This is a genomic window from Dictyobacter arantiisoli, from assembly GCF_008326305.1.
Taxonomy (GTDB): Bacteria; Chloroflexota; Ktedonobacteria; order Ktedonobacterales; family Ktedonobacteraceae; genus Dictyobacter; species Dictyobacter arantiisoli.
Genome location: NZ_BIXY01000027.1, coordinates 1 through 57,671 on the forward strand (window position 1 = coordinate 1; position 57,671 = coordinate 57,671).

41 protein-coding genes, 1 tRNA gene and 1 riboswitch (1 of these 43 running past the window's edge) are annotated in these 57,671 nt (G+C 50.1%); of the genes, 18 read left to right on the plus strand and 24 right to left on the minus strand.

Annotated features, from left to right (window positions below):
* Positions 1–115 precede the first annotated feature (115 nt).
* The 8 genes from F1593_RS10740 to F1593_RS10775 form a co-directional block, all read right to left on the minus strand.
* Positions 116–1,366: a phosphoribosylaminoimidazolecarboxamide formyltransferase gene (locus F1593_RS10740; RefSeq protein WP_149401562.1), complete on the minus strand. Its 1,251-nt coding sequence runs from the start codon at positions 1,364–1,366 to the stop codon at positions 116–118.
* A gap of 44 nt (positions 1,367–1,410) precedes the next feature.
* Positions 1,411–2,928 carry a glycine hydroxymethyltransferase gene (locus tag F1593_RS10745; protein ID WP_149401563.1) on the minus strand — a complete coding sequence of 506 codons (1,518 nt, stop codon included), beginning with the start codon at positions 2,926–2,928 and terminating at the stop codon, positions 1,411–1,413.
* A 44-nt stretch (positions 2,929–2,972) separates the two neighbouring features.
* Positions 2,973–3,062, minus strand: a riboswitch (ZMP/ZTP riboswitch).
* 383 nt (positions 3,063–3,445) lie between these two features.
* Entirely contained in the window at positions 3,446–4,078 is a 633-nt protein-coding gene (locus F1593_RS10750; RefSeq protein ID WP_149401564.1) for a hypothetical protein, read from the minus strand.
* 83 nt (positions 4,079–4,161) lie between these two features.
* The gene (locus F1593_RS10755) at positions 4,162–5,556 is read right to left on the minus strand and encodes a hypothetical protein (RefSeq protein WP_149401565.1); all 1,395 of its coding nucleotides are present in this window, start codon (positions 5,554–5,556) and stop codon (positions 4,162–4,164) included.
* Between the two features lie 202 nt (positions 5,557–5,758).
* Positions 5,759–7,288 carry an APC family permease gene (locus tag F1593_RS10760; protein ID WP_172632037.1) on the minus strand — a complete coding sequence of 510 codons (1,530 nt, stop codon included), beginning with the start codon at positions 7,286–7,288 and terminating at the stop codon, positions 5,759–5,761.
* Between the two features lie 509 nt (positions 7,289–7,797).
* Complete coding sequence (locus tag F1593_RS10765; RefSeq protein WP_149401567.1) at positions 7,798–9,021, minus strand: aspartate aminotransferase family protein; 1,224 nt, start codon at positions 9,019–9,021, stop codon at positions 7,798–7,800.
* A 218-nt stretch (positions 9,022–9,239) separates the two neighbouring features.
* Positions 9,240–11,237 (minus strand): ATP-dependent zinc metalloprotease FtsH, encoded by a 1,998-nt coding sequence (gene ftsH / locus F1593_RS10770; protein ID WP_149401568.1) that lies wholly within the window; start codon positions 11,235–11,237, stop codon positions 9,240–9,242.
* 468 nt (positions 11,238–11,705) lie between these two features.
* The gene (locus tag F1593_RS10775; protein WP_149401569.1) at positions 11,706–12,446 is read right to left on the minus strand and encodes a ComF family protein; all 741 of its coding nucleotides are present in this window, start codon (positions 12,444–12,446) and stop codon (positions 11,706–11,708) included.
* Between the two features lie 243 nt (positions 12,447–12,689).
* On the opposite strand from F1593_RS10775, the gene F1593_RS10780 reads away from it, so the two are divergent.
* The 4 genes from F1593_RS10780 to F1593_RS10795 are packed head-to-tail and all read left to right on the plus strand — an operon-like array spanning position 12,690 to position 16,362.
* Positions 12,690–13,628, plus strand: a complete 939-nt coding sequence (locus F1593_RS10780; RefSeq protein ID WP_149401570.1) for a metal ABC transporter solute-binding protein, Zn/Mn family — start codon at positions 12,690–12,692, stop codon at positions 13,626–13,628.
* Positions 13,629–13,683: 55 nt separating this feature from the next.
* A complete protein-coding gene (locus tag F1593_RS10785) occupies positions 13,684–14,550 on the plus strand; it encodes a metal ABC transporter ATP-binding protein (protein WP_149401571.1) in 867 nt (288 codons plus the stop codon).
* Entirely contained in the window at positions 14,531–15,454 is a 924-nt protein-coding gene (locus F1593_RS10790) for a metal ABC transporter permease (RefSeq protein ID WP_149401572.1), read from the plus strand. Before F1593_RS10785 ends, F1593_RS10790 begins: the two co-directional genes overlap by 20 nt.
* A complete protein-coding gene (locus tag F1593_RS10795) occupies positions 15,451–16,362 on the plus strand; it encodes a metal ABC transporter permease (RefSeq protein ID WP_149401573.1) in 912 nt (303 codons plus the stop codon). The genes F1593_RS10790 and F1593_RS10795 overlap by 4 nt, the downstream gene beginning before the upstream one ends.
* 56 nt (positions 16,363–16,418) lie before the next feature.
* On the opposite strand, the gene lysS is transcribed toward F1593_RS10795, so the two are convergent.
* From lysS to F1593_RS10810, 3 genes are all read right to left on the minus strand, one after another.
* Positions 16,419–17,909 carry a lysine--tRNA ligase gene (lysS, locus tag F1593_RS10800; RefSeq protein WP_149401574.1) on the minus strand — a complete coding sequence of 497 codons (1,491 nt, stop codon included), beginning with the start codon at positions 17,907–17,909 and terminating at the stop codon, positions 16,419–16,421.
* A gap of 270 nt (positions 17,910–18,179) precedes the next feature.
* A complete protein-coding gene (gene greA, locus F1593_RS10805; RefSeq protein ID WP_149401575.1) occupies positions 18,180–18,644 on the minus strand; it encodes a transcription elongation factor GreA in 465 nt (154 codons plus the stop codon).
* A gap of 92 nt (positions 18,645–18,736) precedes the next feature.
* Positions 18,737–19,594 (minus strand): biotin--[acetyl-CoA-carboxylase] ligase, encoded by an 858-nt coding sequence (locus F1593_RS10810; protein WP_149401576.1) that lies wholly within the window; start codon positions 19,592–19,594, stop codon positions 18,737–18,739.
* 1,333 nt (positions 19,595–20,927) lie between these two features.
* Between F1593_RS10810 and F1593_RS10815 the strand changes: the two genes are divergently transcribed.
* Both F1593_RS10815 and F1593_RS10820 read left to right on the plus strand, forming a co-directional pair.
* Positions 20,928–21,107, plus strand: coding sequence for a hypothetical protein (locus F1593_RS10815; RefSeq protein ID WP_149401577.1), 180 nt, complete (start codon positions 20,928–20,930; stop codon positions 21,105–21,107).
* Positions 21,108–21,275: 168 nt separating this feature from the next.
* Positions 21,276–23,777, plus strand: a complete 2,502-nt coding sequence (locus F1593_RS10820; protein WP_149401578.1) for a mannose-1-phosphate guanyltransferase — start codon at positions 21,276–21,278, stop codon at positions 23,775–23,777.
* A gap of 116 nt (positions 23,778–23,893) precedes the next feature.
* Here F1593_RS10820 and F1593_RS10825 read toward each other — a convergent pair whose 3' ends face one another.
* Together F1593_RS10825 and F1593_RS10830 are read right to left on the minus strand one after the other, a co-directional pair.
* Complete coding sequence (locus F1593_RS10825; RefSeq protein WP_172632038.1) at positions 23,894–24,904, minus strand: NAD-dependent epimerase/dehydratase family protein; 1,011 nt, start codon at positions 24,902–24,904, stop codon at positions 23,894–23,896.
* Between the two features lie 331 nt (positions 24,905–25,235).
* A complete protein-coding gene (locus tag F1593_RS10830; RefSeq protein ID WP_149401580.1) occupies positions 25,236–25,496 on the minus strand; it encodes a helix-turn-helix domain-containing protein in 261 nt (86 codons plus the stop codon).
* Between the two features lie 390 nt (positions 25,497–25,886).
* Between F1593_RS10830 and polA the strand changes: the two genes are divergently transcribed.
* The 5 genes from polA to F1593_RS10855 all read left to right on the plus strand — a co-directional run bounded on the left by polA (position 25,887) and on the right by F1593_RS10855 (position 34,933).
* A complete protein-coding gene (gene polA, locus F1593_RS10835) occupies positions 25,887–28,991 on the plus strand; it encodes a DNA polymerase I (RefSeq protein ID WP_172632039.1) in 3,105 nt (1,034 codons plus the stop codon).
* Positions 28,992–29,053: 62 nt separating this feature from the next.
* Positions 29,054–30,220 carry an LL-diaminopimelate aminotransferase gene (locus F1593_RS10840; RefSeq protein ID WP_149401582.1) on the plus strand — a complete coding sequence of 389 codons (1,167 nt, stop codon included), beginning with the start codon at positions 29,054–29,056 and terminating at the stop codon, positions 30,218–30,220.
* 212 nt (positions 30,221–30,432) lie between these two features.
* A complete protein-coding gene (locus F1593_RS10845; protein ID WP_149401583.1) occupies positions 30,433–32,616 on the plus strand; it encodes an amylo-alpha-1,6-glucosidase in 2,184 nt (727 codons plus the stop codon).
* Between the two features lie 131 nt (positions 32,617–32,747).
* Complete coding sequence (locus tag F1593_RS10850) at positions 32,748–33,425, plus strand: response regulator transcription factor (RefSeq protein ID WP_149401584.1); 678 nt, start codon at positions 32,748–32,750, stop codon at positions 33,423–33,425.
* Positions 33,422–34,933: a sensor histidine kinase gene (locus tag F1593_RS10855; RefSeq protein ID WP_149401585.1), complete on the plus strand. Its 1,512-nt coding sequence runs from the start codon at positions 33,422–33,424 to the stop codon at positions 34,931–34,933. Before F1593_RS10850 ends, F1593_RS10855 begins: the two co-directional genes overlap by 4 nt.
* 16 nt (positions 34,934–34,949) lie before the next feature.
* Here F1593_RS10855 and F1593_RS10860 read toward each other — a convergent pair whose 3' ends face one another.
* Positions 34,950–36,896 (minus strand): protein kinase domain-containing protein, encoded by a 1,947-nt coding sequence (locus F1593_RS10860; protein ID WP_149401586.1) that lies wholly within the window; start codon positions 36,894–36,896, stop codon positions 34,950–34,952.
* Positions 36,897–37,153: 257 nt separating this feature from the next.
* Here F1593_RS10860 and F1593_RS10865 point away from each other — a divergent pair, with 257 nt between their 5' ends.
* Entirely contained in the window at positions 37,154–38,146 is a 993-nt protein-coding gene (locus F1593_RS10865; RefSeq protein ID WP_149401587.1) for a DmsC/YnfH family molybdoenzyme membrane anchor subunit, read from the plus strand.
* Between the two features lie 118 nt (positions 38,147–38,264).
* On the opposite strand, the gene F1593_RS10870 is transcribed toward F1593_RS10865, so the two are convergent.
* A complete protein-coding gene (locus F1593_RS10870) occupies positions 38,265–39,872 on the minus strand; it encodes a class I adenylate-forming enzyme family protein (protein ID WP_149401588.1) in 1,608 nt (535 codons plus the stop codon).
* A gap of 291 nt (positions 39,873–40,163) precedes the next feature.
* On the opposite strand from F1593_RS10870, the gene F1593_RS10875 reads away from it, so the two are divergent.
* Complete coding sequence (locus F1593_RS10875) at positions 40,164–41,771, plus strand: GxGYxYP domain-containing protein (RefSeq protein ID WP_149401589.1); 1,608 nt, start codon at positions 40,164–40,166, stop codon at positions 41,769–41,771.
* Between the two features lie 34 nt (positions 41,772–41,805).
* Here the strand turns inward: F1593_RS10875 and F1593_RS10880 are convergent, their stop codons facing one another.
* From F1593_RS10880 to F1593_RS10890, 3 genes are all read right to left on the minus strand, one after another.
* Complete coding sequence (locus F1593_RS10880; RefSeq protein ID WP_149401590.1) at positions 41,806–42,045, minus strand: hypothetical protein; 240 nt, start codon at positions 42,043–42,045, stop codon at positions 41,806–41,808.
* Between the two features lie 965 nt (positions 42,046–43,010).
* Complete coding sequence (locus F1593_RS10885; protein WP_149401591.1) at positions 43,011–43,415, minus strand: hypothetical protein; 405 nt, start codon at positions 43,413–43,415, stop codon at positions 43,011–43,013.
* A gap of 297 nt (positions 43,416–43,712) precedes the next feature.
* The gene (locus F1593_RS10890; RefSeq protein ID WP_149401592.1) at positions 43,713–44,588 is read right to left on the minus strand and encodes a slipin family protein; all 876 of its coding nucleotides are present in this window, start codon (positions 44,586–44,588) and stop codon (positions 43,713–43,715) included.
* A 150-nt stretch (positions 44,589–44,738) separates the two neighbouring features.
* On the opposite strand from F1593_RS10890, the gene F1593_RS10895 reads away from it, so the two are divergent.
* The 3 genes from F1593_RS10895 to F1593_RS10905 all read left to right on the plus strand — a co-directional run bounded on the left by F1593_RS10895 (position 44,739) and on the right by F1593_RS10905 (position 46,229).
* A tRNA-Val gene (locus tag F1593_RS10895) sits at positions 44,739–44,810 on the plus strand.
* Between the two features lie 124 nt (positions 44,811–44,934).
* Entirely contained in the window at positions 44,935–45,576 is a 642-nt protein-coding gene (locus tag F1593_RS10900; RefSeq protein ID WP_149401593.1) for a protein-L-isoaspartate(D-aspartate) O-methyltransferase, read from the plus strand.
* 122 nt (positions 45,577–45,698) lie between these two features.
* Positions 45,699–46,229 carry a hypothetical protein gene (locus F1593_RS10905; RefSeq protein ID WP_149401594.1) on the plus strand — a complete coding sequence of 177 codons (531 nt, stop codon included), beginning with the start codon at positions 45,699–45,701 and terminating at the stop codon, positions 46,227–46,229.
* A 22-nt stretch (positions 46,230–46,251) separates the two neighbouring features.
* Here the strand turns inward: F1593_RS10905 and F1593_RS10910 are convergent, their stop codons facing one another.
* The 3 genes from F1593_RS10910 to F1593_RS10920 all read right to left on the minus strand — a co-directional run bounded on the left by F1593_RS10910 (position 46,252) and on the right by F1593_RS10920 (position 51,338).
* Entirely contained in the window at positions 46,252–48,015 is a 1,764-nt protein-coding gene (locus tag F1593_RS10910) for an ATP-binding protein (RefSeq protein WP_149401595.1), read from the minus strand.
* A gap of 10 nt (positions 48,016–48,025) precedes the next feature.
* Positions 48,026–48,403, minus strand: coding sequence for a hypothetical protein (locus F1593_RS10915; protein WP_149401596.1), 378 nt, complete (start codon positions 48,401–48,403; stop codon positions 48,026–48,028).
* A gap of 307 nt (positions 48,404–48,710) precedes the next feature.
* Complete coding sequence (locus F1593_RS10920) at positions 48,711–51,338, minus strand: CDC48 family AAA ATPase (protein ID WP_235932551.1); 2,628 nt, start codon at positions 51,336–51,338, stop codon at positions 48,711–48,713.
* A 722-nt stretch (positions 51,339–52,060) separates the two neighbouring features.
* On the opposite strand from F1593_RS10920, the gene F1593_RS10925 reads away from it, so the two are divergent.
* Together F1593_RS10925 and F1593_RS10930 are read left to right on the plus strand one after the other, a co-directional pair.
* Entirely contained in the window at positions 52,061–53,254 is a 1,194-nt protein-coding gene (locus F1593_RS10925) for an RHS repeat-associated core domain-containing protein (protein WP_149401597.1), read from the plus strand.
* A 622-nt stretch (positions 53,255–53,876) separates the two neighbouring features.
* Entirely contained in the window at positions 53,877–54,329 is a 453-nt protein-coding gene (locus tag F1593_RS10930; protein ID WP_149401598.1) for a hypothetical protein, read from the plus strand.
* A 155-nt stretch (positions 54,330–54,484) separates the two neighbouring features.
* On the opposite strand, the gene nrfD is transcribed toward F1593_RS10930, so the two are convergent.
* The 3 genes in view from nrfD to fdnG are tightly spaced (at most 17 nt apart) and all read right to left on the minus strand, a layout consistent with a single transcriptional unit that may run on beyond the window.
* Positions 54,485–55,636 (minus strand): NrfD/PsrC family molybdoenzyme membrane anchor subunit, encoded by a 1,152-nt coding sequence (gene nrfD / locus F1593_RS10935; protein WP_149401599.1) that lies wholly within the window; start codon positions 55,634–55,636, stop codon positions 54,485–54,487.
* A 17-nt stretch (positions 55,637–55,653) separates the two neighbouring features.
* A complete protein-coding gene (locus F1593_RS10940) occupies positions 55,654–56,661 on the minus strand; it encodes a 4Fe-4S dicluster domain-containing protein (protein WP_149401600.1) in 1,008 nt (335 codons plus the stop codon).
* Between the two features lie 2 nt (positions 56,662–56,663).
* Positions 56,664–57,671 carry the 3' portion of a formate dehydrogenase-N subunit alpha gene (gene fdnG, locus F1593_RS10945; RefSeq protein WP_308482853.1) on the minus strand. It continues 2,175 nt past the right edge of the window, so the window shows 1,008 of its 3,183 coding nt (coding positions 2,176–3,183); the start codon falls outside the window, past its right edge — the gene reads right to left on this strand; it ends in the stop codon at positions 56,664–56,666.

Below are 57,671 nucleotides of genomic sequence, written 5' to 3' on the forward strand. Positions count from 1 at the left end.
AGGAAAGGTGCACAGCACCTTTCCTGCACTACACAATAAAAAGGGCGCAGGCGCGCATGCGCCTGCCAGCCAGGGAGCAGCAAGATCCCGCTGGTATTGGGAGGCAGACACTCTCTCAGTGATGGAACAGGCGCACGCCGGTAAAGGCCATTGCCATCCCGTAGTCGTTACAGGCTTCGATTACAACATCGTCGCGTACGGAACCTCCGGGTTGGGCGACATATTTCACGCCATAGAGGGCGGCACAATCGATATTGTCGCGGAAAGGGAAGAAGGCATCCGAGCCCAGAGCAACTCCTTGCAGCGTTTTGAGCCACTCATACTTCTCCTCTTTCGTCAGGCGTGCTGGCACCTCTTCAAAGTTCTGGGCCCAGGCTTCCAGCTCGACGGGCGTGGCATCCTCAATTAGATAGAGATCGACAGCATTGACGCGATCCTGGCGCTTGACGCTTTCTTTCCAGCGGAATTCAGCGATACGGGGATGGAGACGTAGATACCAGGTAGCGGCCTTCGAGGCGGCCAGACGGACACATTGGATGCGCGATTGTTGTCCCGCACCAATACCGATGCATTGTCCATCGACGGCAAAGCAGACCGAATTGGACTGTGTATATTTCAGGGTGATCAAGGAGATCAACAGGTCGCGCCGAGCTTCGGGGGTCAGATCTTTATTCGCGGTAGGGATCTCTTTGAACCAATCGGTGCTGGCGAGGGCAGTATTGCGTTTTTGCTCGAAGGTCACGCCAAAGACTTCGCGCTGCTCAAACTCTCCAGGCTCATAGGTCGGATCAATTTGCAGGACGATATAGCGGCCCTTTTGCTTGTTGCGCAGGATCTCCAATGCCTCTGGCTCATAGCCGGGAGCAATCACGCCATCTGATACTTCGCGGCTCAAGATCTTCGCGGTGGGAACATCCACGATATCACTGAGCGCGGCCCAGTCTCCAAAGGATGAGAGACGATCAGCGCCACGGGCGCGTGCATAGGCCGTCGCGAGTGGGGAGCGTTCCAGTTTCTCGACGCCATATGATTTCTTTAACTCATCGCTCAAAGGCAGACCAACCGCTGCTCCGGCCGGACTGACGTGCTTGAAGGATGCCGCTGCTGGCAGGTTCAATACTGTTTTTAGCTCTTTCACCAACTGCCATGAGTTGAGTGCATCGAGCAGATTGATATAGCCGGGAGCGCCATTGAGAACGGTAAAGGGTAAACTGCCTTCTTTAGCGAAGACGCGGGCCGGTTTCTGATGTGGATTACAGCCGTAACGTAAGGCCAGTTCGTTGTTTGTCATGATATTTCTTCTGTTCCTGAATGATGATCTGGTTGAGACTACAATGCCATCATCATCGGCTCCTATCCCATGCATATTGGATGCGGAGCCGATGGTTGGTGCTAAGCAGCCTGAATGACTTATGCCTCGGGCTGTAGCAGGTCGAGGTTCAATTCTGGATAGAGCGGATATTTTTCCAGCAGGGCCTGAACGCGTTGCTGAGCACTGACCAGGATCTCATTATCCAGGATATATTTGGTGAGGCTTTGTTTGCCACTGGCTGTTTTAGCCGGTGTGGTATTGGAGAGCACGAGTTTGATGATACTGGCAATCTCGCGCATCTCTGCCGCACCCATACCCAATGTTGTCATCGCAGGGGTACCGATGCGCAGGCCACTGGTATACCAGGGACCATTGGCGTCAAATGGCAGGGAATTACGGTTCAAGGTGAACTTGCATTCGCGCAGCACCGACTCCGCCTGGCGACCTGTCAGGCCAAAGGTTTTGGCGACATTGATTAGCAGAAGATGATTATCCGATCCGCCTGTCAGTACATCCAGTCCCTCTTCGACGCAAGCTGCGGCCAAGGCCTGTGAGTTCTCAACGATCTTTTGCGCATAGTCATGGAACTCGGGGCGTAACGCCTCACGGAAAGCAATCGCTTTGGCGGCCATTACGTGTGGCAAGGGACCACCCAGCAACTCGGGACAGCCTTTATTGACCCATTCGGCGAACTCTTCTTTACACAGCACTAGACCGCCGCGGGGTCCGCGCAAGGTCTTGTGTGTAGTCGAGGTAACGACATGAGCATGGGGAACGGGATCATACTCGCCAGTGAAGACCTTACCAGCGACCAATCCCGCGAAGTGGGCCATATCCACCATTAACACGGCTCCGACCTCATCGGCCATTTCGCGCATCTTCGCGAAGTTCAGTTTGCGGGGATAGGCACTATAGCCGGCCAGCAGAATCAGAGGACGCACCTCATGTAATTGCTTGCGCAACTGATCCAGATCAATCAAGCCGCTCTCGCGATCCACGCTATAGGTATAGACATCAAACAGATGGCTGGAAATATTGTGGCGATAGCCGTGGGTCAAATGGCCGCCGGAGTAATAATCCAGGGAGAGCAGGCGCTGATTATGGACGACCTCGCGTACCTTATTCCAATCCTCACGACTTAATTTAGAGGGATCTTCATAGCCCAGCTCGCTAAGAATTGGCTTCTGAGCTTTCGCTGAGAGGATAGCGAGATAAGCGACCAGATTGGCGTCCGCGCCTGAATGGGGCTGGACATAGGCATAATCCGCACCAAACAGTTCCTGAGCTAATTGCGCCGCTTCGCTTTCGATAGCATCGACGTTATCACAGCCTGCATAGAAGCGATGATTGGGATAGCCCTCGGCATACTTATCGGTCAGCAGGTTGCCCATCGCCAGTTGTGTTGTTAATGAGCTATAGTTCTCGCTGGCAATCATCTTCAAATTGCTGCGCTGATCGCGTAACTCCTGCACGATATTGGCCGCAATCGAGGGGGAAACCGTCTGAATCTGATCGAGCGAGGCATAAAAAGCCGCCGCCGCAGATTGGGGGGCCTGTCCATTGAGATTGTTTAAGTAGCGAACCAGGAAGGATTGATCGGTGGCTGTTGTTGTCATCGTCGCTAACTCCTTATACTGTCGATATTTCACAACGAAATGAAACATCCAGCCCAGGCGAACGACTGTTATAGGGTTAGATCCTCCCGGCTTCCTCGTGGTACTCCACTTTATCGCCAGTCGCCAGGAGAACATAGTCTCTTCTTTTTTACGGGAATCACTGTTATGACTCACCGCTATAAGTATAACAGCCCTGCCAACAGAGTCAAGTAGCAGCCACCCTTCATGGGTGGAGTCAAACCGATCCTCTCGCCCCAACGCTCTGGAATGTTCCCTGATAGGGATGTTGGGGTGGGAATGGCCTACGGGCGTGGGAATCGTACGAGGAACGGGAATGCGCACCTCCGTTGCGACCTCGGCACGCACCTCCGTTTTTCGTCATGCTCACCAATTCAGGTCTGTTCATCTATTATCTGCGTTCGGGTTTTTCGCGTTGTTACACCATCCATTCTCGTCCTTGAAGCGGTATTGCCTGTGAAGGGTAGATGGCAATGATGCTTATAAAACGGGCATAAGGCTAAAATTCACCGAATGGCATTACAAAGTCAAAATTGCCTGGACCGGCTGTACGTTCTAGCTGATTGATGATCACTGTGGCATTATCGTGAGGCCCGGCTATAAACAGAGGTTTCCCTTTTTGACCAAATTCTATCTGATAGGGCTCTGGCAGTTCGCCCCTGGGGGTGAGCAGAAACTGTGAGAGATTAAAATCATTGTCAGGAGAGAAGCCAAACTGGTCCGCATATGCAATGGCCCCATAGATCATCTGTTGCGCTAACTCAAGCGAGCATTTCTCCAGTGGGGTGCGTTCATCTACTGGCTCAACAACCTCATCTTCGTAGCGCTGTTTTGAATAGTTAATTCGAATGAAGGTATTCTTGAGTCCCAGGCAGTACTTATCAACCAGATACACTCCGCAACTAATCATCCCATCGGGTTGCTGGCGAGCAACGATAAGTTGTACCAGACCTGATCCCGCTTTCCAATCAGCACTAATCCAGCACTCATAGACAGGATAGTTACGCGCCTCACGAATAATCGTGCTTTTTGAGAACGACAGGTTTGCTTTCATCGACACCTTGTGTTGATTGGCTGCTTTCTTGCGCTTCTTCATGACCGCTTTTTGTTGCTTTTTCGGGTCCTGTGGCATTTATCCAACTCCTGTTTCTACTTGCTAACATCTCTTTTGAACCCATTATAGCAGCAACGCAGTACCATGAAAACAAAGTCGGATTATTGCTCTTCCAACTGTTGAGAATCCTGTGTCTGGAGTTGCGTATCAATCTCATCGATTTTTTGTTGATAGGCACGAATTTTTTGTGCAAACAGATTTTTCATATCTTTATACGAATCTATGATGCGGTCTCTTTCCTGATCATCATTCGCCAGGCTTGTATCGATATCTGCAATCTTCTGGTCAAGAGCAGTTATTTTATAGTGTGTGTTTGGCTGTCCGGTACGTGCCCGAACCGCGTTGTATTCTTCATTTACTTGATTGGTTTCGCGTTCAATGGTTGAGCGAGCTTGTTCTAAATCGGGAAGAAGTGCGCTCACTTGATCAACTTCGGCCTGTCCTTCTTGGATACGTGTAATCATATCGTTAGCCCGTTGTAAGAAATCATATTTTTGTTTTGCCTGTCCATGTTCATTACCCGTGGTATATAAATTATATGATTGTTGGTTTTCATAATTTTGATTAAATATATCCTGTTTGGTTGCCCTATGGCCATCTATCCTCATTAATAAATCCTGTATTTCTTCAGTGGGGAGTAAGTCACCTTCCGCAATTGTTTGTGCTGTCCTTTTTATTTCTTGAGCCAGAGCACTATCTTTGTGATGAGACTCCATTTCCTTTTCATATTCCGTGCGAAGATAGCGTGGCACATTGCTCTGCTCTTTTGCCTCTTTCAAGTTTTGATACAAACCATCATGTTCTTGAGCTTGTTTACTGGCTTCTTCTTGAACCTTTCTTGCATTTTCAGGATTGACTTCCTGGCTCATTAAGCGCAATTGCAGCATTGCTTTTGTGTTATCCATTAAACTGAGATCCTGCCCCGCTTGTCGTAGCGTGTTCTGGGTTTCCAGGCTCATTTTTATTTTATTTTTTTCATCGGCCAGGCTATCATTGATACTCTGTTGTAGTGTATCAATGTCTGGAGTGGCTTGTCCATTAATATAATCTCTGACTATCATCTCAGCGGCTCGATATGCTCTGGCATCGTCACGTAAGTGCTCAACTCTTTGGTGTAGCTTCCTCTCCGCTTTTTGTAGTAGCGCTTGCTCTTTGAGCATAGCATCTTTTTCTCTCAGAGAGGTTGTTTTTTCCCGCTTTTTGTTTGTGTAATCAGATAGGTTTACTTTAGCCCGTAACTCTTGGGCATGTTCTTTTAGTGAAATTTTTTGCCGTATTTCTGTAAAGGTTGTAAGAGCCTGTAATGTTTCTTTTTCTTTAACCAACGTTCCCCGCTCACGTGTGGTCTGACTTTCATCCTGAGTGCTTGTGGCCGGATTATCACTACTATTCACTTGATAGAACTCACTGTTTCCCATATCGGCAGGCGCTTCAAGCATACTTCTATTCTCAATGGATTCCGAAGCAAGTTCTCGTATATGTGATCCTGAATTCATCAAAGAATCCCTTTCTTACTCGTTGACTGGTATGATGGTAACTTTTTTATTGATACGTCTAAGTATAGAAATATCGTATGACAAATACCAGTAGTATGACAAATACCAGTATAAGAAAGGGAAACTTTGCTAAATTCAGGTAAGAAGAGTAGACATCAAGGGCGCTTGAAGCTCTTCAGGTGCTTCCTCTCGTATTTATTGGTTACTCGACGGCATAGGTTGGTTGTTTGGTTTGGTTTTCAGCTGTCAGCGCATCCTGCCGCTCTTCGTGTTTTTGATCGTGTCGTCCCCAGAAATAGAAGACAATGGTGAGCACGATAATCAAGGCCAGGGCCCCAAGTTGTGTAGCCTCATATGTGCCGCGCGGTACGTTTGACATTTTGATCACCTGATCCGTGGGGAAGAACATGAAGAAGGTGGCAATCGCGGCATAGGCGGTTGTCAAAATGGTCACGATCCAGGCTCCTACCATCCCTCCGGGTACGCTATAGGGGCGCGGAACATGCGGATACTTGTAGCGCAAGATGATGTAGGTTGGATAGATGCAGAGATAGGCCAGAATGTTGATTGAGACGGTAAAGCCCAGTGTCAGACTGAATAGCGATTGCATCGAGCCATTCCCAGAGGCCGTTACTAATACTGTCGCAAGCATTGCAACGGTGGCGACGAGGCCACAGAGCAGTGTGGACGTAACGGGAGTACCATTCTTCGCGCTGAAGCGACCGAGGGCGCGGGGCACTACATGATCCAGGGCTGCAATTGCATACGTACGGTTCCCGCCGCCCATCCAGGTTGAGCCACTGGCAATCAGCGTCAAAATAATGGCTGGTACCAGCAGTATTTTTAAAACGAATAGTACTGGCGTGGGGAGCACCACGGCGACATTACTGATCGCTTGTAGAAGCCCGCTGGTACTACTGATCTGGGTCTTATTTAAGGCGAGCAAGATCACACAGATGGGGATCAAATAGGCGACGACTGCGACGCTACCGGCGCGTATCAATGAGCGAGGTATGTCGCGCTGAGGATTTTTCATCTCTTCACCTGCTCCACTCTGGACCTCAAAGCCGGTCCATTTGAAAATGAGAATGGGCAGGATGCCGCTGACGATCAGGCTCCAGTTGTTAGTGGGAAGGAAATCTTTCGCTTGCAGATGTTCACCAGAGGCAAGGCCGCCAATAAAGAATGCCAGAGCCAGTATCACAAAAATTCCTAGCAGAATCAGTTTGGTGAGTGCACCTATCGTTGCGAACCATTTACTTATGCGCATGGGTAACAGGACACAACCAATCGTGCCCCAGATAAAGGCCAGCGCGATCACGATCGTAATCAGTGTATCGCTGATTTTATTGCCGCCAAAGAGCATCGTGGTTTGTCCAAACCAGAACAATTTGATGGCTGAGATCACTGTCACAAACATCGTGCCACCGATCCAGAGCGGATTTGAGATCCAATAGAACATCGAAGTCAGAGCGGCATAGGGGCGTCCGCACGCCTTACGCGCCCATTCATAGACGCCTCCCTCCTGTGGAAAGGCACTGCCTAACTCAGCGGATAAAAGACCATAGGGAATTAAGAAGGTAAACGCGGATATAACGATCCAGAACAGTGTTTGTCCGCCATACGAAGAGACTGCGCCAATAGTATCGATACCCAGGACCGCAGCAATCGTAAAGAAAACCATATCAATGAAATGGAAATCGCGTTTGATTTTCTTTTTCTCCGCTGCCATTCCGGATGATCTTGGAGAAGTTATATTTTCGTTGTTCATGCTCAAAAAACCTTTGTGGATCACGCAATGACATCCCTGCTGAATAACAGGCTAGAAGGTAAGTCCAGTCAGGAAAGCATGGTTTCTCTGACGGCATTTAACTGCATGTCATTGGCAGGTAGTGATGAAGTTGAGATTGTACATTCTAAAAAATGAGATCGATGGTGAAAGAAGGTTACCCCCACTCACGTATGCACTGCGTCGTGCCACAGCCCCTGGAATATCTCGTAGCGAGATCACTGAGGAGATTTGCTGGTTCAAAGTATATCACTGTGTTCTATTGCATGTCAAAGAAGGTGGCTATCATCCCTGTCTGTCGCTCTCTTCACGCATGATGTTTCGCACCTACAGTGCTCACAGTGCTCAAAAATTTCATCAGGTTTTGCACAAAAAGTCCGCGGACTTTTTGTGCAAAACCTGATGAAAAAGGGACAAGCGCCTGAGCGCCTGTTTATAAACGAACTAAGCGCTTAGTTTTGGGCGGCTGGTAGTTCTGCTACCTGTGCGAGGGTTTTATCCAGCAGATCGGTGGCCTCGTCGATATCGGCGGTGGTCAGGATCAATGGAGGAACCATGCGCAGTGTCTGGGGATCGGGGCTGTTGAGCAGGAGCCCGTGTTCCAGGGCTGTCTGTACAATGACTGGACCCACGCCATGTTTGACATTAACTGCACGCATCAGGCCGATACCCCGTGGGCTGTCGATGAAGGCATATTTCGCGCATAACTGTTCTAATTTTGTCTTCCAATACTCGCCCATGCGAGTAGCGTTGTCGAGTAGATTGTTTTCCTTGATGGTGGTAATGGTAGCGATACCAGCGGCGCAGGCAATGGGATTGCCACCAAAGGTGGTACCATGATCCCCTGGCTCAAAGATATCGGTGCGGGGATCTGTGAGCATGGCGCCAATAGGAATACCGCCGGCCAGACCTTTCGCCATTGTAACGATATCGGGGCGTACATAATGTTCCCAGCTAAAGAACTTGCCGGTTCGACCTGAACCTGCCTGGACTTCATCACAGATCAGGACCAGATTCTGCTCGTCACACCACTGGCGTAGACCCTGCATATACTCCAGCGAGGCTGGCCAGATGCCACCTTCACCCTGTACAGCCTCAACCAGGATCGCGGCTGTCTTATCACTTGTGGCATCTTTGACCGCTTGTAGATCATTAAAAGGCACCTGCTTAAAGCCATCAGGAAGGGGTTGCCAGGTTGCCTGGTAGGAAGCCTGTCCGGTAGCCGCCGTGGTAGCCATTGTGCGACCATGGAAGCTATTGTTCATGCTGATGATCTCATAGGCCCCGTTGCGATGCAGTCGGCCATATTTGCGGGCCAGCTTAAACGCACCCTCATTGGCTTCTGCACCACTATTGGAGAAGAAGGAGCGCATACCGTTGCTTTGTACGCCCAGCAGTTCGGCAAGCTCAATCTGGCGTGTATTGTAGTAGAGATTCGACACATGTACCAGTTGGGTTACCTGCTGCTGGACCGCTTCGACGATGGCGGGATGACAGTGTCCCAGAACGTTGACGGCGATACCCGCGACAAAATCGAGGTACACTTTGCCTTCGCTATCCCATACTCGTGTGCCCTCGCCACGTACCAGAGTGATGGGTTGGCGTTTAAATGTGCCTTGATAATATTGCTGTTCAAGGCTCACCCAGTCGCGTTGTTGTTGCTTTGTCGTTGTCATAAACCGCGCTCCTCTTCAAATGTTGTCCGCACCAATGAAAAAAAGCTCCAATCGATGCCCCACGATTTCCCAGATAGATCTTAAATAACCAGGGAATGCAGCATCTGGAACTCTTCATCACTTCCATTGTACTATCTACTTCCTGCTGGGACAAGTACCATTTTCTTTTGATTGTAACCTACCATTTCCGGGTCAGTCCGCTACTTCGTCGGATGCCATTATGAGGCATCCAAGGAATATGGTGGTTGAAGTTGAGGCGGTAAAGGATAGGATGGCTGTGGCAGGGCCAGTTCATGTTCTTCTAGTGGTCCGCCCGCACGTACCTCAGTCATACCTGCTGTAAGGGAGGGCGCTTCGCAGGCATGTTCTTCGTTCATTGGCTGATTGAAGAGCGATTCAAAGACTGGACCCTCAAGCGTCTCCTCTTTGATCAGGCGTTCGCTGATCATGATCAGGCGATTCTTGTTATTCATCAGAATATTGTATGCTTTATCAAAGCCCTCCTGAATGATGCGGCGCACCTCTTCATCGATTTCACGGGCGGTCTGCTCGCTATAGTTACGCTGCTCGCCAAAGTCGCGTCCCAGGAAGACAAGCTCTTCCTTATGTCCCAGTGCCATTGGGCCAATACGTTGGCTCATGCCGTATTCAGTGACCATAGAGCGCGCAATCTTGGTGACGCGTTCAATATCATTTGACGCTCCAGTGGTCACTTCGCCAAAGGTGATCAGTTCTGCAACATGTCCACCCAGCGCGTAGGCGAGCATATCCTCAAATTGAGGCTTACTCCACAGATAGCGATCTTCCGTTGGCAGCAGCATCGTGAAGCCACCAGCCTGTCCACGTGCGACAATTGAGACCTTGTGAACGGGATCAGTATTACGCAATAAGCGGGCGACCAGGGCATGTCCCACCTCATGATAGGCGGTAATGGATTTTTCGCGCTCGCTAATGATCCGGCTTTTGCGTGCAGGTCCGGCCACGACACGATCAATGGCCTCTTCCATCTCACTCATCCCAATATTCTTTTTGTTGCGTCTGGCGGCCAGAATTGCAGCTTCATTTAAGAGATTGGCAACATCGGCACCTGAGAAGCCGGGTGTTTGTTTGGCGAGTACCTCCAACGAGATATCAGATGCTAAAGGCTTGCCCTTGGCATGAACCTCGAGAATTGCGATGCGCCCACGAATATCGGGACGATCCAATACGACCTGCCGATCAAAGCGGCCTGGACGCAACAGGGCGGGATCAAGCACGTCAGGGCGATTGGTGGCGGCGATCACAATCACATTGGTATTGGTATCAAAGCCATCCATCTCGACCAGTATTTGATTTAAGGTTTGCTCACGCTCATCGTGGGAACCGCCCAGGCCAGCGCCGCGTTGGCGCCCAACGGCATCAATCTCATCGACAAAGACGATACAGGGGCTATTGCGTTTGGCTTGCTCAAAGAGATCGCGTACGCGGCTGGCCCCGACACCAACAAACATCTCTACAAACTCGGAGCCACTGATGCTAAAGAAGGGGACACCGGCTTCGCCCGCCACTGCGCGCGAAATCAGCGTCTTACCCGTTCCTGGAGGGCCAACTAATAACAAACCTTTAGGGATACGAGCTCCCAGGGCGGCGAATTTGTCTGGATACTTGAGAAACTCTACAATTTCCTGCAGTTCTTGTTTGGCTTCCTCCACGCCTGCGACATCGGCAAAGGTGACAGACGGCTTATTGCCCATAAAGATACGTGCCCGGCTTTTCCCAAACGATAATGCCTGATTATTGCTGCCCTGTGTTTGCCGCAACATGAAGAAGAGCAAGAGGGCCAGTAAGATAAAGGGAATCCAGCCAGCCAGCGTGCCCAACCAGCCCCAGATGGGACTTGTGGGTTCAAATTGAAGTTTCACAACCTGTGGATTGGTATAATCGATGCTATTATCTTTTAGCACCTGGGTAACATTAAATGTGCTGTCAACAGTTGCTGATTCTTGAGTTGCGCTGGTCGTTTGCCCGCGCGCCAGCGTCAATGTTCCACCAGCTACGGTTAGCGCGTCAAGCTGACCCTTCGCAATATCTGTCTTGAGATTGCTCATAAGGGTTGAGACCGAAACAGATTTCACATATGTCTGTGGTCGAACAATAATGAGAATGATCAGAACGGCAATTAGCAAGATCAGGAGCCAGAAAAAGCTCGTTCTGAGCCGTTTTCCATTATAAGACATGGAGGCTCCTCTCTAAACATGCGGCGATACAAGTGGCACGCGTGTTTTTATCACAACCAGTAAGGTTGGTAAAAAATTCATAGCTGGTAAAAAACGAAACAGGTACCCTCAGGTCACCTGGCAGTAATTTTATGACTCTTGTGGGCTTCATTATAGCACACCCGGTTGTTGATCTATTATGGAACAATCTGGGAAAATTAGCATACAATTCATGTCTAAGCCTCTCCTGTGTATTATAGTGAAATTGAATCGTGCTATGCCATAAATATCGCTGACATAGGCATCAACTTGTGTTATCACACAATTTAAGATGCATAGGATACGTCTGCACACGCATTTTTCGCACAGAACTGGCGCAGGAAAACGCGTGAATTTTTTTGCGCGCTACCAAAATAAGGACTTTTTTCTTATCCGTATCTGTCAACTTTGCTGTATTTCTATCGTCGCTTCTTTGTTATTCTATTATCTCTACGTGGCAGTTGTATAGTTTGTAACAGTTGGGCGGGCCAGAACGAGTCCCCACACATTTTTTGCCCCTGCCGCGATGAGCGGTGCCGCACAGGCTTCGAGCGTTGCCCCTGTTGTACAGACATCATCGATGATAAGTATTCTACGATTTCGGATTATTGTGTTTGTAGAGCCGTGCTGGCACTGAAATGCACCCTGTAAATTAATACGACGCTCATATGCCGACAACTGTACCTGCGTTGAGGTTGTACGCACTCGTGTCAGCAGGGTTGGCACAAGAGGGATATTTAGCTGGCGCGCACAGATGGTTGCCAATACCTGTGCCTGATTATAGCCGCGCCGCTGGAGGCGTTCGTGGTGTAGTGGTACGGGAATAATCAGATCCGACTGCATGCCATAGCGTTGATATGCCTGTGCCAGCAAACATCCCAGCGGTTCCCCTAACTGGCGTTTGCCCTCATATTTCAGAGCATGAATGGTTGAGCGTAAGGGTTCTCGATAACTACTCGCGACGCGCAATCCACTCAAGCGCAGTGGTAGATACTGGCAGGGCAGACAGCGTTCCCCACGTCCCAGTGGATTCCCACAATGTCGACAGATGGGTGGAGGAATAGATGGGATCGTCGCGATACAGCGCGGGCAAAGCAAGGCACCACTCGTGCCGCAGTGCAGACAATGAATGGGAAACAATAAATTTAAGGCATATTCGATTGTCTCTTTGAACATCCGCATATTCCGCATATAAAGCAAGTATCCTTTCCTGATAACCACTGTGCTTTCCAGGTACCTACTATTTCTATACTGAGTAAATGTCTCAATCTGGAAATATTCAAACTTTTTTGTTATTGATACTGAATATCATTGACAGAAATGATTTTCTCCTGTATCCTTGTCCTTAAAGATACGGTGTCTCAATTGGGATGTGTGGTGCGCACCGCTCGTGTCTCTAGATTTTATAGCTGCTTATTTTTGAGGGAGAATAGTATGCCTCTATCCCATGTTCTGAGAAGAGTTCTAACCCTGATCAGTACTTTTCTGCTTGTGGTCATACTGGCTGCTTGTGGTACCATTGCTCAAAGCACCACTTCTAGCAATACCAGTAACAACATTATCCATGTTGTTGCTGCTGAAAACTTTTGGGGAAGTATCGTCGCGCAGATTGGCGGCAATTATATTCAAGTTACCAGTATTATTTCTGACCCCAATGCTGATCCTCATAGCTATGAGCCGACCACAGCTGATGCTCGTACAGTCGCTGATGCCCAATATGTCATTCTAAACGGGGCAGGTTACGATCCCTGGGCCGACAAACTCTTGCAATCAAATCCTGTCAGTGGACGCAAAGCGTTAAATATTGGCACATTTAATGGTAAGTATGCAGGTGATAATCCCCATATGTGGTACAACCCGGCATATGTTATGGCTACTATTGCAAAGATCCGTGACGATTTGAAGACGCTTGATCCAGCCCATGCCGTAGCATTTGACCAATTCGCGCAATCTTTCCAACAACGGGGTCTCAAACAGTATCATGATTTGATTGCGGCGATCAAAGCAAGATATAGTGGTACGCCGGTTGGGGCTACAGAAAGCATTTTTTCTTATCTGGCGCCAGCACTGGGCTTACAACTCATCACACCCTACTCCTATCTCAAGGCTGTCTCTGAAGGAGAAGATATCTCGGCGGCTGATGAAGCGCTCGTTGAGCAGCAGATCACCCAGAAACAGATCAAGATCTTGATCTATAACTCTCAGAATACTCCCAATAATATCCAGACTCTGATCAAAAAAGCTCAGGCGAACCATATCCCGGTGGCGACCATTACCGAGACATTGACGCCCGCGCATGCTACATTCCAAGACTGGCAAAGCAAGCAGTTGCAAGGTATCCAGACTGCTTTACAGCAAGCTATTGGCAAGTAATACCATAGCAGATGGCCGACGAAAGCCGGCCATCTGGAAAGGAATCCATTGGGTCATGACTGATTTAAGCTCAACTTCTGTTGCTGTTTCTCTGCCTTCTAGCTTACATTCCTTGATTGAAGTTGAGAATGCTGCTGTTGTGCTGGGTGGACGGACGATCTGGCAAAATGTGCAGTTGACTGTTCAGCAAGGAGAGTTTCTTGCTATTCTGGGTCCTAACGGTGCGGGTAAATCCACTTTATTGAAAGCGTTGCTTGGCTTGCTGCCCCTTGCTGCGGGTACGATTACTGTGCTGGGACATCCTGCTCGGCGTGGTAATGCCGCAATTGGATATGTACCACAGCGGCGACATTTTGAGGCCGATGTGCATGTGCGTGGGCGTAGCATTGTACGTCTGGGATTGGATGGTGGTCAGTGGGGATTTCCATTGCCGTTTATACAACGTCGTCAGGCGCGTATGGCGGCTGCACGAGTGCAGGAAGCGATAGATCTGGTAGGAGCTACGGCTTATGCTGATCGATCGATTGGCGAACTATCAGGTGGTGAGCAACAGCGCTTGTTAATCGCGCAGGCATTAATCACCAGCCCTCAGATCCTGGTGTTGGATGAACCGCTGGATAGTCTGGATCTGCGCAATCAACAGGGGGTTGCTGGAGTCATCCGACAGGTGAGCCGGGAAACAGGTGCTGCGGTACTGATTGTGGCCCATGATATTAATCCACTCCTCGCTGCGGTAGATCGTGTGGTATATGTCGCACATGGACAGGTTGAGGTCGGAACTCCACAAGCTGTGATCACGACAGAAACGCTCTCACGCCTCTACAATACTCCTATCGAGGTACTACGTGCACGCGATGGATGTATTGTGGTTGTGGGTCAACCCGAAGAGGAGATTAGCTATCATGCTCATCGTGCGCGCTGAAATGCTCCCATTTTCCTGGAATCTAATTATGGACATCCAGATGCTCTTACACTATCACTTTATGCAAAATGCCTATGTTGCGGGTACTCTTGTCGCTTTGATGGCTGGCATGATGGGATATTTTATGGTATTGCGTGGTCAGAGCTTTGCTGGTCACAGTCTTGCTAATGTCGGCTTTGTAGGCGCGACAGGTGCGGTTCTGTTTGGCATTTCTCCTATTATAGGTCTGTTTATCGCTGGTATCTGTGCTGCTCTCGGCATTCATATACTCAATCTGACCACGCGTCAAAGCCGACAGAGCGATATTGCGTCTGGAGTCATTCTCTCAGCCTCACTGGCTTCAGGCTTCCTCTTTATTCATCTGGCGACGGCAGAATATGCCGCCAATATCCTAAATGTGTTATTTGGCAATGTGCTGGGTATCAGTGATATCGACGTAAGCATTATTCTCTGGTCAACACTCTTGCTGATAAGTGTGCTGGCTGTGATTGCCAGGCCATTGTTTTTTGCCTCGCTTGATCCAGCCGTGGCCGCGGCGCGGAGGGTACCTGTACGTCTATTGTCCTTTGGCTATCTTGTATTGCTAGCGCTGGAGGTGGCCGTAGCTGTACAAGTGGTGGGGGTGTTATTGATCTTTGCATTGCTGGTAACCCCTGCCGCTATTGCTCAACACCTGACATCTCGTCCTATGGTAGCGCTGGTGTTGGCGATCGTTCTGGCTCTCCTCTTTATGTCGTTGGGACTGACCATTGGCTACATTACGCCATATCCCGTAGGCTTTTTCATCACAACCTGTGCGTTTGGTACATATGTCTGCGTACGTGTGGGACGTTTTATCAGCAAGCGGCTAGCGAGAACGCGTTTCACTGTCTCTACTGAGACAAAAATAGGGAGAATTTCATGACTTTTGTTGTAGCAGATGCCCTTCCTCCTTTTACTCTCAATTTCGGGTTAGATATTCAGGTGATGCTGCGTTATGATTTTATGCGGCAGGCTTTTATTGCTGGTGCTATCTTGAGTGTGCTGGCAGGTTTGGTGGGATATTTTATGGTGCTGAGGCATCAGGTTTTTGCCGGTGAGTCGTTATCTGATGTGGCGTTTACAGGAGCACTTGGTGGAGCAGTCATTGGTATTAATCCTTTTGTGAGCCTGCTGATTACGACCGTTGCAGTGGGATTAGGCATGAGCGTATTTGGTGAGCGTTTACGGGAACGGGATGTGGCTATTGGTACTGTATTGGCCTGGATTATGGGATTGGGCGCGTTCTTCCTTAATCTGTTCACTACTCAAGTCAGCGGTACAGGGACGGGGTTTTCCGGGATCACCATCTTATTTGGCAATATCCTTGATATATCAGTAGAGCAGTTACGCCTGATCAGCATCGTCAGTGGATTAACCATTCTGGCCCTTTGCTTGATTGCGCGACCGCTGCTCTTTGCCTCACTTGATCCTGATGTAGCAGCGGCACGCGGCATCCCTGTGCGTTTCCTTGGTGCGGGCTTTATGATATTGTTGGCGATAACAGTGGCTGAAGCCACCATGGCAGTCGGTGCATTTCTAGCGTTTGCCCTGTTGCTCTTGCCCGCCGCTCTTGCCCATCAGACGACCAGCCGTCCCTTTGTTGCCTTGAGTCTCGCACTCATCTTTGCGGTTGTCTTAACATGGCTGGGCCTGACAATTGGTTTCTACACGGGCTATCCCAGCAGTGTATGTATCACCCTGCTGGCATTCATAAGTTATCTGTGTACTGTAGGTACCATACATGTCAGAGCATGGCTACAGCGTAGTAATTATTTGCGACAACCTGCTTGATTGTTCATAGGACAAAATTCTGGCATCCGGGAGGCTAGCAACAGGCTGGATGCCAGTTATGATGGTTCTTGTTGCTCGTCGGCGGCTTTGCGCATGGTGGGGAAGAGGATCACATCGCGGATCGATTCTTGATCCGCCATAAGCATTGCCAGGCGATCAATACCCAGTCCAACGCCGCTGGTAGGTGGCATACCCACTTCGAGAGCCTCCAGAAAATCCTCATCTAGCACCTGTGCCTCATCATCGCCCTGGGCGCGCTGGCGAGCCTGATCCTCAAATCTGGCGCGTTGATCCAGGGGATCATTGAGCTCAGTATAGGCATTGCCACATTCTAACCCTCCGATAAAAGGTTGGAAGCGTTCGACCAGACCCGGGAGCGAGCGGTGCTGTTTGGTCAACGGCGAGACATCCTCGGGATAGTCCAATAAGAAGAGGGCCTGTTTTGTTGCTGGATGGTTGCTGCGGAAGATCTCGCTCTTGAGATCATCAATCAGGCGACCACGTCCCAGGTGAGGATCGACATCATAGTGTTTTTCGCGCATGGCCGCAGCCAGACTTTCCCGCTCAGGATATTTGCGCACATCAATGCCTGTAAACTCGGTGATGGCATCCAGTAGCGAGTAGCGTTTCCAGGGTGGCGTCAGATCGATTGTCACGCCTTGATAGGTGATGGTTGGTGTGCCAGTGATGGCAGTAGCGATGTTTGCCAGCATTTCTTCCACTAACTTCATCGTATCGTTATAGTCGGCATAGGCCATATAGAACTCGATCATAGTGAACTCGGGATTATGGCTGCGATCAATGCCCTCATTGCGGAAGTTGCGTCCGATCTCATAGACACGTTCAAAGCCACCAACAAGCAGGCGCTTATGATAGAGTTCAATCGCGATACGTAAGAAAAGATCCCGTTCAAGCGTATTGTGATGAGTGATGAACGGACGCGCATTTGCGCCACCATAAATTGGTTGTAGGATTGGTGTTTCCACCTCGATAAAATCATGCTGATCGAGATAATGGCGCATGGCGGTAATCATGCGACTGCGAATGACAAAAATTCTTCTGATCTCATCCCCATTGGCGACCAGATCGAGATAGCGTTTGCGCTGCCGTGTATCCCGATCTTCCAGACCATGATACTTATCAGGTAGAGGACGTAAGCCTTTGGCGAGAATACGCAGCGCACGGACATGCAGAGTGCGCTCATTAGTGCGTGTTACAAATAAGAAGCCACTCACCTGAATAAAATCGCCCAGATCCAGCAGTTTGATCAGTTGATACGTTTCCACACCGACATCGTTCACGCGGATATACACCTGCATTCTGCCAGTGCCATCCTCTATTTGAGCAAAGGTCGCTTTACCCATTTCGCGCAACAGACGGATGCGTCCGACAAGTGTATAGGAGCCTTCTGGACCGCTGAGGGCATCAAACTGAGCCAATATTTCGGCAATGGTATGTGTACGTTCAACCGTATTGGGATAAGGATTGATGCCTAAATCGCGTAACGCTTGCACTCGTTGTATGCGTATAGCACGTTCTTCTGTCATACGACTGTTTAGTCCTCCAATTTATACCAGGGCGAATGCATCAGATTTTTATGCTGGTACATATAGAACACATTGTAGCATTGTTTTATGCGTATGGATAGTGAGAACAGAATGGACGAGCGATTGTGCGCTTTTGTCCTCCTATTCCTCTTTCGCGAGAAAAGTGGCAAGAAAAAGCGACCTGTGGGCTGTATTATTTATTTGCCCATAGATCGCTTATATCTGGTAAAGTGAATACCTGTGCGAGTTTCTCTATCTGTGCGCAGATGATTACTCGATGGTGAGGATAGTATATTCTCGGACGCCACCAGGAGTCGAAACGATCACGAGGTCACCGGCTTTATGGCCCAGTAAGGCTCTGCCCACCGGGGACTCGTTCGAAATACGTCCGGAGCTGGGATCGGCCTCAAAGGCTCCCACGAGGCGGTAATGATATTGGCGTCCATTGCTGGTTTCCAGATGGACCGTTGAACCCAGTGAAACCTGATCGCTGTGAACTTCATCGATCAATTTGGCACGGGCCAGCATCTCCTCGAGTTCGGAGATACGCTTTTCGAGCAGAGCATGCTGTGACTTGGCTTCTTCGTATGCGGCGTTGTCGATGACATCGCCTGATTCTTTGGCGTCACGAAGATATTGCGCGATCTCAGCGCGTTTGATAGTGCTCAAGTATTCGAGTTGATTGGCTGCACGCTCTATTCCGTCGTTGGTGAGGAAAATTTCTTGTGATTCCATAATAGGCTTCCTCTCGTTTGTCTGCTGGAGGAGATCCTCCGCATACTGAATTTATCTCGCTGCTTTCCCTGTTGCTTTGTCTGAAATTGCTTTCAATTTACATCGCCCCAGGTAATAGTGATACCTGTCCCAGAAAGATCGCGGAGTAATAATTCTCCTTGTTCATTCACATCCTCAGCCACGCCGCTGAGTAGCTTCGCTCCCTGATGCACTGTAACGGTGCGACCAAGGGTCGAAAGATGACGACGCCATTGCTCTCGTATCAAGCGAGAGATAGGTCCATGGCTCTGAGCCGTGGACTCGCGGACTTCTTGCTGTAAGGCCAGATAGCGTGTTTCGATTTGATACAGCAAACTGGCAATGAATGCCTCGCGACTCACTACATGGCCACACGCTTCTTCAAGCGTAATAGCGGTCTCTGTCAGCTCTGGTTTGGCCTGTAGTGTTTGCTTGTCGGTAGCAGATGCTCTGAGCCGACCATTGACATTCACCCCGATTCCAAGGATGGCAACCAGCTGTCCGGTATGATCGTGACTGGTCTCAATCAGGATTCCCGTAACTTTTCGTTCCCCAATCAGAATATCATTGGGCCATTTAATGGTTGCCTCGACACCACAAATATCAGCAATTGTTTGCACGACTGCCAGTGATGCAATCATCACAAGCTGATAGGGTGGAAAGACGGGTCGGAGGACTGTAGATGACAAAACGTTCTTCCCTGCCATGTCGACCCAGTGCCTTCCTTGTCTGCCCTTACCGGCTGTCTGGCTATCGGTAAGTACCACCACCCCTTCCTCTGACCCCGTCCGGGCCAGTTGCATGGCGAATGAATTTGTCGAATCTACTACGGGTTTATAGATGATACGGTTGCCGATGCCTGTTAATTTTGTATCCAGAAGCCGCTGGATTTGTGCAACATCGAGTGTGTTGGATAGTGTAATCTCGTTCAAGCTCTACCACTTCTATCTATCAATGGGACTATCTTTCCGTGCCTCCCAGTTATGGAGGCCCCGCCTTTCACGCTTCACGCTTAAAGAAACAGGCATCGCTCGTGGTGTGAAAAGATTTTTGTATTATATACGACCAGACCGATAGGATACAGTGTAAATATAGGAGATACCGTATAGGGGCCCGGCCCGTCTTGTATTGCGTGCCTTTATGCTACGAATCAATGATTAGATGAGATTGCTCGATTTATAAAAATCCCAGAGCAAGGGCAAATGAGTTTTTTCGCCAATGCTCTGGGGGTGCTGCACAGGCAGGTAACATGCACTACCTTGCCAGTGAGTGTTCTTATCAACCCTTCACCAAGCTCCAAAGCCGGGTGCGAGACAAAGCGTATTTAACGCCCCATCCCTCGTTTCTGGAAGGTGTGGGAAGTTACACCGCTGCCTGTGCAGCGAATACGTTCATGCATTACACACCACCTCCTTTCGTTGTCGATATTGTACCATCAGTATTTAACTGTTGTCAAGCTTTGTCTTAAAACTCATTCCCGGCATTGTAGAGATTGAGGTGCGCAAATGGCTTGTAGAGAGGCCTGGGCCCCTCTACACTCCTGTGAAGATTGTGTGAAGATGACTGTATCTGACCGGGTTTATTTCTGTAGAGAAGCAAGCATATGGTAGGGATAAGTCAGCAATAGGACTTCTTGTTCTCTGGTGGCATGGCGGAACGACTGTATGCTATACTAGTGTAAGTAACGGATAAGAGAGTAGCGTGGCGTGTGAGGATGAGAGGAGGAAGAACTTCGTCTGCTGTTACTTACGCTCAAACTCCATGCCGTCAACGTATTGCTGTTGACCAGTTGCGCGCCCTGCCATGTTGTCAGATGAGCACTGTGAGTTGTCAGGCATACCTGCCCTCTGACCACGCCCATCGTAGGAAGCCTTCTGGTTGGTCTGTCATTTCGTAGACGGGCCAATAGATTCATTTGGGTCTAGGCGGCAGTTTCAATCGTGATGTGTATGGGGATAATCAATGTGCGTACCTTCGTGCACAGATTGTATCTGGCTCTGAGTAGCATTTTTCTTGTGCCAGGCCATTGGACCTATCCGACGGAAAATTCAGATGCCATCACGTTTTTCTTGACTATAGCTGAGCCTTTTCTTCTTTTTTAACAGGTTGCCGGAGATGTGGCAGTGAGGCCGCTTCTGCTACCAATGAGTCAGTCCTCGATTCTTTGATGTGTATGGCTGAACGCTATCCAGCGAATAGGATGTGCCTGGAATCTACACAATTGGTTGATGACACTATCGAAGCGAAAGAAGGAGGAATCTATAAATGCAGCAATACCTTGACTTGCTCGTCGATGCCCTCCTGGATGAGGGATTCACAGTAAGCGAAGCTCAGCGGCTCATCCAACTACAGCAAGAGTATGAGGAGCGTAAGGCGACGGAAGAGACCAATTATCATCGTTTTGTACGCTGGCTGGTAGAACACGGGCGTTTTAGCGAATGGTAGCAGTGTCTCGATTTAGAATGCAAAGCAATCTTGCGACGCTCTTCGTGGATGTTGTACAATAAAAAGAGCGGAGCAGATGGGACGGCGTGGCATTGCTACGCCGTCCTTATATTTCCTAGAACAGCTCGGATAACTGGGCAAGTTGTCCGGACACAAGGGGAGGCCTCTATGAAAGCGGTTGTTATGGCCGGAGGGGAAGGATCGAGGCTACGACCATTGACGATTCGACGGCCAAAGCCAATGGTTCCTATCGTGGGCAAGCCTGTGATGGAGCATATACTTAACTTGTTGAAGCGCCATGGGATCACCGAGGTCGTCATTACGGTTCAGTATCTGGCGAGTAATATCGAAGATTACTTTGGCAATGGATCACAGTTAGGTATGCGTATTACCTACTCGCGTGAAGATGTGCCTCTGGGTACTGCAGGTAGCGTAAAGAATGCCGAAGATCAACTGACCGAACCCTTCCTGGTGATCAGTGGGGACGCCCTCACTGACTATGACTTGACGGAACTGATCAAGTACCACAACGAAAAAAAATCGCTCGCCACACTTCTTCTTGCACACGTCCCCAATCCTTTGGAATATGGAGTCATCATTACCAATGAGGACGGTCATATTACCCAATTCCTGGAGAAGCCAAGCTGGGGCGAAGTGTTCAGCGATACAATCAATACTGGCATCTATGTATTAGACCCTAAAATTTTTAGTTACTTTGAAAAAGATAAGCAGTTTGATTTCAGCCAGGAATTGTTCCCCATGATGTTGAAGCAGGGAGACCCTATTTACGGCTATGTGGTCCCTGAGGGCTACTGGTGCGATGTAGGTAACCTGAGCGAATACATGCGTGCCAATGCAGATATGTTGCAGCGCAATGTCCAGTTGGATATTCCTGCGCGCCATATTGGCAATAACATCTGGTGCGAAGAGGGTGTGGAAATCGATGAGGACGCGCAACTATATGGTCCTGTCTATCTGGGACGGGATTGTAAAGTGCGTGCCGGGGCGATTATCCATGGCCCCAGCATGATTGGTAGCTATTCCATTGTCGATGAGCGCGCCCAGGTCGATCGCAGTATTGTCTGGAATAATTCTTATATCGGGGATCGTGCGGAGCTTAGAGGAGCTATTGTTGGTTCATCCACGAACATCAAAAGTAAAGCAGTGATGTTTGAAGGCTCGGTGATCGGCGATAATTCGATTATTCAGGATGGCGCGATAATTCAGCCAAACGTGAAAATCTGGCCGGATAAAGAAGTTGAGGCCGGTGCGGTCGTCAATACCAGTATCATCTGGGGATCGCAGGGACGCCGTAGCCTGTTTAGCCGTTATGGGGTAACGGGCCTGGTTAATGTGGATTTGACGCCTGAGTTCGCCACGAAACTGGGTGCTGTCTATGGTGGTATTCTGCCCAAGGGCGCGGTGGTCTGCTTGAACCGCGATACCCATCGTACTTCGCGGATGATTAAACGTGGTATTAACGCAGGCTTGCCCTCGGCCGGTGTGAATGTACACGATATCAATCAGGTCCCTTTGCCGGTGGCGCGCTATTACATCCGTACTACTGAGTCGGCTGGTGGTGTACATGTCAGCATGTCCCCTGTAGATCGACGCGTCGTAGAGATTAAAATTTTTGATCAGAATGGGCTCGATATTAATAAGACGACCGAGCGTAAGATTGAGAATCTGTACTTCCGCGAGGATTTCCGCCGTGTCTATCTGGATGAGATTGGCGCGATCGATGTTTTGAGCACAACTGATGTGGTCGGCCATTACCTCGAAGGTTTCAATCGTGTGGTGGACTACGATGTGGTGCGCAAGCGCAAATTTCAACTGGTGGTTGACTATGCCCATGGCAGCACGAATGAAATGATGGCAAGGATCTTTAATGATCTTGGCTGTGAGGTGATCGTGTTGAATTCGGGAGGGGAAGAGACCACAACGGCACGTACTCCTGATGAGCTGAATAAGGATATGCAGCGTCTGGCGACGATTAGTTCGGCCTTGAATACCGATATGGGTATTCGCATTGATCCCAGTGGTGAGCGTATCTCTGTAGTCGATGATCGAGGCCGTATCCTGGATGGCATGAAGATTCTTTCTGTAATGACAAGTCTCTTCCTGCGCCGCCATCGCAATGGTATTGTGGCTGCTCCTGTTACGGCTCCCAGTGCCTTACAGCATATTGCCAAACGTTATGATGGTACGATTCAATATACAAAAGTATTGCCACATGCTTTGATGACGGCAGCTGGTCGCGAGGGCGTGGTTCTGGTTGGTGATGGCAGTGGACAGTTTGCTTTCCCAGAATTACATCCCGCCTTTGATGGCTTACTGGCGATTGCAAAACTACTTGAGCTATTGGCGAGCTTTGATATGCGTCTCTCTGAGGTGGTGGACGATCTGCCTGCTTACTATATGAGTAGCGCACGTGTCACCTGTCCGTGGGAGCATAAGGGTAAGGTAATGCGTATCTTGAGCGAGCAATATCGTGAGCGACGTTCCAAGCCCATCGATGGCATCAAAATCGATCTGGGCAAAGAATGGGTGTTGATTCTACCCGATGCGGATAGTCCATTTTTCCATATTTTTGCTGAGTCGGTTTCTAGTGAGCAGGCGCAGGCATTGGCGGAAAAATACGCACGGGTTGTGAGTGGTTTACAACAATAATCCAGATTGGATCGTGCTAGTACGATAGAAAAGGACAGGTCGGATCAATCCGACCTGTCCTTTTCTATGTTCAAATTGTGCGTTCAAATACAGACAGCTTTGTCTGCAACGAAGCGTCAGGCATGTGTTAAGGATACCCGCGCAGGAATGGTAATTTCCTCTGGTTGTGGAGTTTGGACAATGCGTGGGAGCGTATTCTGACGCGGTAGCAGGCGCAACGTCGCCTGCCGAATCCCTTCTGGGAGGGAGGTCTGGGGTTGCCAATCCAGCGCCTGTCGTGCCCGCGTATTGTCAAGGATAATTGAAGAGAGCGCCAGATGCGAACCGAGCAGATGGAGCGGTTCAAGATGGCTGTCTTGCATGCTGGCTGCCAGATGATAGAGTTGGTTAAGCGAACTCCCCTGACCACTACTGATATGGAAGGTACGATTCTCGCTACGTGGCAACCGTTTCAAAATCTGTAGATTGGCTTCGATGACGTCGTCAATAAAGATATGATCGCGTATTTCGGCGCCATTTCCATGTATGATGGGTTGTTGCATCTGATGTAACATTTGAATGCAATGGCTGAGGGGATGGTGCATCGACTGAAGCTCTGTTTCTCCATAGATATCAGCATAGCGCAGAATCGTATGTTTGATGCCATATTGCTGGGTATAATAGCGAATATACCATTCACCCGCAACTTTACTGATAGCCTGTGCGCTTCTCGGATGAAGAGGCATGTCTTCGATGAGTGGCAATTGTTGGGCATCGACCTGTCCATAAAGATTATTTCCGCCTGAGGCAAAGATAAATCTTTTCACTGAGGCGTTGACACAGCTATCCAAAACATTGATCAGTCCTCTCACGTGGACATCGGCGTCCGCCAGGGTATGGGCTCCCGTTCCTGTTTCGTGTCGTTGAGTTGCATGGTGGCTAACCACATCTGGACGTTCACGGTGCAGGATATCCTGAAGTTTGTGGTCACGTATATCAACGCTATAGAAGCGCGCACGTGGGTCAACGGCTTGCCGCGAACCGCTACTCAGGTTGTCTAAGACAAAGACATCATGTCCTGCATCCAGATATGCTTTTGTTAGATGGCTTCCAACGAAACCCGCTCCACCTATGATAGCTATTTTCATACTGGGCCTCTCCATGTATTTTCTATTGTTTTGTGTTTATGCTGTATGATAAGTGTGCTGCGTTTGAACGCGGGTGAGTGGTTTTTGAGGTAGTAATCGTGTTGAAAGTGCCAATCAAAGAGAAAGGATTTCTCTCACGAGTGTCTCTCCTTTTTAGTGTATGCAGGTTTCCTATTGATAAGTGTACATATATATTTATTTTATTAAACATGTTTAGAATGAGATAGAAGAGCATCCCCATGCTGAGGTAGCCCTACCGGGATGGCAGGGCCTACTGACTTTGTCATACAGGTGGCTTTGTCCTTGCTAGCTATTTCTCTCTATTTTCTGCTCAGGCAACCGGAAGAGCACCTTCCAGCAGGACATCAAGCGTGGTGCGCTTGATGCGATAGGCCTGGCGCTTACCGCGATGTGGCAACGTAATGGCCTCCAATGCCCCGCTTTTGATCCAACGGCGGACTGTCGTATCGTCAACCCGTAAGCGGCGTGCCACCTCATGGACAGTCAGAAGGTCGCCTCCTTTGCCCTGCTCTGGCGACTGTTTTCCTGCCTCGGATGAATCAGCTGCTAATGTAGCGTTCCTCTGTGACATAATTTCCCCTCTGGTAACAATTATTCATGTAGACATGACCTCAGTACATCCTGAAGTCGTATCGTTATGTGAAAAGCTGTGAACTTGACTATACTATACATCTCGACCCAAACATATTAAAATACAGCAAGAGCAAGTGCCACCCGCCAAAACAACAGCTGACATAGGTGGTATAACCCGGAGGTGGTAAGCAAGGCTTCTTAAGCAGGATTGCACAGGAGACGAGCCCTTTGCCGGATTTTGGGGTGCCCAAGAGGAAGAGAGATGTATGAGGTACCGCACATCAGGTCCAACAAATGTGGGAAAGAGTGGAGGCGGCTACCTGGTTTCTTATGGGGCCTGGAATGAGATAGAGAGATGGTGGTTTAAAAAAATAGCATGATAAAAGAGATGAAACGAAAAAAGCTTGTTTTGATTGATGGACATGCCGTGATCCATCGCGCCTTCCATGCCGTACCGGAGAATCTTTCAACCAGTGCTGGCGAACCTGTGAATGCGACCTTTGGTTTTACGTCGATGCTGATGAAGGCACTGCTGGAAGAGAGGCCTGATTATATCGCTGTGACCTTCGATTTGCCGAAGCCGACCTTTCGCCATTTAGAGTATACACCCTATAAGGCGCATCGTCCGACCTTGCCTGATAATATGAAACCGCAATTTGCGCGTATTCGCGAGGTCGTGAGCTCCTTTGGCATTCAGATTTATGAGAAGGAGGGCTTTGAGGCGGATGATGTGTTGGGAACTCTCTCTGTTCAGGCGACGCAACAGGGTGTCAATACGATTATCTATACAGGAGATATGGATACCCTGCAACTGGTCAATGATCAGGTGATGGTGAAGGTGGCGAAGCGCGGGATCTCTGAGGTGGTTGAGTATGATGAATCCGAGGTCCAGGCTCGTTATGGCTTTGAGCCGTGCAAGTTGCCCGACTTCAAAGGTTTGATTGGCGATAAATCGGACAATATTCCGGGCGTACCGGGGATTGGTGAGAAGACTGCTGGTCGCTTGCTGAATGACTATGGGGATCTAGAAGGGGTTCTGGCGCATGTCGAGAGTCTGAAGCCGAAAGAACAGAAATTGCTTTCTACCTATGCGGATCAGGCTCGCCAGAGTAAACATCTCGCGACCATTGTGTTGGATGCTCCCGTTGCATTGGATCTGGAAGCATGCCGTATGAAGCATGTGGATGGAGAAGAGGTGATTACGTTGTTCCGCCAGCTTGAGTTCCGTACGCTGGTTGAACGAGCACTCTCTCTTTTCCGCCAGCTGGGAATTCCTATCTCCGAAAATGTGCTTCCTTCCTCCGTTGCTTCGGCGACTTCCTCTGATCTGACAGATGAGACCAGCTTTGCTCCTGGAGAAGATCCACTCTACGCTGCTCCGTTGGGTGTTGTGCCGATTCTTGAGCCGCCCCTGCCGCCCGGCGAGGAGACGGTGGTATCTCAGAATGTGCTTGATCCTTTGTCTATTCTTTCTCCTCACGCGGAACGTATCGAGACAGCAACAGGATCAGATAGGGATAATGAGCAGATCGCTGTGACGCGGGCCGTGAAAGAGGAACCGGCGCAGTTGAGCCTGTTTGAGGTCGAGGTGCCGCATGTTGAGGTGGTGCATAGCCTGCATCTACCAGGCCAGCAGTCTTCCCTGTTTGCCGATCCTGATCTGAGCAAGCAAACCAGTACCATGATTGTGGATAGTGAAGAGGGGTTGCGTGTTCTGCTGAAGAGTCTGACTGATGCCGGACGCTTTGCGGTGGATACTGAGACGTCATCTGAAGAGCCCCGGCATGCTGAGCTGGTCGGGATTTCGTTCTCGATGGCCCCCGGTGAGGCGTATTATGTGCCTGTGGGACATAAGCAGACACTTGATGGACAGCCGCCCGCCGCTCAGCTTCCCTGTGCGTATGTAATCGAGAAGCTGAAGCTGGTGCTGGAAGACGAAAACATCTTAAAATATATGCATAATGCCAAGTATGATCTGGCAATCTTCTTGCGCTATGGCATTGATGTGCAGGGATTGGCTTTTGATACGATGTTAGGAGCCTATCTGGCGGAACCGGGACGGCGTGGTGTGGGCTTAAAGGATCAGGCTTTCCAGCGCTTGGGCATCTTGATGACTCCGATTAGCGATCTAATCGGTTCGGGAAGTAAGGCAATCAGTATGGCCCAGGTACCGATCCGTCGGGCCGCAGACTATGCGGGTGCGGATGCCGACATGACCTTGCGTTTGGTTGAGCCAATTCAGGCTGAAGTACAGAAGCATGGCTTGATGGATATGTATCAGCGCATCGAGTTGCCGTTGATCAATGTCCTGATGCAGATGGAACTCTATGGTGTGGCTCTGGATGAACAGTTCCTCCATCAGTTTGGCGTGGCCCTGGATGAACAACTCCATGCCATGGAGGAGGCGATTTACGCTGCGGTCGGCCATCATTTCAATATCAATTCAACCAGGCAGTTGGCTGATGTGTTGTTTGTGGAATTGAAGCTACCGACCGGTAAGAAGACGAAGACAGGTTTTTCTGTGAATGCGGATGTCATCGAAGGGTTGCGCGGCAAGCATGAGGTGGTGGATTATCTGCTGGAATATCGCCAGATGAACAAGCTGAAGTCAACCTATATCGATGGCTTGCTGACGTTGATGGATCGTCAGACTGGTAGAGTCTATACTTCGTTTAATCAGACAATTGCGTCCAGTGGACGCCTCTCGTCGAGTAATCCTAATCTTCAGAATATTCCAGTTCGTACCGAGCTGGGCCGTCAGATCCGTCGTGCCTTTATTGCTGATCCCAGTTATGTCTTTCTTACGGCTGACTATTCACAATTCGAGCTGCGCATTCTGGCCCATATTACCCACGAGCCACGTCTGGTGGAGGCTTTTACGCAGGGTGAGGATATTCATACCATTACCGCCTCAACCCTCTTCAACGTTCCGGTGGCGGAGGTGACAAAGGATCAGCGGCGTCTGGCAAAAACTGTCGTCTATGCGGTACTCTATGGGCAGTCGGCCTATGGTCTGGCGAATGTGACGGGTATGACGAATGCCGAGTCGGCCGAGTTTATTAAGCGCTATCATGAGACCTTTCCCAGCGTGAAGGTATACGTGGATGCGACCTTGCAGCAGGCGCGCACCCAGGGCTTTGTGAACACACTCTATGGTCGCAAGCGCTTCTTTCCAGATATGCATGCTCTATCCCATACCGAGCGCCAGGCATTAGAGCGTGAGGCCATCAATATGCCAATCCAGGGCACCAATGCGGATTTGATCAAGATTGCGATGATTCGTATGCAGCATGTGCTGAAGTCGCAGCATTTGAAGACACGCATGATTCTTCAGGTGCATGATGAACTGGCGTTTGAGGTGCCGGTTGAAGAAATTGAGCGCGTCAAAAAATTGATCAAAGCCACAATGGAGGGCGTTGCGGAACTGGCTGTGCCCATCAAAGTTGATATGAAGATGGGCAAAAATTGGTATGAAGCAGAACCTATGGTGTAACATAGAGGGAAGCAACAGTTTCACAACTGCCTGCTTTACTTTCACCATTGAGGAGTCTATTCATGCAACTGTCAAAATTGGTCAATAGTTTACCTCCGTATCATTTTGCCGATGCGAAGAAGAAAATTCAGGATCGCGAGGCGGCCGGAGTGGACGTGATTTCCCTATCGATGGGTGATCCCGATCTGCCCGCGCCTCCCGCGGTGATCGAGCGTCTCTGCACGTCATTACAGGATACGCAGAATCATCGCTATCCTGAGTATCGTGGCATGCGTGCGCTGCATGAGGCGATAGCTGACTGGTTCGCGCAACGTTTTGGTGTGCAATTGACTCCAGAGCAGGATATTTTGCCACTGCTTGGTTCAAAAGAAGGCCTGGCTTATGGCGCGACGTCGGTCCTTGACGCTGGCGATATCGCGCTCATACCCGATCCCTACTATCCCGTCTATGTTTCAGGGACAACATCAACCGGGGCTGAACCCTATCTTCTGCCATTGCGCGAGGAGAATCACTATCTTCCTGATCTGGAGAACATTCCAGCGGATATTCTGCACAGGGCACGTCTGCTCTGGCTCAATTATCCCAATAATCCGACGGCGGCCTGTGCGGATCGTGCTTTCTTTGAGCGTGTCGTGGAGTTTGCGCAACAACATAATATCGTAATTATTCACGATATGGCGTATGCTGAAGTGTACTTTGATGATTTTCGTCCGATGAGTATCCTGGAGATACCCGGAGCACGTGATGTAGCTGTTGAGCTTCATTCATTGAGTAAAACCTATAATATGGCTGGCTTCCGGCTTGGGATGCTGGTTGGGAATTCTGTGCTGGTGGACGCGGTGGGACGTCTGAAAAGCAACATTGATAGCGGTATTTTTCGTCCTATTCAATATGCTGCGATTGAGGCTTTAAGAATGCCGCCCACCTGGTTGGAGGAGCGCAATGCGATCTATAAGCGTCGGCGCGATATCCTGTTTGAAGGTTGTAATGCGCTGGGGATGAGTACGGAAAAGACGCGTGCTGGTCTCTATATCTGGGCCCATATCCCACAGAATTTCGTGACCTCACGTGAATTCACTACCTGGCTCTTTGATCGTACTGGCGTGTTCCTGACCCCTGGAACTAATTTTGGGGCTGGTGGCGAGGGCTATGTGCGCATCTCAATGACCGAACCTGAGGAGCGTCTAAATGAGGCTCTGAAACGTATGCATACTGTATTGCGTGGATAGGGCAGCTTACTGTGATGGGTAAGGTGATCTAATGGTCAATATTCCTGCCCATCAGACAGGGTGCGTGTTCAGGGTAAACAGGAACCAATCTACGTGAACAAACGGGATTTAATAGAACAGGTGTGTGAGCGTCATTGTTTTGGAGTATCTGTCCTGGAATTGACTTCAACTTTGTTTGCCTGGGATTGTCATATGAGAAGAGGATATGGATTATGGTCCTGAAGCAAGATGCATCTATTTCTCATCATGAGCGCATTGACCCCTGGAATATTCAGGTCAACTCCGAACTCTGCCATGATACGGAGGCTGGACTTGATCACGAATGGTTAGTTACTAATGGATTGGGGGGCTATGCGTCAGGTTCTCTGGTCGGGGCAGTGACACGCTCCTATCATGGACTGCTGGTTGCCTCACTTCATCCTCCTGTTGAGCGTAGCGTGTTGGTGGCGAAAGTAGATGAGGTCGCGCATCTCCCCTCTGGTGAGCGTCTGGCCCTGGGCGTGAATGAGTATGCTGGAGGTATCATTGAGCCAGCCGGAAATAGCTATCTGGATAGTGTGGTGCTCGATGGCGACATTCCCTGTTTTTTCTATCGCTTAAGCGAGACACTTATGTTGGAAAAGCGTATCTGGATGGAATATGGACAGAACATTACCTATATCCAGTATATGCTGCATGGTGCCTTTGATGAGGAGCGCGAGCTGAGCGGGGTAGAGATTGCTGGAGAGTATACATGGCATAGCCTGATACTGGAGGTTTCTCCCTTCTGTCTCTCACGCGATTATCATAGCGTGACTACTGGAGCGGATGATTGGCATTTTCTGGTGGAATGCCAGGAGCAACGTTGCCGTATTCGAGCCTATGATGGTGCTCCTGCCTACCATCTGATTGCTGATCCGAATACTTCTTTCACTCCCACCGGCTTATGGTACTGGCATTTCTGGCATCGACGCGATCATGAGCGTGGCGTGGCCGAGCAGGAGGATATGTATCAACCGGGCATTTTTCGTCTGGAACTGGTGCCTGGGATACGGAAGACCCTGGTACTGGCGGCGGAGACGGAGACAGTCTGTGCTTCAGGCTATGGCTCTGCCAGACATGAGAATGTGGTCGCGCATGCTTTGATGAGCCACCAGAGGCGCGTCCAACAACTGCTCGCCGTCGCTGATCGTACGACTAATGATCTTCCGGCTTGCGATCCCATCCAGGCGCGCCTCACGCTGGCGGCGGATCAATTTATCGTTGTGCGTCCCGATTATTCTGTCTCTTCCACTGTTTCATCCCCGTTACGCTTAGCGCCCGATCGGAAAACGATCATTGCTGGTTATCCCTGGTTTACCGATTGGGGACGCGATAGTATGATTGCTCTACCGGGCCTCTTGCTCTGTACTGGACGGTATAGCGAGGCGCGCGGTCTGCTTAAAGCTTTTGCCTCCGTGGTTCACCATGGTCTGATTCCCAATCGTTTCCCCGATCAAGGAGTGGAGGATCTAGCTTATAATACAGCCGATGCAACACTCTGGATGTTCCGTACTCTCGATTACTATGTGCTAAAAACCGGCGATTGGACGCTGGTGAAAGAATTATTCCTGACGTTAAGTGAGATTATTCAATGGCATATTGCAGGCACCGATTATGGGATTAAGATGGACCCGGGTGATGGCCTGTTGCAGGCCGGTGCGCCCGGCGTACAGTTGACCTGGATGGATGCGAAGGTGGGCGATTGGGTAGTGACACCCCGGCGTGGAAAGCCGGTAGAGGTGAATGCCCTCTGGTATTATGCGCTGGCAGCAATGGAGACCTGGGCTGTTCGTCTGTCGACGGATGCCGTGTTATATGGACAGTTGCGTGCTCAGGTTCGGCAAAACTTCGCGGCGCGTTACTGGTTTGCCGAGGGCGGCTATCTCTATGACGTGGTGGATGTTGAGGGCGTGACTGGACAAAATGATACCTCGCTACGCCCCAATCAGTTGTTTGCCGCTTCCCTGACACATGAACTCTTGTCCGAGGCGCAGGTTGCCAGCATGTTAAAGCAGGTCACGGATCATCTCTTAACCCCCGTTGGTTTGCGCTCCCTCAGTCCCAGCGATCCCGCCTATCAAGCGCACTTTGCGGGTGATCGTTTGCAACGGGATGCCGCATATCATCAAGGAACCGTCTGGCAGTGGCTGGTTGGGCCTTATGTGGATGTGCATCTTCAGGTACATAATGATCCTCAGGTGTTGTTACCCTTGCTGCAACCATTTGTAGAACAATTATGGGCAACCTGCCTGGGCACGATTGGTGAGATTGCGGAGCCAGAAACTCCCTTTACCCTGCGCGGCTGTTTTGCCCAGGCCTGGAGCGTGGCCGAAGTACTGCGTTGCTGGCTGGTTGTTCGCAATAGTACCCACTAATTTCATCTTCTTCTCATAAAAGCAATTTAAAATTGCTGATGTTGCATTGGTTGTTTATTTATCGGCTGGAGTCGCCGAAAATGCAACCAATGCACTGCATTTTAGCGGCGACAGGAGGTGCATAAGAATATATGCGAATTCTCATTGTAGAAGATGATCCCCGCCTCGGACCGAGTTTAAAAAAAGGCCTGGAAGGGAACCACTATGCCGTTGATCTGGTCGCGCATGGAGAAGATGCTTTTTTGTCCGCTCTGGCTACCCCTTATGATCTGGTCGTGCTGGATATTTTGTTGCCGGGCATCAATGGTTTTGAGGTCTGTAAACGGCTGCGCGAAAAGGGCCGTACCATGCCCATTTTGCTGTTGACCGCGCTGGGTGAGGTGGAGCACCGCGTCAAAGGTTTGGACCTGGGTGCGGATGACTATCTTATTAAACCCTTTGCCTTTAGTGAACTTGAAGCGCGTGTACGTGCTTTGCTGCGGCGGCGTGGTCCGACGCGTACCCCCATTCTCCAATTCTTAGATATTACCCTGGATACGCGTACCCATGAGGTCTATCGAGGCGAACGCTTGATTTCTCTGGGGAGTAAGGAATATGCTTTACTTGAATTCTTTATGCGTCATCCACATCAGGTATTGAGTCGCACGATGATTGCCGAACATGTATGGGATAGCGATACGGAGCATTTGTCGAATGTCATCGATGTGTATATCCGTTACCTGCGTCGTAAGTTGTGTGACCAGAATGAGCCAGATGTGATCTGCACCGTACGTGGTGCGGGTTATCAATTGAAGGAACCACCGGTATGATCAATGCGATGCGCCATTTTTCTCCACCTGGGTTACGTTTGCAATTGACCCTCTGGTACACCATTGTCTCCTCTATTCTGATGCTCATTTTCTGTATCGCATTTTATTCCGCCCTCAAATACATCCTCTTCAGTAGTTTTGACTCCACCCTTCAGCAGCGGGCCCAGCATGTCGCTGAAGCAGTAAATATGGACCAGGGGAAGCTTGTCATTGACGATATGCTCCACCAATTGCCCGAGCTCACTGCCCCCGCCGCATTGATGGATTCCTCTATTCTTTATAATGGTACGCTTGTGCTGCCCAATGGACGACGTATCCAGCGTCAGGCAGCCAATACCGATGATATATTTGTGCGTGTTTTTGATACTCACGCCCATGAAATTTACCAGTCCAATCCTTTTGATCAGTTGCCAAGCCCATCCGAGAGTATCAGTCAGCCTCTCAATGGCACGCCGTGGCGCGCAACCCTGTCGGTAGAAGATGATCAATCGGTGCGCGTGTATAGTACGATGCTCGTCGATGGACATACGGTGGTTGGAGTGGTGCAGGTTGGTCAATCCCTGGAAAGCATCAATCTGTTATTGAACCATATTATACTGGCGCTCTTTATTGCTATGCTGGTGGGATTAGGCTTCTGTGCATTGGGTAGTTACTGGTTATCTGGCCGGGCCTTCCGTTCAATCCATCAGTTAACCAGAACCGCGCTGGAAATTAACGCCAACGATCTGCATCAGCGCGTCCTGGTACCGGCGGCGCGGGATGAAGTACGTGACTTATCGATCATCTTTAATCAAATGATTGCGCGGCTGGAGCGAGCTTTTGTGCAGCAGCGGCGTCTGGTGGCCGATGCCTCCCATGAATTACGCACTCCCGTATCTGTAATTCGCAATATGACTGAGATTGCGCTCACCCAGGCTGAGAGTCCTGGCGAATATAAGCATGTCCTCAGTGAAGTAAACGCAGAATCTGAGCATCTGGGACACCTGATCAATGATCTGTTAGTGCTGGCTCGTGCTGATGAGGGGCAGATCCAACTTGATAGCGAGCCTGTGCGGCTGGATCTGCTGGCATTGGATGTGGTTGAGAGCCTTGCACCGCTGGCGCAGGAGCAGCAGATTACCCTCAAAACCGAACAGCTCTTGCCTGCGACGGTCCTTGGGGATGCTGCCCGTTTGATCCAGGTCATTATCAGTCTGGTTGATAACGCCCTGAATTATAGTAATCGCGGAGGAACTATTACCCTCTCGGTAGAGATTCATGATGCCTGGGCCTATCTCCATGTTACTGATGATGGGATTGGCATTGCGCCAGAGGATATCGGACATATCTTTGAACGTTTCTATCGGGCTGATCCCGCGCGTACCAAGGCCCTCGGTGGAAGTGGATTAGGGCTCTCGATTGTGGAATGGATGGTCCAGGCGCACAAAGGCACCGTGGAAGTCAAAAGCCAACCTGATCAAGGTTCCACCTTTACTATTATCCTGCCTCTTGCCAGCGAACAAGGCTGAGGCTATCCAATCCAATCTACTGCACACGAATGACGATAGCGCTCACATTGCCAGTTCCGCCCGCGCTATTGGCGGCTTCTACCAGGAGTAGGGCCAGTTTCTGGGTATCCTCTTCTTGTGCCAGTATCTTCTTTATCTGCTCATCGGAGAGCATATGCCAGAGTCCATCGGTACAGAGCAAGATTAGATCGTTGGCTGCAACCTTGTATTCAAAGAGGTCGATTATGACAGTATAGTTTTGTCCCAGATAGCGATAATGCTGATTCCGTTTGGGACTCTGAGCCACCTCATCTGGCTTGAGTAGATTCGCCTCAACCTGCCTGGCGGCAATTGTATGATCCTGTGTCAGACAGTGTAGTTCGCTCTGCGCATTATAGTGATAGGCCCGGCTATCGCCAACGCTTGCGATCAGGAGTTGTCGTTTATAGAGCAGAGCCAACGTCAGCGTGCTCGCCATCGTCGTCTCATAATCCGCATTGCAATGATAAATCACTTGATTGGCCTGGCGGACAGCATCCCGCATCCACTGTGCAAGGACTGTATCCTGGGGAGGTGTCAGGTGTCGTGGAGTGTTTCCCGATCCCTGTGTGCCCTGTGGGGTACTCTGACTGTGGGGAGATGTGCTGGTGGGGGTTGTCAGCAGAGGCAATAAAATATCCGCGATGGTTTCAATTGCCAGGCGACTGGCTTCATGTCCTTTGGGTTGCTTATTCTGTGGTTGACGTAGACCATCCGCAACCGCGAACAGTCCAAAGGGGCGTGGTGGCGGAGCAAGATTGAGCGGTAATCCCTGCACAACCAGGAGCATATCTTCATTGTTTGGCGCGCTATTCCCGATATCGCTGAGATAGCCGACCTGACAGGCCTCGTAGACCAGCGGTGAGGTATCGCTGAGGGTATGTCCACAATAGCGACAGAAGCGTGATGCATGCCGATTCTCTCGTCCGCATTGCGCGCAAGGATTTTCAGGAATGATCATGCGTATCAAGGCATTTTCATTACTGGTTGCGATCAACGTTTCCGCCATCTCATCCATTGCCACCGTTGGCTCAAACCAGATTCCCTGCTGCGTCAGCGCAGTATTAAGTGCCGTCGCGAATTCCTGTGCTGTACGATAGCGCTTGTTTGGGTCTACATCAATAGCTTGCATAATTACCGTATCGAGTGTGGGTGGTAACGCGCTATTCAAGCTACTGGGATGTGGAAGCTCTGTGGCATGTGTTTTGATGATGGCTTGAAAAGGTAGCATCCCTGTGAACATCTGGTAGGCCACCACGCCCATCGCATAGATGTCGCTTGCCGGTTCTGCCTTCCCATGCTCCTGTTCGGGCGCAATATAGTGTTCCGTACCGAGCGACCAGCCACGTTGGGTCAACGGTTTCTCCTGTTGCATCGCGCGTGCAATCCCAAAATCCGCCACCATCAGGCGTTGATCATCCTGATTCAGCAACAGATTGGAGGGTTTGATGTCGCGATGAATAATCTGTTGCGGATGCTGGTGAATGGCATCGATGGCCGCGGCCAGTTCATTGAGATAGCGCTGTGCAAGCTCTGTTGGTAAAGGATTCTGACTGCGCAACAGCTCCTTGATGGTTCCACCGGTAATCAGGGGCATCGTAATATAAAGAAGCTGACCATCCTGTCCAAAATTAACCACCGGCACAATATTGGGATGGTGTAACTGGTGAGCATAGCGCGCCTCGCGGCGGAAGCGCTCAATAGCAGTATCCGTATCCATCTTGCTAGCGGCAAGATTGAGCACCTTCAACGCGATCTGCTGGCTCTCAAACGTATCACTGGCCCGATAGACAGAGCCCATTCCACCGATACCGATCAACGTCTCGATGCGATAGCGGCCCGCCACCACTGCCTCTGGCAGCAAGCAGCGACAAAAGGGATTAGTACATTGGGTTGTTCCGGATGGGTAGATTGTCTGGCAGCGAGGATTTGGACAAGCAGGCATACTTTTTTCTCTCAATAATTGATATCCAGAAACAGCGGAAGTCGTTGATAGCAAATGCTCTTCTAGTGTAGAAGAATTCCAGGTACGTGTCAATAGAACGCGTGCACGAGCAAAATTTCCATAAGCTCCATCGGCATGGTGGATGGTGCAGTGTTCAAAAGTTGTCGACGTTCGAGAACAGCGTTATAATCTAAACGGTGGTGGAAGATTTCATGCTCCAGACACTGATTGACGCACTCAAAGGATAAAAGGATATCATGCTGCTACAAACGTTACCGTTAGTTCTTTTTATTGTTATGGCCGAAGTCTCAATAGGCGCGGTGAGCGTACTTGTGTTCCTTGATTGGCGTAACGAGGTCAAGCGTGGTTTTCTGACCTCATATGCTCTTATCTATCTGGTCCTGGCTGGTTTAACCTATTGGTTCCAGCAGGGATTTTCGACGGCACCTTTACTCAATACGTATCCTCAACTTGATCATAACTGGACTGGCTATCAGTCGCTGCCATTATTGCTCTTCTTCTTGCTATTGATTCCCTATGCCATCTTCTTGTTTTTGGATAAAACGGCGGGCGTACAGGAGAAGTCAGAATCTTCTGAGGAAGGAAATGCTGAGGTAGTCGCTGCCCCCGTAGCACCACGCAAGTCTTCAGCACTGCGCGTTTTGCGCCTGTTGAGTGGCGTGGCGACGGTTGTGGCCGGCTTTGTAACGCTCTTCGTGATGGCGATGATATATCGTCCTCTGGGCGGAGGAAGCCTGGGTGGCATCTTTACGGTGGCTGGTTTCTTCGCGGCAGCCTTCGCGCTGGGTGGCGTTATGACTGCCATGTGGTTGGGACATTGGTATCTTGTTACACCGGCGTTGTCTGGTCGTCCCTTACAGTTTTCGACGACGCTGGTACTGGTCGCGGTACTCGCACAGATCATCTTCTTTATTGTTGGTGGGCCAAATTCGACTTATGCCAATAAGGCTCAGACCACAACACCTGCCATCACCGCGCAGGCAACACCTGCCCCAAAGAATCAGGTCAAGCCAGCAGATGCTCCGGTCGTAGCTCCTCTGGGAGCGACCGCGATTAGCTGGTTGCGTGTCGTCGTCGGTTATGCCATGCCTCTTATCTTAGGAATCCTGGCATGGATTCTGATTCGTGAGCGTTCATTCCAGTCCGCAACTGGCATGCTCTATCTGGTCGTCGTTTTAACCCTGGCCGGTGAGATTATGTCGCGTGGACTCTTTGTTGGCGGCCTCTAATCATTCCCTCACGTTTGAGGAAATGATAGGGAGGAGGATGGATTACAAAGGGCGGCGCTCCCTTTGTAATCCATCCTCCTCCCTTCCGCCGCAGGCGCGGCAGCAGGATGTTTCGTGATCATGCTCCTTGCTGCCGTGCTTTTTCACGCTCTATCAGTTCGCGGCGTAGAATCTTTCCCGATGTTGTCTTGGGTATGCTGTCAATGAATTCAATAAAATGGATGCGTTTATAGCCAGCCAGTTTGCCATTGGCGAAGGTCAGTACATCAGCAGGTGTCAGGGTGCTGTTGGGACGCGGAATGACGATCCCTTTGATTAATTCGCCTGCCTCGTCATCTGGCACTCCGATAACTGCGGCATCGATGAGGCCGGGATGTTCCAGGAGGAGCGCTTCGATTTCCGCCGGTGCGATGCCGAAGCCATGATATTTAATCATCTCCTTTTTTCGATCCACGATATAGGTGTATCCTTCTTCGTCAACATACGCTACATCGCCCGTGTGTAACCAGCCATCCTGGAGGGCATAGGCAGTCTCTTCGGGTGCGTTCCAGTAGCTTTGCATGACCTGCGGGCCACGGATCAGCAACTCACCGGTTTCCCCTGCTTGCAGTTCGTGTGTACCAGTCTCAATATCGACAATTTTCTGTTTTGTATTATGGGTGAGGAAGCCAATACTGCCAATGCGTTGCAATTTGGGATCGCGTGCCTGTGAATGAGTCAATGGTGAGGCTTCGGTGAGCCCATATCCCTGGACCACACAGGCTGAAATCTTGGCCTGTAGTTTGCGCGCTGGCTCGATTGGCAGAGGAGCCGCGCCCGAGAAGACGTATTTGACCGTTTGCATTTTGCTGAGGTCAACCGGCGCATTTGCCAGAGCGAGGATAATTGGTGGGACGGCAAAATAAAAGGTGACATGATGTTGGCTGCACAACTCTAATGATTCTAGCAGATCGAAGCGTTCCATGATGACCTGTGTGCCGCTACAGGCGAGAAAACTGCCGGTGAGCATAACCCCATAGATGTGATAGAAAGGGAGGAAGAGTAGGGCAGTATCCGTGAGATCAACTCCTACCGCGTGGATGAATTGGAGATTGTTACTGACCAGATTGCGATGGGTGAGCATGACCCCTTTGGGTAGTCCAGTGGTTCCCGATGAATAGGGGAGCGCGAGCAGATCGTCAGGAAGGATATCAACCTGTGGTGGTCGTTTGGGTGATGAGCGACGCAACAGCCTGGCAAAGGGAATAGCTTCTGGCAACTCCGCCGGTACCTTATCCCCGGTGATGATAGTGTGCTTAAGGTGTGGAAATTGAGTATGTGAGAATGCCAGACTGAGGATCGGCACTAACTCTTTCTGAGCCAGGATCGCCTGGACCTCGGCGTTTTCGATCTGATAACTTACTTCACGCTCTTTGTAGGATGGATTCATAGGACTGACGACGACCCCGATTGAGGCGGCGGCAATAAAGGTGATAATATATTCTGGGCGATTAGTCAGAAAGAGGGCGATGCGGTCGCCTTTGCGTAATCCCAGTTCGTAGAGACCGTTGGCGATACTGTTGACCATGGAGACAACTTCTCGATAGGTCAGACTAAGATCATGATAGATAATTGCGACACGATTAGGGGTACGTTCAGCGGCTGAGCGAAGGAGTTGATCGTAGGATACTTCTGGAATATCCAGAGGAGGGCGGAATAGCTCGGGGGCAAACATATTATTTGACATGGCAGGCGTCCTTTCTGGGAAACTCGACTATGAGCATTCAGAAAAAAAATTACAGGGACTGCAGATCTTTGACACAAGAGTGGCCCATGTACATATGTCAGTTTGCTTGAATGTTTTTATATACTGTGTAGCATACTCTGCTTTCTCTTCAAGGTCAAGTTTTAGCATGCTGTTTTATATATCTTCTCATAGTGGATGAATTTGGACATACTGTATATGTTCAAATAAGTTATCATACGTCCTATACACGTCCTATACAAAGATTAATTTTATGGTCGAAAGGATCTTTGAATGCGTACTATTATGCCCGGTCTGGATTGGTCTGATGCACGCTTGATCCCTGCTTTTCAAATGGTGATCCATCTGGATGTGTATGATCTGCGTGGGGCTTCCCGTCCTGAACTGATCACTGCTACTGTGATAGCTGGTCTGGTGAATCGTCCACGTCCACGCATCTATTTGATTGCCTGTGAGGATGATGTTTTCTGGCTACAACAGGCACTGCGCCATGTATCCACAACCTATTTTTCCCATCACGGTTCTGAATCCTTGCATGCCTTGCTCTTCACCTATCGTTCCCTGGTGCAGGGCGTCATTATTTATCAATCTGAACTATTGGATACTATCAACATTGCTACCACGATGGCGGGACAGCGAGACGCCTTGATCGCAGATCCTGAACTGGCTGTGGCTTTGATTAAGCGCTATCATTTGCCTGTTGTGGACGACTTACGCAAGTATGGCTGGCGCAGTCGTTTGCAGGCCTATCATTGGGCGGTCCAACAGCTATTGCCCCGCTCATCGCCGCGTATCCTGGCGGGATTGGACCCCGGAGCCTTTTGTGGCTTGCGTTCGTTTCTGGTGGCGACCGGCGCATTTGTCTACTGGCTGGATTCCCAACAATATCTCCCTGATTTTACAGCAGGAATGCTCTCTGAACGTGCTTTAATGCAGCAGCTCTTTGCAACCTATGCCCCGACCGTTGGTGCGGTCCATCTTGGCTGGGTGATCCATGAGCAGAGCGCGGTTGCCCTGGCCTCGGAAGCCGGTATGGCTGTAGTTGCTTCGGATTATGTCCTGAACCTGGAGGTATGGACAGCTGTGCAGCCAGAAGCGTTGCCTCTGCCAGCAACGCATATGGATGTACCGCCGTTAGAGGATAAAATCTATCTGTCCTTTACCATGAGTGATGGAGATAATCTGCAATATTGCCAGCATCATTTGCGCACGATCTGGAATGATCCAGCACGAGAAACTGTTCCATTGGGATGGACCATGTCGCCGCTGCTGGCTCAGGCTATGCCTGCTCTGGCTGCCTATTATACTTCAACTGCCGGACCAAATGACGAGTTGATCGCAGGTCCCAGTGGCATGGGTTATATCTATCCCTCACGCTATCCACGTGCACGACAGGATCTCTATCTTCAGCAGACAGGCAGCTTGATGCACAGATTGGGGATGACTTCGTTGACATTGCTCGATGTGGATGCGCTCTATCGCACCGGATTGCCGTTGGTGGCTGCCTTTAGTTTTGCTGGCATGCGTCTCTCTACGCGACATGTGCAGCAGGAGTGGGCTTCAACGCTGGCACGCTATGGAGTAACCGGTATTTTAAATGGAGCCGGCTTTACGGGTAGACCGGCGCAATGGCATAACCAGCACCAACTCGTATTCCATAATACGCTTGGTTTTACCACGAACGTCGAGCGCACGGTTCGCCTGATCAAGTTAGCATCGCGCATATTTCGGCGCCGTCCCCTGTTCCTCCATGTCTACCTGATAGCCTGGAATATGACGCCCACGGCTGTTCAGCAGATCCTGCAACAACTGGGACCAGATTATGAATGTATCCTGCCACGAACCATGTTTGCTCTCCAGGCTCATTCTCACAAAAGATAACCCTCACCACAAGAGTGAGGGCTACATGCGTGGGCTATTTTTTTGCGACAATTTTTACGGCAGGCTCGATTTCAAGTTGCTCTTCGCTGGCTGGCTCTTCCAGACTTTCCTCTTCTTCTTCCTCTCCCTCTTCCTCGTCTAATTGCGCGAGTTGTTGATCAATCCAATCGGCGGTTCGTGGGCCGCGTTTATACGGCCGTCGTTGTTCGCCTGCGTTATTATGAAATGGATCGCGCTTATTTATCGAACCTTTGTCGCGTAATTTTCCTCTCATGCTATCACCTCCCCTCTTTTGAGGCCGGAATATGGCTGTAGTGTGGGACGCATAAATACTGTATTTTTTATACTAGAATCGCGGTGAAACTGCCATGGATCAAATGCTGTAATCTGGCAAGATACAACCATGAGATATGCCTTCTACTTTCGCTATCCTGCTGGCAGGTATATTGACAATTGACAGCATGAAAAAGGTTGCTATGGGATGAGGGGATTTTGAGGCGACTTGGATTTCTGGAACGCTCGGGCTATTCCCGCTAATGCTCGTTCTGTAGCGCGTATTGTTGTCATTGATACCGCGCTGTTGTTGATTGCCTACGTACCATTTTTTCATACTCGGTAGTGTACGAGTATCTGTATATTTTACAAGGCACGAAGCTTTGAATTCTTTTTGTAAATCCATATCTACTATATGCCGAGAATGGAAGGCCTACTAACTGCTAATGAGTGTACTTGGAGGCGCTATAATTGTCAAGCTATTTTTGTATCATCTTTTGAGTTTCTTGGAAGATTAGCCGGATATGGCTATCAATGGCAAATGAAGGAGGACTTCTGCCTGATGCATTTGGGCATTTTGGCCCCTTTTAAGCATGAGGATTTTATTGCCCGTTTGTAGGCGGTGCCTCTGCATCTACGTTCTTTTTAAGAGAGTGTCAGCCCCCCAATACCAGCGGGATCTTGCTGCTCACCTGCTGGCAGGCGCGTGCGCGCCTGCGCCCTTTTTAGTATGTGGTGCAGGAAAGGTGCACAGCACCTTTCCTGCACCACATACTAAAAAGATGTTTGAGCACCGTAGGTGCGAAAACGCATGCACAGAGACGATGGAGAGCACGGGAGTCTGACCTGTCTTAGAGAGTATGCGAGAAAAATCATGGGTGAAGATCAGGGAAGATAAAGGAGGCTGATACGGCATCATGGAGACTGCATCTTTACGGTGCAATCTCCATGATGTAGTGAGTATAATTATGCACGATAGTTGCCAGCCTGGGTTAAGAAGGCTTTGAGAATACCACGTGCGATTACTGCGAAGAGCAGCATTTCAATCACAATCATCGTGACCCATACCCAGAGGAGTTGTGCTTCCTGGGTGTGGGAAGTGCCAATGGCTGAGATAGAGTTGAACAACAACGGGATCAGGATAATCAGAGGAATAACAAAGAGCGCAACGCAGCAAATAATCACAACGGCTGGAAGAAGCAGTCGCCAGAGCCCGGAATCGCGTAAATTTTCGGTCTTTGCGGTCCCATACGCCTGGCGACGTTCGCTGCCAGCTATCTCTGCTGAAGGTTCTACCTGCTGCACTGCCGTATTTTTCAGCACTGAGTTCTTCGTTTGTTCCGCCGTGGAGCTTACGGTCTTTTCATCCATAGGAAGTCTCCTGAAGAGCGTTTATTATAACTTTGTCCTTCAGTATACCATATAGTAGAACCGTGTTCCCGAACGGCGAAGGCGAAGGGTAGGATACAGATTATTAGAAGCGCTTGTCGATCTGTTCGAAGATACGTTTGCGCAATACCAGTACAACTGCTGGTAACACAACCGCGCTGACAATCCATTTGGCGACGAATTTTTTCATTTTTGTGTTCCTTTCAAGCAAGTGTGAGGAATTGCCATCCCTGGCGGTTACCTCAATCTATTGACAAATTTTTGATCAGGGAATAGACGTTAATCGTTGTGTTGAAGTTGCGCGGGCCGCGTGATGGTTTGATCAGTATAGACATTCAGCGGCACTTCATGCGTATATTGCTCTGGTGCGGGTTGTTTACCAGGCTTTTCGTGCTGTTCTGCCGCCGCATCGGGGCGCATTTTGAGAAATGGCTCGATGATATCCATTGGCAAAGGAAAAATGATCGTTGAGTTTTTCTCAACGGCAATCTCGGTGAGCGTTTGTAGATAGCGCAATTGGAGGGCGCTGGATTGCGATCCGATCACGCTGGCGGCCTGTGCCAGTTGTGTTGAAGCCTGTAACTCGCCTTCGGCATGGATAACCTTGGCGCGTTTTTCGCGCTCAGCCTCGGCCTGTTTTGCCATTGCACGCTGCATCGTTGGTGGTAGTTCAATATCCTTGACCTCAACGGCCGTAACCTTGACACCCCAACGCTCAGTATACTGATCAATAATGGTCTGCAGGCTCTGATTGATACGGTCGCGATGTGCCAGCAACTCATCCAGTTCAGCCTGTCCCAGCACATTGCGGAGCGTAGTTTGACCGATCTGCATTGAAGCATCCACAAAATTCACCACATTGATCACTGCCGCTTCGGGATTGACAACCTGGAAGTAGACAACTGCCGTCACACGGATCGTCACATTATCCCGCGTGATTAGTTCCTGTGGGGGAACCTGCATCGTCACCACGCGCAAATCTACCTTCACCATACGCGTGATAAATGGTGGCACCCAGAAGATACCCGGTCCTTTCGCGCCTTTCGACGCTCCCAGGGTAAAGATAACGCCACGTTCATATTGTTGCACTACACGTAAACCTGAGAGCACAAACAGAACGATAATGGCGACAACCAGACCAATGAAAATACCCATGGAACCCTCTCCTTTAGAGATATTCCGTCCCCCCTTGAGGGACGGTAGACATCCTTCCTGGATCTTGAAAGATGGTGGCTGGTGGAAATCTGTTGTGAAAGCGCTTGACAATTTGATGCACTAATGATATAGTTATTCCCGTCAGCATAAGGGCGCTTAGCTCAGTGGGAGAGCGCTTCGTTCACACCGAAGAGGTCACTGGTTCGATACCAGTAGCGCCCACCCTTTCTCCTGATGTAGATGTTTCCACACCTGAATTATATACGATTATCCCCGTATCTAGTTGTTGATTAGTACCATCAAATTTCGTTACAACTATTCCAGCCCAACCAACCGTGTTTTTTCTATGGGATACGATTTTTCAGCACAGCGCCAACAACTTATGACTCAGCTTCAACACAGTGGTATCCATGATCCTCGTGTTCTCCATGCCCTGACAACGGTGCCGCGTGAACAATTTGTGGACACATCATTGCATACGATGGCTTATGCCAATCAAGCTCTACCTCTGCTCCTTGGTCAAACCATCTCTCAACCGTTAATGGTTGCTGTTATGACACAGGCACTGCATCTCACGGGTAATGAGCGCGTCTTAGAGGTAGGGACCGGTTCAGGCTATCAGGCGGCCATTTTATCGTTGTTGGCAGCTCAGGTCTATAGTATCGAACGCCATGTCCAACTCTCTCTGCAAGCTGCTGAGCATTTGAAAAGTTTAGGCTATCTCAATGTTGAGTTATTGGTAGGAGACGGTTCACTGGGCTGGCCTGAACATGCTCCTTATGACCGCATTATTGTCACCGCTGCCGCTCCTTACGCGCCAGCCCAACTGCTGGCGCAACTTCATTTCGGTGGTTCCCTGGTTATCCCCATTGGCGATCAAACCCTGCAAGATTTGCAAATCATCCAAAAGGTTGAAGGGGGGACACAAACCTATTCTCTTGGTCGCTGTGTCTTCGTCCCGCTGGTTGGCGAAGATGCCTGGCAATAGTTTTGAGAGTAAAATTTGCCGCTATTTGGGCTGTATAATTGCGAGAATGGGAATTGTTGCTTTATAATAAGGAATATAGAATGTTTCCTCAAAGACCAGTTGCCGCAGTGGAGGAATTTCGCATGCCAGGTTTTTTACTTCGTAATGGTTTTCATCTTGCAAACTTCTTGATGTTGATTGTGTTCCTGGTTATTTGGTTTGTCCTCTGTCAGTTAATGCATATTCTGATAATGGTATGGCGGCATGAGCCGCTGATTGGTTGGGCTGTCAGTCCCTTTGGGGTGACGTTGATGGCCATCCGCGAACCATCGCTCCTCTACATCTGGCTCGATGTCCTCTGTCCCGCGATTGTCTCAGGCGGCATTCTGGCCGTCGGGCTCTTTACCCCTTTGAGCCCCATTCCATTGCGCAATCATACGCTGGTAAAGCTCGTCGTGATCGCCTGTGGCATCCTGGTGACAAGTTGTGCTGATATCCTCAACGCATTACGCGATGTGCGCTATCCACTCTGGGGCGAAGCCCGTATTTTACGCACTATGCAGATCATGCGAGCCAACTGGTCAAAATTCCATTTCACACCATTTGGCTATTCCTATGTGCGCAGTCATTTTGGATCAAATCCCCACGAGCTTCTACAACTGTTATCCCTTTAGTCAGGGATCATGCCATGCCATACTATGCGGTTGCCTGTTCCGCACTCTGTGTGGGTGGGACAACCGGGATGCTGACGTGGAAAGTGCTGCCATTTTCTGGATTGCTCTCTAACCAGATGTGTCCTCCATGTCTGCGAATAATCGCTTTAGCAACATAGAGACCAAGCCCAATTCCAGCATAGTGCTGGCTAGCAGTGTTTTGGATACGATAGAAGCGCTCAAAGATGTGCTCGAAATGTTCGGGACTGACTCCAATGCCCTGATCTTTGACGCTGATATGGTATGTCTGCGCTTGCTTGCGCAGACTGACAAGTATCTGACCACCGTGGGGCGAATATTTGACTGCATTGTCCAGTATGTTTCCGATAACTTGCTCGATTCTGACCTGATCAGCGGTAACGGTCGTTTCTTCTTCTACGACCTCTAGCATCAATAGATGCTGCTCCGCGCTGGCCTGGACTGAGCGTACCAGATTTTCAAGCATTGCTTTCATCTGAAAGGTTGTATAGTGCAAATGGATGTCCCCCCACTGCACCTGAGAGAGATCGAGCAGATCATTGACGAGCCGCTCAAGGTGTTCGGTCTGGCTCTGGATGATCGCCAGGCTGTGCAGATCATGCTGCTCTGGATGGTTGTGTTCTGGCTCACTGGCGCGTAATTTGTGCAGCCGCCGCTCAGCACGCCGTACCAGATGTTGCGTATAGCCTTTTATGGCGGTGAGAGGAGTGCGCAGTTCATGCGAGACGACCGAGACAAAATCGTCCTTGAGTCGTTCCACCTGCTTACTTGAGGTAATATCATTGAGGACCGCGACAACTCCGCTAGGCTTCAATGAAAACTCACCTGCTTCATGCAGGGGAGCGGCACTGATACTCAATGTCAGGGGGACGCGTTCGTCAGTTTTGCCTGCTACCAGTTCCTGTCCCTTCACGACTTTGCCGCTGAGTGCCTGCTGGATAATTTCAACCAGCCGGGGAAGCCAGGGAATATCGCTGGTCTCGGCCAGGCGCCGCAAAGGCACGCCAGATGTGAGAACCGTCTGTGCCTGTGCCAGCAACTGTTCAGCGGATTTATTGAGGGATTTGATGGTGCCGTTGGTATCTGTAATTAAGAGTCCCTCAGCCATACTCCCAATAATCAATTCCAGGCGCATGCGTTCAAATTCCGCCTGTCGCCAGAGAGCATTCTCGCGCTCGCGTAGCCGGACATTCTCCAATGCGACCGCTGCATAATCGGCGATCATAGTGGTTAATTTCAAGAGATTGGCGTCAAATGTCCCGGGCTTCTCGTCAAAGAGGCTCAGGATGCCAATAATACGGTCCTCGACGGTCAGTGGGATATTCAGACAGGAACCGATGGTGGTACTGGATAGCTCGCCTTGAGCGCGATTCTGGGCTAATTCATCGGGGGCGTCAAAGTAGGCACTACGCGTCAATTGTTCGGCTGTGACTGTGGGAAAATCGAGCGCGTTGGCTGCGCTGGCGATGCGCTGGATCATTGATTCCAGAAAGGATGCATTTAATGGATAACATGGGATAATAAAGAGGTCGAATGGATTTCCTTTGAGTAAGATGCAGCAAGCTGAAAAACTATAAATTTCTTTTAATGCTGCCAGTAGAGCACGATGAACCTGAAAGCGGTCGAAGGCGGCTACGAATTGTTTGCCAATCGTGTTGAGATATTCCATCTCCCCTTTGAGTGCGAGCAAACGCTCTGCGTTTAGCCCATTGGGGGGCCGAATGGGAATATCTACGGTTTGCGACTTGGATTGTACGCTGCTCTCCATGCTGATCCCCTTACTGTAGTTGTTGTAATTGGTTCGTTACTTCGTCATGAAGGGGTGGAACAATAAGGTCACCAGTAAGCTCGCGTAAACCTGCAAAACATGCATCCAATAGAGCCATTAAGCCTTCTTCGAGCTCGTTCGCAGTGATGCTGCCGAGTTGTTCATGTATAATAGCTGGAATAAGTGCGGTATAAGGACGATTCACCAGACAGTTGAGAAATGGATAGGTAATAGTGAGGCGCTTGGCGGCACCTTGCACCAGAACACGAGTGGTTGCCTTCCCTAAGTAGGGGGCGACTCGCTCATCAATCAACCCAATGGCTTGCAGGTACGCCTCTGTAACTTGCTCACGGGAGACGGAAGAGGAGTTGTTATGTATGGGTAACACTATTTCCTCCCTTCGCTTGTTGGTAATGCTCTCCGATGTTTATTATAGCATAGTCACCTATATATTGTAAGTGGATAGTACCTACAACAATATAGCTATCAATAAATACAGTTTAACTACTCTTGTATATTTTAATCTCTGGTCATAGAAAAAACGTTAGTTGCCTATTCATAGATACAGTGAGATAAATGCGTTCAAAACTCTTCCATATATAATGCGAGACCCATCTTTATCATAAAGATGAGCCTCGCATTATATATGGCAATCTCATTCCTCCCGGCAAAGAAGGCCCTCACCGCAAGGCTATTCAGGCCAGGCCAAAGAGGCGGGCAAGCCAGAGGCGGAAACCGCGTAAGGGTGGCTTTTCTTCCCGGTCAGCTGCCATCTCAATCAGGCGTTGACGTCCGCGATCCTGACGCGCGCGCTCTGTTTCCGACGCTTCTTGAATCGCGTAGCGTTTGCTCTGTTCTTCAATGGCGGCGGCAAAGTGTTCGGGCAGGATCTTAAAGCGTTTAGGGACTGACTGCTCGGCTTCAACAGCTGTTCCATCTGTATTGGTGGCCGATGTGGTACCTGCTGAACTGCTGTCGCCCGTCTCGGTCACCTGCGTAATCTGGACCTGTCCCGGCAGTAAGCGTGGGGCGATCCATTCGCGTAAGGCTAGCAGAGCGGCGCGGCGGCAGATGGCTTCAATATCTGCTCCACTGCGTCCCGGTGTCAGTTTGGCTAATTCCTCGGCGGTGACTTCGGGGGCCAGTGGTCGGTCGTGAAGATGGACGGCAAAGATTTCTCGACGTCCATCTTCATCTGGATATTGCAGTTCGACGCTGAGATCAAAGCGGCCTGGACGCAATAAAGCGGGATCGATCATATCGAGACGGTTGGTGGCTGCCAGGACAATCACGCCCTCACGGCCTTCAATACCATCCATCTCGGTCAGCAATTGAGCAATCACGCGATCTCCCACATTGCCATCGTTGCCCTGTCCTCGGCGCGGGGCCAGGGCATCCAACTCATCGAAGAAGACAATACACGGTGCGGCCTGTTTGGCATGCCGGAAGATTTCTCGAATCCCTTTTTCTGATTCCCCTACCCATTTTGAGAGGAGCTCTGGTCCCTTAATGGAGATAAAGCTGGCTTCGCATTGATTGGCTAAAGCACGTGCGAGCAGGGTTTTACCTGATCCGGGAGGGCCGGAGAGAATGATGCCGCGTGGTGGTTCTACCCTGGCGTTAGAGTAGATCTCTGGATAGCGCAATGGCCATTCAACGCTCTCTGTGAGCAGGTTTTTCGTATATTCAAGCCCCCCGATATCATCCCATGAGGTATCGCTGACTTCAACGTAGACTTCGCGCGTCGTCGAGGGTTCAATTTCGCGTAAGGCGGCCTGGAAATCTGCCATGGTGATATTCAGGTTGACCAGCGTTTCATAGGGAATATAGCCGCGCTGATAGTCGATATGTGGGAGGACGCGCCGTAAAGCGATCATGGCGGCTTCACGGCACAGGGATTCCAGGTCCGCACCGACAAAGCCAGGCGTGAGTTGGGCCAGACGTTGAATATCCACATCGTTGGCGAGCGCGGCATCCCGGCTGTGAATCTGGAGGATCTCCATGCGTCCATGCGTATCGGGCACGCGCAGGCCAATTTCACGATCAAAGCGTCCTGGACGGCGTATGGCTGGATCAAGCGCGTTGGGCTGATTGGTGGCTCCGATAATGACAACCTGTCCACGGGACTCCATTCCATCCATCAGCGCGAGCAGTTGTCCTACGATGCGCCGCTCGACTTCACCGCCGGTCTCGGCTCGTTTGGGGGCCAGGGCGTCGATTTCGTCGATAAAGATCACGCTGGGGGCGCGCTTTTGAGCTTCCTGGAAGACCGAGCGTAACCGCGACTCGCTTTCACCATAGAATTTATTGATGATTTCAGGCCCGTTGATGATAAAAAAGGAAGCATTGGTCTCGGTGGCGACGATGCGAGCGATCAATGTTTTACCGGTTCCAGGAGGTCCATAGAGTAGGACACCTTTGGGCGGTTCAACTCCCAGGCGATCAAAGACGGCTGGATATTTGAGTGGCAGTTCAAGCATCTCGCGGATACGTTGAATTTCTTTGCCCAATCCGCCGACATCTTCATAGCCCACCCTGCGAGGTGCGCCATTATTGCTTGAACTGCGCGATTGTGAGCGTATAATCGTTCCGGGTTGTACCAGGACCGCTTCGACATCACCATTAGCGGTCGGCGAGATGGCAATTGGCAGTTCGCCGGTCTTCTGTCGGTTCTGCAAGGTATAAGCCGGTGTGGCGGGATTGGTCCCAATGATCAGGAATTCGCGTGGTGCGGCTCCGGGTGTACCGACGCGCAACAGATCACCTATTGTGACCGGAAGTCCAACCAGATAGCGGGCGATATATTGCAGGTCGCTCTCCTGAATCGGTGTGCCGCTACTGAGTGGGAGCAGGGTAACCTTCTCAGCCGTTTGGACATTGGCTTTGTGGACGGTAACATACTCTCCCAGTCCTGAGGCGCTATTCTGGCGCACCTGGCTATCCATCTGGATTGATTGCTGGTTGCGATCAACCAGGGCATTAGGAATGACCTTGGCGGCGGTGGTGCGTGCACCCTCGATCATGATGATATCGCCAGCCTGACATCCTAACTTCGCCATATCGTTGGGGTCCATACGGGCTACGCCGCGTCCAACCTGGAAGCCTTCTACCACAACCAGTTTCAGGTGGTCGGTTGTGGGCGTCGTTGTTTCAGTGATTGTATTTTGTGTGGTCGTCTCTGTATCCATATCATCGTCATCTGCTGTTAGTTTGGTTGTGATATGTTTGGATGCGCCTGTGGGCAGTTTATCAGTAATCTGCGCCGTGGTATTGGAGCTAGTATTAGTGCCTGGTAGATTGGATGGTACGCGTGGCTCCTCCATTATATCCCTCTCTTAACTCTACAAATATCTCTACACATCTGTAGAGGTCGCTTGTTACCATTATTTTGGATGCATAAGCATGTACGTAACAGGTATGAAGAAGGTTAGAGTAGAGATAGGCCCAAAGATCGTTTCTTGGATGGCAGATCCCACGGGATGCGCAACGAGGCTGCAGCAAGCAGGCTGTACGATATAAAGTTGAAGGACGAGAGGCTGATGCCACCACCTGTTGCAACTGAAGGAACTCAGGTAAGCCCTGAATACCCTGTGACTCATCAACGGGGCTGGTGAGCAGCACAATGTTGGCAGCTGGTGCGATTGCATGGGCCCACTCGACATCAAGTGTGGTTTCGAGCGCCCATGCATCATCGGCTGCGACACGATCATTAAAGGTATGCGTCCCTAATGGGGCGAGGATCTTGTTGGCGTCTATTTTATTTTTTTAATTAGTAATGTTTGTCAAGTCAAACATACGAAAGCACTACGCTTTTCACTGTTTTATAGGATTTTTACCTTATCATTGCTATTGACAAAAAAATTATTGTTCAGGTACAATTCATGCTGTGCTCTAGATATTCTGTTATATAGGAATATGCAATTTTTTATCCTTTTTGGCAGAGTGATAATTATTTCTGTTGAAGGTAGAAATACCACAAATGTATCCCTTAAAGGAATCGTCTCTATTTTTGGTGTATTCATCATTGTATTTCTATGCGTAAAGGATGAACGCTGAGCAGAAAGTCCAGAAGGTCAGCGGCAGCGTGACGCTCTTTGACCAGACGCGCACCTATGATGCAGTAGGCAATGTCAGTACGGTGAATACAACGCTGCCAACAGGCACCGATAATCAGATGTACTGCTATGATGAGCTGAATCGCACGACCTGGGCTGGTTCAACAGGCACCGCTCCCTGTGGGACGCTCACGGCAGGCACACTTACTGCCGCAAACTACCAACAGAGCTATGTCTTCGACACGCTCAATCGGCTCACCACTGGCCCGAGTGGGAGTGAGACCTATGGTGATCCGAATCACCTGAATGCCGTGACTAGCGCGCCAGGGTATACCGCGAGCTATGATCCAGCTGGCAATATGACCACGCGTAACGGCCAACCAATCGTGTATGATGCCTTGAGTCGTCAGACGAACTGGCAGAGCACGGCGACGAGTCCAACGCAAACCGCCACGTATGCCTATAATGGCGAAGGTGAGCGGGTCCAACAAGTGGTGGCCGATAGTGGTACCACGACCACCACCAACTATATCGGCCCGAACGAGGAGGTGAGCACCACCGGCTCGACCACAACAACGACCAAGTACTACAATGCTGGCGTGGCATCTGTAACCAATGTGAATGGGACGCTGTCCTATTTGGTCAGAGATTTCCTCGGCAGCACCACTATAGCATTGGATAATACTGGCAATGTCACCGCGACAACGTTGTATGCACCCTATGGAATGACGCGCTACAGCACGGGAACGATGCCAACGACGCGAAGCTACACGAGCATGGCAAGTGACCCCAGTGGGTTATTCTATGACCATGCGCGCTACTATGATGATGGGGTAGGCCAGTTCACATCGGCAGACACAGTGCAAGGGCCAAACCGCTATGGGTATGTTGCCGGAAATCCTGAAACATACACCGATCCGACGGGACACCTAACCTTTGCTGGGTCACATATCAATTGGGCGCGTCGGTGGCCACCCGATTGGGATGGCTGGATTAACATCAATTTCAACAATAATGACATTAATTTTTTATGGGATTTTATTTGGAGTTCGCCTGGTGTCATTCTTGGGTTGATCTGTTCAGCAGCTACTGTAGGATTTGGATCTTTCTTATGTGGTCTTCTTGGCGTCGCTGTGGGGCTGGTAGGTGTTTTGGTTGGACGTAACTACTCAGGTACCCTATAGAGTATTTTTGAGCTCAAAAGTGCTCACTATTGTCTCATCAATAGCTATTTAAAGGCCACTTTTGGACGTTTTATAAACTATTGTTAAGCTTATTGCTACTAGATGTAGTAACAAGAATCGCTAACGACACAAAATGTGGTCCTGAGTAGTTACGGTTGGACGAGCCATATGGAGTCACTTTTTTAGTGGCGTTACCGCTGGAGTTACAGTCCAAATCAGGGCCACCCACAGATGGGATTATTTCCCGATATACTGGTGGTGGGGCTGGGGATGGGGTTTTTGGGGATTGCACCGAAGTGGTGGTTTTTGGTCCTATGATCAGTATTTATCAGGCGGTTATTGGCGCTATAATGGGGTCTGAGCTTGCCCAAGGCTTTCGTTCTTCCCCCAACCTCTCGTAAATCAATGAAAGATGAAGCTGGCAGATTCCCTGCAAAGCCTGTTCTCCCCTTTCCTCATGGAAAAGAGGGAAGGGGTTGGGGATAGCCCTTACTTACACAAAAAAGCATGTTTACCTAATGCAGTGGTAGCTTTAAGGGGAGTACGTTAAGTTATTGCTACCACCAGCAAGAGTAAGGGGATGATACATGTTGTCATCCCTGCCTATCTGGAGAGGAATTATATGTCGTCGTCACGTTTATTTTGGATAAAACTCCTTCAATGGGGTGGCGCTCTCGTATTGGTATTTGTTCTAATTATACAGTTGGTATATCCATCCTCTTTCGGTATCCCTCCATCCTTGAGCCTTTGGAAGCTCGCTTTAAATAGTGTCGTGCTTATCGTCTGGATCGTTGCCTCCGGGTACTTTGGGAAGAAAATTTCATCTTCCCTTATTGCCTTCCGGCCCATCTCATCTTCCCCTATTGCCGCCCGACCCATGTCATTTTATCGGTTGTTGATAGTGAATATTACTGGATTCATTGGGCTGCTTCTTCTGATCATGATGGAGGTATTGACCGATGGTAAATCATTGGATGCTGCCGTACAGTTCGGAATTTTTATGGGCTTGTTATTCGGTATTGTACCAATTATCCAGACTTTTTTGTCCTGGTACCTTTATCGACGTCTCAAGTAACCAGCACCGATAGAGTTTTAGGCCATGCACGCTCTCTGTGCTCATGGAGCATAAAGAAGCGTTCACGCCTTTGTTCACGAAACCCTGGAAAAGAAGAAAAGCCCCATCACCTGCAACATATAATAAATAGTGTGCAGGTGCGTGAGTGCTGGCATTTAACGTCTGGCGTTCCAGAGGGTGGTGCGGGCGTCAGCACTGGAGGCATGACCTGCGTTGACGACGGTGCGCCGTAAGAAGTAGCCTCCCATCAGGACGAGCAGGGAGACAAGCAGTCCCATGCCGCCGCGTTTGGTCGGCTGTCCCTGACTGGTATGTTGTCGGGGTTGCTTTGATCCTGCGATGAGCATGAGCGTTTGGAGCAGCCAGGGAAGGATCAGGCCGCCACCAAACATCATGGTCCAGAAGGTCGGCCCCTGTTCTTTGGGTTCGCTGCCTACCAGCGCCTTTGCGGTGCGGCCCGCTGTGCGTAGATAGGTGAGCAGGCAAGTGATCTCAATCAACATATTGGCCCATTCGATCTTTTCCAGCTTATACAATGTCTTCGCAGGTGCTCCTATGATACGCAGGATGACCGAGATCAGGGCGGTGCTGGTCGAGAAGGCCGATGAGACAAACAGCGCTCCCAGCATCTTGCTGCGCGACCAGACGGGAATACTGGTCACTGTGAGCAGTACGCCAGTATAGCCTCCCAGAAAGACTCCGAAGATGCTGCCAGGTATGGCAAGTAGCTTCAATGGGATGCGTGAGAGCAAGCGTGTTCCCCACCATCTGCCCAATAGTCCATCGTGTGATGCCTGTACCATAGCGGTGATGCCGCTAAAGCCTGAGAAGGTTAACAATCCCCAGACGCCCATCGACATGGGTGACTTGAATTTAAAGACGCGCAACATGTTCAAGAATTTTTCGGGACGACCCAGATCTTTGATCAAGAGCGGTGGACAGGGGAGCAGGGCCAGCAGGGAGGCGTAGTAGCCCACCCGGGCGACGATGCGATCCTCTTTTTTGCCAAAGAGCGTGGCGATACTGGCTAAGACATAGCTGCCCGCCGCCAGTCCGCCCATAAAGAAGTACCAGATGATTTCCCAACTCCAGAGCGGCGCCTTGACAGCAGGATAATCAAAATAGGTCTTCTCTTTGAGCTCGCTGATGGAGTCAGGTGTATAGCCAGTGGTCAGGCTGGCGAGCCTCTCCAGCAACGTTGATTGATGTGGGATTGGCTCTATCGCTGATGTGTGACTATGTGTTTTATTGATGAACGCTTCATCGGTTGGCGCTCGTTCTGTTTTTTCATGCTGTGTATCTCGCATACATTTCCTCTCCCGCGCTATTCTTGTTTAAAGAAGAATGTCCCGATCAGACCCATCACGGCGGCGGTGACGATGACGCCGAGTGAAGTCGGCAAGACATGATTGCTGGGACGCGCTGGATTGCTGGGTAGGTTGTAGGTTTCTGGCTCATCGAGGAGCAGGAAGAATGAATTTAATCCCCCCTCCAGAATTTTATCATCCGCTCCATACAAGCGTGCATCCGTCAGACCGCGTTCCTGGAGAAATCCCAGCCGCTCTTGCGCATCTCTTTTGAGCTGTTCTACCTCGCCAAACTGGATCGAATCAGTGGGACAGGCTTTGGCGCAGGCTGGTTTCATCCCATCTTTCAAACGGTCATAGCAGAGGGTACATTTATGCGCCTGCCCATCGCCTTCAGAATCGCGGGCGATGACATCAAAGGGACAGGCCACTACGCAATAGCCGCAGCCATTACAGATATCCTGTTGCACGTAGACCGTATCGAATTCGGTATGGATGATGGCTCCTGTGGGACAGGCTTCCTGGCAGGGAGCATTGGCGCAGTGTTTGCAGACATCGCTACGCATCAGCCAGCGATCAGTGCTGAAGAATGGCAGGGCTGTACCGGTAGGTGTCCCGGCCAATTCCGGCAATGCTGAGAGATCCATGCCCATTTGGGGTACCGGTGTATCCATTTCGAATAGTGGTAGCTTCAGCACTTTCTCATCTGATGCGTTGACATGTGGGATACGGCGCTCGATCTGCTCGATAAACTGGACATGACGCCAGGTTGTAGCGCCCAGGCTTTGGGTATTATCATAGCTGGTTCCCGTCCACTCAGGTGTGGTGGCGGGCAACTGGTTCCATTGTTTACAGGCAATCTCGCAGGCTTTACAGCCGATGCAGAGACTGGTATCCGTGAAGAAGCCCATCTTTGGCTGCTCGGGGAGCGGTTTTTCCTTCTTGAAGGGAGCCAGCAGTTGTGTTAACTGCTGAACTCTCTCCGTGATGGGCGTCGCCGAGACTTGCCCATTATGATCTGACATTGTCAGTGTTCCTTCCTTCCTACGTTGTGCTCGCTTGAGGAAAGGCGCCCGGGGCGTATATCGCAGAGAAACGCCTTGGCTTCCTCGATACTGACATTCGGTTCAAGCACTGAATGCGTCAGGTCATTGGTGATGCTGCCTGTACTCTTGCCCTGGAAACCCCAGTGGAACGGCAGTCCGATCTGATGAACGATGCGTCCACGAATGCGTAGTGGGCGTAAGCGCCGTGTCACCATCGCACGCGCCTCGATCTCACCCCGAGGGGTTCGTAGTACCATCCATCCTTTATCCACAATATTGCGCTCTTGTGCGAGTTCGGGACTGATCTCAGCGAATAAGGATGGCTGGAGCGCGTTCAGCCAGGGCATCCAGCGTGTCATCGGTCCACTGACATGATGTTCGGTGAGCCGATAGGTGGTGATGACAAAAGGATAATTTGGATCTCCCAATTCGATTAAAACATTGTCTTTGCGGTCGCGATGATACTTGGCCGCTGGATTGCTTTGCTGTTTGTACAACGCGTTCTGAACCGGCGACTCGATGGCCTCGTAATGGGCCGGGAGTGGACCATCCTTGAGACCTGTTGGTGCATAGAGCCAGGCGCGTCCATCGGGCTTCATAAAGAAGGGATCGGTACCAGCAATTGCATCCATCCCGGTTGAGTCGGGGGCGGGCCGATAATCGGGAGCCTTATCCGGTGGAAAATCGGGAATATCGTTGCCGACCCATTTGTGCTGTTCAGCATCCCACCAGATGTGCTTTTTGCGTTCTGACCATGGCTTGCCAGCGGGATCTGCTGAGGCGCGATTATAGAGAATACGCCGGTTGGCGGGCCAGGCGAAGCCCCAATCCAGATTCATCTTGCCATCACTGATCCGCGACGCGGCCCGATTCCTGCCCGGTTCTGGATAGACACCACTATAGATCCAGGAGCCACAGGCGGTACTCCCATCGGTCTTTAGCGCGGTAAAGGTTGGTACATGTGGCGCGTTATGCAAGTCATACTGTGT

What these genes read in the sequence shown, in the direction of transcription:
- F1593_RS10740 (WP_149401562.1), bottom strand. Translation starts at nt 1,366, where the DNA reads ATGCATGGGATAGGAGCCGATGATGATGGCATTGTAGTCTCAACCAGA.
- F1593_RS10745 (WP_149401563.1), bottom strand. Translation starts at nt 2,928, where the DNA reads ATGACAACAACAGCCACCGATCAATCCTTCCTGGTTCGCTACTTAAAC.
- F1593_RS10750 (WP_149401564.1), bottom strand. Translation starts at nt 4,078, where the DNA reads ATGCCACAGGACCCGAAAAAGCAACAAAAAGCGGTCATGAAGAAGCGC.
- F1593_RS10755 (WP_149401565.1), bottom strand. Translation starts at nt 5,556, where the DNA reads ATGAATTCAGGATCACATATACGAGAACTTGCTTCGGAATCCATTGAG.
- F1593_RS10760 (WP_172632037.1), bottom strand. Translation starts at nt 7,288, where the DNA reads ATGGCAGCGGAGAAAAAGAAAATCAAACGCGATTTCCATTTCATTGAT.
- F1593_RS10765 (WP_149401567.1), bottom strand. Translation starts at nt 9,021, where the DNA reads ATGACAACGACAAAGCAACAACAACGCGACTGGGTGAGCCTTGAACAG.
- ftsH (WP_149401568.1), bottom strand. Translation starts at nt 11,237, where the DNA reads ATGTCTTATAATGGAAAACGGCTCAGAACGAGCTTTTTCTGGCTCCTG.
- F1593_RS10775 (WP_149401569.1), bottom strand. Translation starts at nt 12,446, where the DNA reads ATGCGGAATATGCGGATGTTCAAAGAGACAATCGAATATGCCTTAAAT.
- F1593_RS10780 (WP_149401570.1), top strand. Translation starts at nt 12,690, where the DNA reads ATGCCTCTATCCCATGTTCTGAGAAGAGTTCTAACCCTGATCAGTACT.
- F1593_RS10785 (WP_149401571.1), top strand. Translation starts at nt 13,684, where the DNA reads ATGACTGATTTAAGCTCAACTTCTGTTGCTGTTTCTCTGCCTTCTAGC.
- F1593_RS10790 (WP_149401572.1), top strand. Translation starts at nt 14,531, where the DNA reads ATGCTCATCGTGCGCGCTGAAATGCTCCCATTTTCCTGGAATCTAATT.
- F1593_RS10795 (WP_149401573.1), top strand. Translation starts at nt 15,451, where the DNA reads ATGACTTTTGTTGTAGCAGATGCCCTTCCTCCTTTTACTCTCAATTTC.
- lysS (WP_149401574.1), bottom strand. Translation starts at nt 17,909, where the DNA reads ATGACAGAAGAACGTGCTATACGCATACAACGAGTGCAAGCGTTACGC.
- greA (WP_149401575.1), bottom strand. Translation starts at nt 18,644, where the DNA reads ATGGAATCACAAGAAATTTTCCTCACCAACGACGGAATAGAGCGTGCA.
- F1593_RS10815 (WP_149401577.1), top strand. Translation starts at nt 20,928, where the DNA reads ATGCAGCAATACCTTGACTTGCTCGTCGATGCCCTCCTGGATGAGGGA.
- F1593_RS10820 (WP_149401578.1), top strand. Translation starts at nt 21,276, where the DNA reads ATGAAAGCGGTTGTTATGGCCGGAGGGGAAGGATCGAGGCTACGACCA.
- F1593_RS10825 (WP_172632038.1), bottom strand. Translation starts at nt 24,904, where the DNA reads ATGAAAATAGCTATCATAGGTGGAGCGGGTTTCGTTGGAAGCCATCTA.
- F1593_RS10830 (WP_149401580.1), bottom strand. Translation starts at nt 25,496, where the DNA reads ATGTCACAGAGGAACGCTACATTAGCAGCTGATTCATCCGAGGCAGGA.
- polA (WP_172632039.1), top strand. Translation starts at nt 25,887, where the DNA reads ATGAAACGAAAAAAGCTTGTTTTGATTGATGGACATGCCGTGATCCAT.
- F1593_RS10840 (WP_149401582.1), top strand. Translation starts at nt 29,054, where the DNA reads ATGCAACTGTCAAAATTGGTCAATAGTTTACCTCCGTATCATTTTGCC.
- F1593_RS10845 (WP_149401583.1), top strand. Translation starts at nt 30,433, where the DNA reads ATGGTCCTGAAGCAAGATGCATCTATTTCTCATCATGAGCGCATTGAC.
- F1593_RS10850 (WP_149401584.1), top strand. Translation starts at nt 32,748, where the DNA reads ATGCGAATTCTCATTGTAGAAGATGATCCCCGCCTCGGACCGAGTTTA.
- F1593_RS10855 (WP_149401585.1), top strand. Translation starts at nt 33,422, where the DNA reads ATGATCAATGCGATGCGCCATTTTTCTCCACCTGGGTTACGTTTGCAA.
- F1593_RS10860 (WP_149401586.1), bottom strand. Translation starts at nt 36,896, where the DNA reads ATGCCTGCTTGTCCAAATCCTCGCTGCCAGACAATCTACCCATCCGGA.
- F1593_RS10865 (WP_149401587.1), top strand. Translation starts at nt 37,154, where the DNA reads ATGCTGCTACAAACGTTACCGTTAGTTCTTTTTATTGTTATGGCCGAA.
- F1593_RS10870 (WP_149401588.1), bottom strand. Translation starts at nt 39,872, where the DNA reads ATGTCAAATAATATGTTTGCCCCCGAGCTATTCCGCCCTCCTCTGGAT.
- F1593_RS10875 (WP_149401589.1), top strand. Translation starts at nt 40,164, where the DNA reads ATGCGTACTATTATGCCCGGTCTGGATTGGTCTGATGCACGCTTGATC.
- F1593_RS10880 (WP_149401590.1), bottom strand. Translation starts at nt 42,045, where the DNA reads ATGAGAGGAAAATTACGCGACAAAGGTTCGATAAATAAGCGCGATCCA.
- F1593_RS10885 (WP_149401591.1), bottom strand. Translation starts at nt 43,415, where the DNA reads ATGGATGAAAAGACCGTAAGCTCCACGGCGGAACAAACGAAGAACTCA.
- F1593_RS10890 (WP_149401592.1), bottom strand. Translation starts at nt 44,588, where the DNA reads ATGGGTATTTTCATTGGTCTGGTTGTCGCCATTATCGTTCTGTTTGTG.
- F1593_RS10900 (WP_149401593.1), top strand. Translation starts at nt 44,935, where the DNA reads ATGGGATACGATTTTTCAGCACAGCGCCAACAACTTATGACTCAGCTT.
- F1593_RS10905 (WP_149401594.1), top strand. Translation starts at nt 45,699, where the DNA reads ATGCCAGGTTTTTTACTTCGTAATGGTTTTCATCTTGCAAACTTCTTG.
- F1593_RS10910 (WP_149401595.1), bottom strand. Translation starts at nt 48,015, where the DNA reads ATGGAGAGCAGCGTACAATCCAAGTCGCAAACCGTAGATATTCCCATT.
- F1593_RS10920 (WP_235932551.1), bottom strand. Translation starts at nt 51,338, where the DNA reads ATGGAGGAGCCACGCGTACCATCCAATCTACCAGGCACTAATACTAGC.
- F1593_RS10925 (WP_149401597.1), top strand. Translation starts at nt 52,061, where the DNA reads ATGAACGCTGAGCAGAAAGTCCAGAAGGTCAGCGGCAGCGTGACGCTC.
- F1593_RS10930 (WP_149401598.1), top strand. Translation starts at nt 53,877, where the DNA reads ATGTCGTCGTCACGTTTATTTTGGATAAAACTCCTTCAATGGGGTGGC.
- nrfD (WP_149401599.1), bottom strand. Translation starts at nt 55,636, where the DNA reads ATGCGAGATACACAGCATGAAAAAACAGAACGAGCGCCAACCGATGAA.
- F1593_RS10940 (WP_149401600.1), bottom strand. Translation starts at nt 56,661, where the DNA reads ATGTCAGATCATAATGGGCAAGTCTCGGCGACGCCCATCACGGAGAGA.